This is a genomic window from Streptomyces sp. NPDC090106 (assembly GCF_044747265.1).
GTDB lineage: Bacteria > Actinomycetota > Actinomycetes > Streptomycetales > Streptomycetaceae > Streptomyces.
In genome coordinates this window covers 1-55,421 of record NZ_JBIVDS010000005.1, presented here as the reverse complement: position 1 = coordinate 55,421, position 55,421 = coordinate 1, and the positions used below count along the sequence as shown (strand labels likewise).

Genomic DNA, 55,421 nt, shown 5'->3' with positions numbered 1-55,421 from the left:
GCTCCCTGGCGGGCTCCCCTGGCGGGATCAGCCGGCTCCCAGCGGGCTCCCCCAGCGAGGCCCGCCGACTCCGAGACAGGCCTCCCCGCGAGACCCGCGAGACCCGCTGGCTGCCGGGCAGGCCATCCGGCGGGATCAGCCGGCTCCGGGCTGGCTCCCCCGGCGAGGCCCGTCGGCTCCCGGTGGGCTCCCCGGCGAGACCCGCTGACTCCCTGGCAGGCCCCTCGGCGAGGCCTGTTGCAGCATGCGCAATGGTCTTTGCGCATGCTGCACGGCGACGGCAGGATGTCGCCATGACCTCCGTGCTGGACCTCGCCCCCGTCGTGCCCGTCGTCGTGATCGAGGACGCCGCCGACGCCGTACCGCTCGCCCGTGCGCTGGTCGCCGGAGGGCTGCCCGCGATCGAGGTGACGCTGCGGACGCCGGTCGCGCTCGACGCGATACGGGCGATCGCGCACGCGGTGCCGGAGGCGGTGGTCGGGGCGGGGACCGTGCTCACGCCGGAGCAGGTGCGGGACGCCGTCGGGGCCGGGGCGCGGTTCCTGGTCTCCCCCGGCTGGACGGACGCGCTGCTGGAGGCGATGCGGGCGGCCGGGGTGCCGTTCCTGCCGGGGGTGTCGACCGTGTCGGAGGTCGTGGCGCTGCTGGAGCGCGGGGTGCGGGAGATGAAGTTCTTCCCGGCGCAGGCCGCGGGCGGCACGGCGTATCTGCGGTCCATCGCCGGGCCGTTGCCGCAGGCGCGCTTCTGTCCCACGGGCGGGATCGGCCCGGCGAACGCGCCGGACTATCTGTCGCTGCCCAACGTCGGGTGCGTGGGCGGCACTTGGATGCTTCCCGCGGACGCGATCGCCGCGCGGGACTGGGGCCGGGTGGAGGCGCTGGCCCGCACGGCCTCGGGGCTACGGACGCAGGTGTGACGTGTCGTTGAACAGACGGACGCTGGCGTTGCCGTCGGCGTAGTACGCCACCGCCGACAGGGAGGCCGCGCTCAGTTCCATCCGGAACAGCGACTCCGGCGGGGCGCCGAGGGCGAGCCGCACGAACGTCTTGATCGGCGTGACATGGGTGACCAGCAGGACCGTGCGGCCCGCGTACGCGGCGACCAGCCGGTCGCGGGTGGCGGCGATCCGGGTGGCGGTGGCCGCGAAACTCTCGCCGCCGCCGGTGGGTTCGGCGTCCGGGTCGGCGAGCCAGCGGTTCAGGTCGTCCGGGTGGCGCTCGCGGACCTCACCGAACGTGAGTCCCTCCCACGCCCCGAAGTCCGTCTCCCGGATGCCATCCTCGACGCCCACCTCGATCCCGAGCCGCTCGGCGACCGCGGCGGCCGTCTGCCGGGTACGGGTGAGGGGCGAGGCCAGGATGTGCTGGACCGTCCCCCGCCGGGCGAGCGCCTCGGCGACCCGCGCCGCCTGCTCCAGGCCCACGGCGGAGAGCTCCGGATCGGTGCCCCCGCTGCCGGAGAACCGCTTCTGCGGGGTGAGCGGCGTCTCCCCGTGCCGCAACAGCACGAAGGTCGCGGGCGCCCCCATGTCGGCGGGCGCCCACCCCGCACCGGCCACCTGCTCGGCGGCCCGCACATCGGCCCCGGCCTTGCCGGCGCCGGCCTTGACGGTGCCGGACGCGACGGCGGCGGACGCCACGGCGGCGCCACCGGCCCGCGCGGGGCCGGCCCCGGACTCCGACCACTGTTCGCCCCGGGCGCCCGCGTCCATCGCCTCGTTGGCGAGTCTGTCGGCCTGTTTGTTCTGCTCCCGGGGGATCCACTCGTAGGTGACCCGGTCGGGCGGGTGGATGCGGGCAGCGTCGAGGGCGAGGGGCTTCATGTCGGGGTGCTTGATCTTCCAGCGGCCCGACATCTGCTCGACGACGAGCTTGGAGTCCATGCGGACGTGCACCGAGGCGGCCGGGTCCAGCTCGTGCGCCGCGCGCAGGCCCGCGAGCAGTCCCCGGTACTCGGCGACGTTGTTGGTGGCGACGCCGATGAACTCGGCGCGCTCCACGAGCGTTTCACCCGTGACGGCGTCGATGACGACGGAGCCGTACCCGGCCGGCCCCGGGTTGCCCCGGGAACCGCCGTCGGCCTCGACGATGAACTCCCGCACGCGTGAAGCCCCTTACAGCCCGGACTCGGACGTGCGCACCAGGATGCGGCGGCAGTTCTCGCAGCGCACGACCGTGTCGGGGGCGGCCTTGCGGATCTCGTTGATGTCGGTGATCGCCAGCTCCTGACGGCAGCCCTGGCAGGTGCGCTGGTAGAGCTTCGCGGCGCCGATGCCGCCCTGCTGCTCGCGCAGCTTGTCGTACAGCTTGAGCAGGTCGGCGGGGACGGAGACGGAGACGACCTCGCGCTCCTTGGTGACCGTGGCCGTCTCGCCGTCCAGCGTCGCGAACGCGTCGTCGCGGCGCGCGGTCGCGTCGTCGATGCGGCCCTGCACGGAGCCGACGCGCTCGGTCAGCTCGGCGACCCGCTCCTGCGCGGACTCCCGGCGCTCCATGACCTCCAGGACGATGTCCTCCAGGTCGCCCTGGCGCTTGGCGAGGGAGGCGATCTCGCGCTGGAGGTTCTCCAGGTCCTTGGGCGAGGTGACCGCGCCGGAGTCCAGTCGCTGCTGGTCGCGGGCGGCGCGCTGGCGGACCTGGTCGACGTCCTGCTCGGCCTTGGTCTGCTCGCGGGCGGTGTCGCTCTCCTCGGTCTGCGCGGCGACGAGCAGGTCGCGCAGCTGCGTGAGGTCCTTGCCGAGCGACTCGATCTCGGCGTGCTCGGGCAGCGACCGGCGCTTGTGGGCGAGCTGCTGGAGGCGTACGTCGAGGGCCTGGACGTCGAGGAGACGGATCTGGTCGGCGGGCGCGGCGTTCAGTTGGGGGCTCCCATGGGGCTAGAGGTCTGGTTGGACGCCGCGTGGGCGGTCCAGGGGTCGGTGACCGTCTTGGAGACGTGGACCCTCAGGCCCCATCCGTTGCGGTCGGAGATCTCGTCGAGCTGGGTCGCGGCCAGCTCGCACCAGGGCCATTCGGTGGCCCAGTGCGCCGCGTCGAGCAGCGCGAGGGGGGTCTGTGCGACGGCCTCCGACACCGGGTGGTGGCGCAGGTCGGCGGTGAGGAAGGCGTCGACACCGGCGGCGCGCACCTGGTCGAACAGGCTGTCACCGGAGCCGCCGCTGACGGCGAGCGTGCGCACCACGGCCTCCGGATCGCCGGCCACCCGGATGCCCTGCGCGGTGGCGGGCAGCCGCTCGGCGGCCCGCGCGGCCAGCTCGCGGACGGTCAGCGGGTGGTCGAGCTCGCAGATCCGGCCGAGGCCGCGGCGCCCGCCCGGGTCGGTCGCGTCCGGCACCAGCGGCCCCACCACACGGACGTCCAGCGCGCCGGCGAGGGCGTCGGAGACACCCGGGTCGGCGGTGTCGGCGTTGGTGTGGGCGACGTGCAGGGCGATGTCGTTCTTGATGAGGGTGTGCACGACCCGGCCCTTGAAGTGGCTCGCCGCCACCGTCGTCGTACCGCGCAGGTAGAGCGGGTGGTGCGTGACCAGCAGGTCGGCGCCCAGCTTCACGGCCTCGTCGACGATCTCCTGGACCGGGTCCACCGCGAACAGCACCCGCGTGATCCGCTGGTCCGGGTCGCCGACGACGGTGCCCACCGCGTCCCAGGACTCGGCCCGCGCGGCGGGCCACAGGTTCTCCAGCGCGGCCACGACGTCCGACAGACGGGGCGCGGGGACGCCGGACGGCGAGGAGGCTTCAGACAGACGGGACACGGACAAAGGCTACCTGGCCGTTCCGCGCCCCCGCACCGGTCCGGCTCCCCCTGACCCCGCGCAGCACAATCGCCCCGATCTCCTCAGGCGAATCGTTCCTGGGCCACCCCTTTGTGTGAAGCGGTCGCCGCCTCCTCCCCCGTCCGTGCGTACGAAAACTAGCTTCGTGGCCGGAGGTGACCGAACGATGACGGCCTGTGCGATCGAGCCCACGACCAGCCCGGGTGACGAGGGCGAGCCGACGCGGTGTGTGATCACCGCGGACGGTTCCTACGCCGCCCGCCTCACCCTGGACGGCGACTCCTGGTACCCCGAGCGCTGGACACTGGACGGCCCCGCGCCGTACGCCGTGCCGCTGCCGGGCAACCAGCCGGAGGAGCCCGGCACCGAGGTGCACCCGATGGGCGACGGCCGGGTCCTGATCCGGCGGTACGCCGACGGACGGCACGCCTTCTCCCTCCTCTACCCGACCGGCCCCGACACCGGCGAGCTGCCGCTCGGCGCGGTCGAGTGTCCGGACGAAGGCACCCTGCTGCGGCTGCTGCCGCCCGCGCCGGGCGGGGAGAAGGCGTACGCGCTCGCGGTGGGCCGGCGCTCCAGCACGGTGTGGCTGGTCGCCGGGGGCGCCTTCGGACCCGAGCATCTCGCCGAGATCCCCGGCCGCTGCTCGGGCGGGGTGTGGCTGGACCGGACGGGGCGGATGCTGGTCCTGGACCGTGAGGTCGGCGGGTGCACCAAGTCGATCGTGGTGGACCTGGAACGCGACGGCGAGGTGTCGCCGCTGCTCCAGATCGCCGCGGGCAGCGACGACCGGCTGCTGCTGGCCGACCCGGATAGCGGGCTGCTGCTCATCAGCTCCACCGCGCCCGGTGAGGAGCGGCTCGGGTGGGGCGTGCTCGGCAGCACGCTGCCGGTGCGGTTCCCGGAGAGCCTGCGGGTGCCGGACTGCGCGGTGACGCCGTTCGCGGTCCAGCCGGGGCAGGTGCTGATGCCGGAGAGCTGCGCGGTGGCGCTGCGTGTGGACGGCCCGGTGGGGAGCTGGGTCGGGATGTGGCGGCCCGACGGACGGCGGATGCACCATCTCGCCGCGCCCTTCGGGTGGTTGGCGGGCACCGGCCTGTGGACCCCGGAGGGGGTGCTGCGCCTGCCGTACGCCACGGAGGACGTGCCCTGCGGGGTGCTGGAGTTGACGGCACCGGCCAGGACGGCACCGTCCATGGGCACAGGAGACACAGGGGACTTGGGGAACACAGGGGACTTGGGGAACACGGGGGACTTGGGGAACACGGGGGACGTGGAAGCCACGGGGGACACGGGGAAAAGGGAGCCGGGGGAAGACGGGGGTGCGGGGGAAACGGGCCCGGAGGGTCGGCAGCAGGACGAGGGGGCGCAGTCGTCGGCGTCCTCGGAATCCGGCCCTCCGGAGCCCGCCGCGCCCCGCCCGGTGCCACTGGGGAAGGCGCCCCTGGGACGTCTTGTAACGAAGTAGTGCCGGTTGGCGTGGCCGCCTGGATTCGCCCCGCCGGGGGCCGGATAAACTCTCCCGGCTGTTAGAAAGATCATGTTGACGGGGTGAGTTTCTTCCGATGAGCGACGCACGCACGATCCAGCCGCCGCACGCAGACGAGGCCTCGACGGGCCACGGCCGGCATCGCGGCCAGATCTCGGACCACGACGGGGACACGTCCCCGCGCGGCCGGCACCGCAGGCAGGTGGCGGTCGAGGAGACCGAGACGGCTGCCTGAGCACGTTCGGGGCCGAGCCCCGTTCCCGTCACCGGGAGCGGGGCTCGGCCCTTTTCAGCTCCTGCCCCTGCTGGGGGAACCCCGCTCAGGTGGCCCTCTTCAGGGCCAGCACCTCGGCCGCCGCGAACGTCTCCTCCACCGGCCGCCCGGCGTAGTGCGGGGTGAGGACGGCGTCCAGCTCGTCGTAACTGAACGTCTCCTGCTTGCTGTCGAACTTCTCCCGGACCCGCGGCCGTTCGACGATGGCGATCATCCCTCCGTGCACGACGAGCAACTGCCCGTTGACGCGGGCGGCGGCGGGCGAGGCCAAGTAGCCGACGAGCGGGGCGACATGCTCGGGGGCGAGCGGGTCGAGCCCCTCCGTCGGCTGCTCGAACCCGGCGAAGACGTCCTCGGTCATCCGGGTGCGGGCGCGCGGGCAGATCACGTTGGCGGTGACGCCGTACTTGGCGAGGGCGAGCGCCGTGGAGGTGGTGAGCCCGACGATCCCGCCTTTGGCCGCAGCGTAGTTGGGCTGTCCGGCGGAGCCCGCGAGGAACGCCTCCGAGGAGGTGTTCACGATCCGCCCGTACACCGGAGCTCCGGACGCCTTGGCCCGCTCCCGCCAGTGCGCGGCGGCGAAGTGGGTGGTGTTGAAGTGCCCCTTGAGGTGGACCCGGATCACCGCGTCCCACTCGCCCTCCGTCATGGAGAACACCATGCGGTCCCGCAGGATGCCGGCGTTGTTGACGAGGATGTCGAGCCGGCCGAACTCCGCGACGGCCGACTCCACCAGTTCGCGGGCCTGGGGGAAGTCGGCGACGTCGCCGGTGTGCGCGAGCGCTCGGCCGCCGGACGCGACGATCTCGTCGGCGACCTGCTGGGCGGGGCCGGCGGAGGCCTCGCCCGAGCCGTCGCGGCCGGGCTGCCCGAAGTCGTTGACGACGACGGCGGCGCCGAGCCGGGCGAGTTCGAGTGCCTCGGCGCGGCCGAGTCCGCGGCCGGCTCCGGTGACGATCGCCGTCAGTCCGTCGAGTGGCAGTGACATGGTCCGGTTCCCCTCGTGGCCTCAGATCTCGATGCAGGTGCGGAGCGCGGTGCCGGTGCGCATCTGGTCCAGGGCCTCGTTGATGTCGGCGAGCGGCACCCGGTGGGTGATGAGCCCTTCCAGGTCGATCCGGCCGGCCCGCCACAGGGCGATGGTGCGCTCGTAGGAGGTCAGCACGTCGCCGCCGCCGTACATGGACGGAAGGATCCGCTTCTCGTCGAAGAACAGCTCGAACATGTTGAGCTGGAGGAAGTCGTCCATGGCGCCCGCGCCGACGACGACCAGGGTGCCGCCGCGCCGGGTGGTGTCGTAGGCGGTGCGGGCGGTGGCGGAGCGGCCGACGACCTCGAAGACGTAGTCGAAGCCCTCGCCCGCGGTCACCTGCTGCTTGGCGTCGGCCAGTTCGTCGGGCGAGACGGCTCGGGTGGCGCCGAACCTGAGGGCGGACTCGCGGCGGGAGGCGACCGGGTCGACGGCGACGATCTCGGCGGCGCCCTTGAGCCGGGCACCCTGGATGGCGGAGATGCCCACGCCGCCGCAGCCGATCACGGCGACGGACGAACCGGCTTCCACGTCGGCGGTGTTGAGGGCGGCGCCGAGCCCCGTGGTCACCCCGCAGCCGATGAGCGCGGCCACGTCGAAGGGCACGTCGTCGGGTATCGGTACCGCGCAGCCCGCGTCGACGACGACCTCCTCGGTGAAGGTGCCGGTCCCGGCGAAGCCGAAGACGTCGCCGCCGGGGCGCCTGAAGTTGGGGGTGCCCGCGTTCATGAAGCCGGCCAGACACAGCTCGGTCTGGCCGCGCTTGCAGGCGGGACAGGCCCCGCAGGCGGGCAGCCAGCAGACGACGACCCGGTCGCCCGGCTTCAAGTGGCTGACGCCCTCGCCGACTTCGAGGATCTCCCCCGCGCCCTCGTGGCCGGGCACGAACGGTCCGGGCTGCGGCAGCACACCGCTCATGGCGGACAGGTCCGAGTGGCAGAGCCCGGCGGCCCGGACCCGGATCCTGACCCGTCCGGGACCGAACCCCGTCACCTCCACGTCGTCGAGGACCTCCAGCTTGTCCTGGCCGATCTCGTGCAGTACGGCTGCGCGCATGGTGCGGCTCCCCTCAGCAGAGGCTTGGTCCAGCGGATGTGCGGCTCGGGCGGATCGGCTCAGGTGGATCGGCTCAGGTGGATCGGCTCAGGTGGGTCGGCTCAGGTGGGTCGGCTCAGGTGTGGCGGACGAGGGTGTCGGCGAGAACGGCCGCGTCGTCCCGGTCGACGGCGCTGACGGCGATCTGTGTCGCCTCCGGCGTGTGCCACATCCGGATGCGCAGGGTCTCCCCCGGGTACACGACCCCCGCGAACCGGGTGACGTACGACCGCACCCGGGTCACGTCCCCGCCGAGCAGGGTGTCGACGACCGCCTTGAGCGCGATGCCGTAGGTGCACAGGCCGTGCAGGATCGGCCGCTCGAACCCGGCGACCTTGGCGAACTCGGGGTCGGCGTGCAGCGGGTTCCAGTCGCCGGACAGCCGGTACAGGAGCGCCTGGTCCTCCCGCAGGGTGTGCTCGACGACCCGGTCGGGCTCCCCCTCGGGCGCTTCGAGCCGCCCCGAGGGTCCACGGTCGCCGCCCCAGCCGCCCTCCCCGCGGATGAAGATCTGGGCGTCGTTGGTCCACAGCGGCCCGTCGGCGTCGGCGACCTCGGTGCGCATGACGAGCACCGCGGCCTTGCCCTTGTCGTACACGGCGGCGATCCGGCCGGTGGAGGTGGCGGTGCCCGCGGCGGGGAGGGGCCGGTGCAGGGTGAGGGTCTGGCCGCCGTGCAGTACGCGGGCCAGGTCGACCTCGATGCCGGGCATGGACAGCCCGCTGATCACACCGGGCGCGCCGTTGCCGGCGACGGTCGCGAAGCTCGGCAGGACGTGGAGGCGGGACTCCAGGGTGTAGCGCAGCTCGTCGGGGTCCGTGGCCGGGACGCCCGCCCCGATCCCGAGGTGGTAGAGCTGCACGTCCTTGCTGTTCCAGCTGATCTCGCCGGTACGGGGCGGGGCGGCAACGGCCTTGGCGGCGTCGATGGGCATGGGACTCCTGAAGGGGGCTCGCGTCAGGCACGGAGGCTCGCTCGGGTACGGAGACCTCGGCGCGGCCGTCCGCACCGTCGGCCGCACCGAGGTCGTTCGGGGCACCGCGCCGGCCCGCCTCCCGGTCCTCCGGGGCTCCCAGCGTCAGGACCTGGAACGCGTTCCAGTACGGCGCCCCCTGTATAGCCCAGCTCCCGGCACATGTGAAGACTGCTGACGGTATGTCAGATCCGGCTCGCGGCCCGGCGACCGTGACATTTGTCCCGGGAGCCCGTGTACACCTGACCCTGCCGCGCAGGTGGGCGCCGTTCGTACCGTGGACGCATGACACAGGGGACCGGGAACGGCGGCGGTGGCGGAACGCGGGCGTGGCTTCGGTGGCAGACCGGCACCGGGCAGTGCCGGAACGACCGGCGCGGGACGGACGGGAGTGCGGACGAGCCGGGCCCGCCGCCCACCGGCTTCTCCCTCCTGCCCTGGCTGCTGCTGGGGATGGGCGGGTTCTCCAACCTCTTCCAGGCGGACACGCCTCAGCCGTGGATCGGCGCGATCGGCCTGCTCACCTTCAACTCCCTCTATGTGTACGTGGTCTTCCGGTCCTTCGTCCGGGAGGCCCGGGAGTCCCGCTCGACCAAGGCGGCCCTGCTGCTGATGGGCCTGGTGACCTGCGGCCTGGCCCTCGGCTACGGCGGCAGCTGGCTCTACTTCTTCCCGCTGCTCGGCCTCGCCACGGGAGCGGTGACCCGCGGCCCGCACCTGGGCCGGATCGGGCTCGCCCTGGCCGCGCTGGCGGGCGCGGTCTCCGCGTACCGCGACGGCTGGGACGCGTTCAACATCACCTACGCCACGTTCCTGTCCACCATGGTGACCGCCGCGATCCTCTCCCTCTCCGAGGCGGTACGGCAGTTGCGCGCCGCCCGCGAGGAGCTGGCCCGGCGCGCGGTCGCCGAGGAGCGCCTCCGTTTCTCCCGCGACCTGCACGACCTGCTCGGCCACACGCTGTCCGTGATCGTCGTCAAGTCCGAGGCCGTACGGCGGCTGGCGCCGCGCGACCTGGACGCCGCCCTGGCGCAGGTCACCGACATCGAGTCCGTCGGCCGCCAGGCGCTCACCGAGATCCGCGAGGCCGTGACGGGCTACCGGGAGGGCAGCCTGAGCACGGACCTGGACCGCGCCGCCTCGGCGCTGCGGGCCGCCGGCGTCGAGCCGTCCGTCCATCTCTCCGGGCCCCCGCTCGCCGCCCGCGCGGAGGCCCTGCTGGGCTGGGTGGTCCGCGAGGCGGTCACCAACGTCGTCCGGCACGGGGAGAGCGCCTCGCGCTGCGAGATCTCCGTGACCGGTGACACCGAACGCGTACGCCTGCGCGTCACGGACGACGGCCGGGCCACCGCGCCGGTGCCCTCGGCGGGCGGCACCGGTCTGCGCGGGCTCCGGGAACGGCTCGCGGCGGCGGGCGGCCACCTGGAGGCGGGGCCGGGCCCCCGCGGCGGATTCACGGTCACGGCGGAACTGCCGACGGAGACGGACCCCGTGCTGCCGCCGCGGGACCGGACCCCGTCGGGCGGCCTGCTCGAATCGGCCTAGGGTCGCCCTCCCGTACCGGCCGCCGGGCCGCCGTCGCCGGGCCGCCGTCGCCGGACCCCGCGTCTGCCGCGCCGCCGTCCCCCGGCCTCGGGCCGGGAGGTGCCCCCGCCGCGTCGCCCGCCGCGGCCGACGGCCGATCCGGCCGCGCCTCCCGCCTGGCGACCGGCCCGCCCCGACGACAGGCCCCGGCCCACCGAGCCGAGTCCCACGGCCCCATCACGCCCTGCCGTCCCCCGCCCCTCCCCCTACGCTGGGGCCGTGAACGAGATGCCTCGCGACCATCGCCCCGCCAAGTCCATCCGTGTGCTGCTCGCCGAGGACCAGGGGATGATGCGCGGGGCACTCGCGCTGCTCCTGGGGATGGAGGCCGATCTGGAGGTGGTCGCCCAGGTCGGCGCCGGGGACGCCATCGTGGACGCGGCGCTCGTGCACCGCCCCGACGTCGCCCTCCTCGACATCGAGCTGCCCGGCAGGAGCGGCCTGGACGCCGCCGCCGACCTCCGCGACCAGGCACCCGACTGCCGGGTGCTGATCCTGACGACCTTCGGCCGCCCCGGCTATCTGCGCCGGGCGATGGAGGCCGGGGCGGCGGGCTTCCTGGTGAAGGACGGCCCCGTGGAGGAACTGGCCTCCGCGATCCGCCGGGTGCTGACCGGCGAGACCGTCATCGACCCGGGGCTGGCCGCCGCCGCGCTGAGCGCCGGGCCGAACCCGCTCACCGCCCGTGAACGCGACGTCCTCACCGCTTCCGCGGACGGCGCGACCGTCGCCGACGTGGCCGCCGCGCTCCATCTCTCCGAGTCGACGGTCCGCAACTACCTCTCCTCGGCGATCGGCAAGACGGGCACCCGCAACCGCACGGAAGCCCTCCAGGAGGCCCGCCGGCAGGGCTGGCTGTAGCGGGGACCCGGCAGGGGACCCGGTATCGGGCCGTCTTCACCAAGAAAAGACAAAGAAATCGTTAGCTGCTCGAAGCACCGGAATAGTTGCCCGGGTGAACCGAGTTCCTGACTGACATGACCGCTGACACAGCCGCCCCCACGCCGACCGCCGCGCCCGACCGAAGAGCGTCCGGCGCCGTAGTCCCCGTCCTCGCCTTCGCGGGCATCGTCGTCGCGGTGATGCAGACCCTGCTCGTCCCGGTGATCAAGGACCTGCCGCAGCTGCTGGGCACCGCGCCCAGCAACGCCACCTGGGTCCTGACCTCCACCCTTCTCTCCGGTGCCGTGGCCACGCCGATCATGGGCCGCCTCGGAGACCTGTACGGCAAGCGCCGCATGCTGATAGCCAGCCTCGCGGTGATGGTGGTCGGCGCGCTGGTCAGCGCGTTCACCAGCGCCCTGCTCCCGATGATCGTCGGCCGCACCCTCCAGGGCTTCGCGATGGGCGCGATCCCCCTCGGCATCGGCCTGATGCGCGACATGCTGCCCCGCGAGAAGCTCGGCTCGGCGATGGCCCTGATGAGCTCCTCCATCGGCGTCGGCGGCGGCCTCGCCCTGCCGCTGGCGGCCCTGATCGCCCAGCACGCCGACTGGCACGCCCTGTTCTACGGCGCCGCCGGTCTCGGCGTCCTCGCCATCGCGCTGACCCTGCTCGTCGTACCGGAGTCGCAGATGCGCGCGGCGGGCACCTTCGACCTGCCCGGCGCGCTCGGCCTCTCCGCCGGCCTGGTCCTCTTCCTGCTGCCCATCACCAAGGGCAGCGACTGGGGCTGGACGTCCGGCACCACGCTCGGCCTGTTCGGCGCGTCCGCGCTCGTCCTGCTCCTGTGGGGCCTGTTCGAGCTGCGCAGCGCCGCGCCCCTGGTCGACCTGCGCACCACCGCCCGCCCGGCCGTCCTGTTCACCAACCTCGCGTCGATCATGGTCGGCGTCAGCTTCTACGTCGTCTCGCTGGTCCTGCCGCAGCTTCTCCAGCTGCCGAAGGCCACCGGCTACGGACTCGGCCAGTCGATGGTCGCCGCGGGTCTCCTGGTCGCGCCGCTCGGCCTGACGATGATGGTCACGGCGCCCGTCTACGCCCGGCTCTCCGCCAAGTACGGCCCCAAGTTCACGCTCATCCTCGGCATGCTGATCATCGCCGTCGGCTACGGGGCGGGCCTCGGTCTGATGAGCGCGGCCTGGCAGAGCCTGGTCATCGCCGTCGTCCTCGGCGCCGGCATCGGCCTCGCCTACTCCTCGCTGCCCGCCCTCATCGTCGGAGCGGTCCCGGCGTCGGAGACGGGCGCGGCGAACGGCCTCAACACCCTGATGCGGTCCATCGGCACGTCCGTGTCGAGCGCCGTCATCGGCATGGTCCTCGCCAACACCGCGAACACGGTGAACGGCGTCGCGATCCCGACCATGCACGGCTTCCGGGTCTCCTTCCTCATCGCGACGGGCGCGGTCGCCGTCGGCCTGCTGATGGCGTTCTTCCTGCCGAAGCCGGACCGCGCGCCCCAGCTGCGCGCGAGCAGCGAGGAGGACGCCAACCTGGAGCGCGCCGAGCAGGCCCTGCGCGGCTTCCGCGGCCGGGTCCTGGACGCCGCCGGCTCGCCCGTCCCGCGCGCCAAGGTCACGCTGATCGACCGCCGCGGACGGCAGGCGGGAGCGGTGGTCTCCGACGAGGACGGCGGCTACGCGCTGGCCGTGCCGGCGCAAGGGGCGTACGTCCTGGCCGCACGGGCGGTGGGGCACGGGCCGCTCGCCTCGTCCGCCACGCACTCCGGGGAGGAGCTGGCGGTGGCTCTGGATCTGTCGTTGCCGGCGGAATCGGTGAACGCGTAGGGCCCGGCCGGTTCCGCCGTGCGGCGGCGTGCGCGCCGCCGTCGTGGCCGGTCGCGCGGCTCCCCGCGCCCCCGGGCATGTTCCGCACCCTCTGTCGAACCGTCGACAGGGGGTGCGGCAGCATGGGGGCCGTAGACGCTCGCCCGACCGGAAGGACCGACCCCATGACCGCGGCCACCGCGCCCGAGCCCGAGATCCTGGCCGCGTTCGAGGCGGCGAAGGGCTTCATGCCCCTGGACGAGGGGCTGGCCCTGCACGCGGCGGCCGTGGAAGCGGGCGGCCTCGGACTGCCCCTCCTGGAGGTCGGCACGTACTGCGGCCGGTCCGCGATCCTGCTCGCCGACGCGGCCCGCGGGGCCGGGGTCACCGCCCTCACCGTCGACCACCACCGCGGCAGCGAGGAGCAGCAGCCGGGCTGGGAGTACCACGACCCGGAGACCGTCGACCCCGCGCTCGGGGTGATGGACACGCTGCCGACGTTCCGCCGCACCCTGCACCGGGCCGGTCTGGAGGACCACGTGGTCGCGCTCGTCGGCCGCTCCCCCCAGGTCGCGAAGGTCTGGAACTCCCCCCTCGGGCTCGTCTTCATCGACGGCGGCCACACCGACGAGCACGCGAGCGCCGACTACGAGGGCTGGGCGCCCCATGTGGCGACGGACGGCCTCCTGCTCATCCACGACGTGCACCCGGACCCGAAGGACGAGTTCACCGGGCAGGCCCCGTACCGGATCTATCTGCGGGCCCTGGAATCGGGCGCGTTCACGGAGGTCTCGGCGACGGACACCCTGCGCGTACTGCGCCGGACGGGGCCGGGCGTCTGACCGGTGTCCGGGACCGGGCGTCCGATCGGCGTCCGGGTCCGCGCCCTCCGCACGGTCGCCGCGGCGGGCCCGTATGGTGGCAGGCGTGTCGTACGCAGGCCCGGACTTCGATCCTCCCCAGCCCCGCCGTTCCCGGTTCCGCCCCCTGACCGTCGCGGTCGCCGCGCTCGTGCCGGGCGCGCTGCTGGGGTGGGTGGTCCACCAAACCGTGGGCGGTGACGGCGGCGGCGCGGACCGGCAGGCGATCGGCGCCCCGGCGTCCGCCTCCTCCGGCGCGGCGGCTCCCGCCACCGAGGGCTCCGACGGCTCCGACGCGAAGCCGAGTCCCACGCCCACCGCCGCCTCGACGTCCTCGACCGTGTCCGGCCCGCTCAAGGGCAAGGTCGTCGTCATCGACCCGGGGCACAATCCCGGCAACTTCCAGCACACGGCCGAGATCAACAAGAAGGTGGACATCGGCACGAACCGGAAGGAATGCGATACGACGGGCACGTCGACCAACTCCGGTTACGCCGAGGCCCGGTTCACCCTCGACGTGGCCCACCGGCTGCGCACCCTGCTGGAGCAGCAGGGCGCCACGGTGAAGCTGACGCAGGACGACGACCGGCCGTACGGCCCGTGCGTGGACGAGCGGGCCCGCATCGGCAACGACGCGCACGCCGACGCGGTGGTCTCCGTGCACGCGGACGGCGCGGGCGCGGGCAACCGCGGCTTCCACGTCATCCTGCCGGGCAGCGTCCACTCCGGGGGCGCGGACACCCGCCCCATCGTCGCCTCCTCCCGCGATCTGGGCGAGCGCATCGCGGGCAACTTCGTCCGCGCGACGGGCAGCGCGCCCTCCAACTACATCGGCGACGGCACCGGACTCGTCACGCGGAAGGACCTCGGCGGTCTCAATCTGTCAACGGTTCCGAAGGTGTTCATCGAGTGCGGCAACATGCGCGACAGCAAGGACGCGGCCCTGCTGACGAGCGGCGCCTGGCGCCAGAAGGCGGCCGAGGGCATCTCCGAGGGCATCGCGGGCTTCCTGGAGCGGTAGCCGGCACCGTCCGCGAGGCTCGCGCGCACACGTCCCAACCATCTCGATCTGCCAACAAACACGACGATGTCTGTCGAGTGGGGCACCATGCGCGATAGCAAGGACGCGGCACCGTCGACCAGCGGTGCCTGACGGCAGCAGGCGGCGGCTCGGGGGATGTCTGAAGGAATCGTGAGTTTCCTGCGTGGCCGGCGGTCCGCGGACTGATCTCCACGGACACGTTCGTCGGACGGACGATAAGGTCATCCTTACGATGAGGGGCCACCCCCGCGCTTCACACCGGGGCCTGACGGCGACATGGTGACAGCGACGCCTCCAGCGATGCCGGCGAAGAGACGACTGACGAAGGACCGACTGAAGTGAATATCCGCTCCCTCACTAGAGGCGACGGCGTGGTGATCGGAGCAGCGGTATTGCTGTTCATCGCGTCGTTCCTCAGCTTCTACACCGCCAACGGCTACAGCGACACCCCGAACTCGTGGGAATACCTGTACATGGGCTTCGGCGTCTACTTCGGCGGCGTGATCGCCGCCGCGCTGATCGCGGTCAACCGGATCCTGCCCCAGCCGCGCAAGATCGCCGGGCTGGACCTCGGCGCGGTCGGCACGTCGTTCGCCGTGCTGGTGGCGTGGATCCTCTTCTGGTCGCTGGTGGACGTCCCGGACGGCCTGAACGCCGGCGGCGGTCTCATCCTCGGCTTCATCGCGGCGCTCGCCCTGGCCGGCGGCGCCATCGCCGGCCCGCTGGTCCCGGCTCTCCAGGCCGCCCTCATCCCGGCCCCCGGCCCCGCCGCCCCGCAGCCCTACGGCGGTCAGCCGCAGGGTGGTTACGGCTACCCGGGCGCCCCGCAGCCGCAGCCTCCGTTCGGTGGTCAGCCGGGGCAGCCGCAGCCCGTTCAGCCCTTCGGCGGCCAGCCGCAGCCCGGTCAGCCGCAGCCGCCGGCGCCGCAGTCCGGCGGGGACTTCTCCCCGTTCTGGTTCGCGGTCCCGGTCCCGCGCCCCCTGTTCGCCGAGGACGGCTCGCCGAGCCCGATCGCCGAGCTGGCCCCCGGCACCTGGTACCTGGCCGTCGAGCAGCGCGGCCCGAACCTGGTGGCCCAGACGCAGGACGGCCGTCGTGGCGTCCTCCAGGACACCTCGGGCATCCAGCGCGGCTGACGCCCCACGGACACCCTCGCGGCCCCTCTCCCTTCCGGGTGAGGGGCCGTTGTCGTACAGTCGCCTTCCTCCCACAGGAACTGACGGACCGTCAGGAGGCGGCTATGCGGCTCGGTCTCGCACTCGGCTACTGGGGGCGCGGCCCCGACCCCCGCCATGTGCCGCTGGCCCAGGAGGCGGAGCGGCTCGGGTACGACTCCGTGTGGACCGCCGAGTCCTGGGGGTCGGACGCCTTCACGCCGCTCACCTGGATCGCGGCCAACACCTCAAGGATCAAGCTGGGTACGGCCGTCGCGCAGATGGCGGCGCGGTCACCGACCACCACCGCGATGCACGCCCTCACCCTGGACCATCTCTCCGGCGGCCGGGTCCTGCTCGGCCTCGGGCTCTCCGGCCCCCAGGTGGTGGAGGGCTGGTACGGCCGCCCGTTCCCCAAGTCGCCGCTCACCGCGACCCGCGAGTACGTCGACGTCGTACGCCAGGTCCTGCGGCGCGAGGCGCCCGTCGAGGTGGACGGCCGCTTCCACGCCCACCCCTACCGCGGTCCGGACGCCACCGGGCTCGGCAAGGCGCTCAGGCCCATCACCCATCCGCTGCGGGCCGAACTGCCCGTCCTGCTCGGCGCGGAGGGGCCGAGGAACGTCGCCCAGACGACCCGGATCGCCGACGGCTGGCTCCCCCTGTACTGGTCCCCGACCCGCCCCGAGGTCCACGAGGCGGCCCTCGCGGACGCGCCCGACGGGTTCCTCGTCGCGCCGATGGCCCAGGTCAGGGTCTGCGACGACGTGCGCGAGGGGCTGCTGCCCGTGAAGACCATGCTGGGCTTCTACATCGGCGGCATGGGGCACGCGGCACGCAACTTCCACGCCGACCTGATGGCGAGGATGGGGTACGAGGAGGAGGCCCGGCGCATCCAGCGGCTGTTCCTCGAAGGGCGCCGGGAGGAGGCCGTGCTGGCGGTCCCGGACGCCTTCGCGGACGAGATCTCGCTCGTCGGGCCGCGCGAACGCATCGCCGAGCGGCTGGAGTTGTGGCGCAAGGGGCCGGTGACGGACCTGCTGGCGCTGGCGCCGGACCCGGCGACCCTGCGGGTGCTGGCCGACCTCAACCGGTGAGCTGGGAGGTCGACGGCACCTGGTCCGTCACCTCGGCGCCCGCGCTCTTCCCGGCGTCCTTCATCTGCTCGACGACGTCCTCGAACGAGCCGACCACACTGGTGTCGCCCTTGCGGAGCTTGGCCGGGAGGTCCTTGAGGGCGTCGATGCCGGCCGTGAGCGGGGCCACGGCCTTCGCGAGGAGCGGGTCGCCCTCGGCGTTGCGGGCGGCGGCCTTGAGCCGGTTGTAGGCGAACGTGCCCGCGAGACCGGCCTTGACGAGCGCCACCCTGCGGCCGTCGGCGCCGCTCTTGAACGTGCCCGCCCGCCACGGCTTCACGATCCACTGGTACGTCGCCCCGGCCGCGAGCCCGGCGTTCGCCACGAAGCGGGTCTTGGCGAACTTCTGCGCCGACGCCGACGCCGACGCGGTGGGCGTGGCCGTCGAGGAGCCGGCGGCGTCATCGTCGTCCCCGCCGCAGGCGGTACCGGTGGCGAACAGGGCGCAGCACAGCACGAGGGCCATGAGCAGGCGGCGCGTCGATACGGACAGCACGGGGCCTCCGGAGGGGTGCGGGCACGTCTCCCGGCAGCCTCGCCCGGGCGCGTGGGCGCCGCCACCCGGGCGAACCCGTTCGGGTTTCATCCGCCGTTCAGCGGCAACCCGATATCCATGTCCTCATATCGCAAGGGCGGTTCCGCCGGCACGGTCATCGCCGTGATCGCCGACATCATGGCCTTCATCATCGGCCTGTGGATCCTGATGTACCTGCTGGACGCCAACCGGGCCAACGACTTCGTCCAGTTCATCCATGACTCCGCCCGCTGGCTCGCCGGCTGGTCCCACGACCTCTTCACCTTCGACGAGGCATGGGCGAGGGTCGTCGCGGGCTACGGCCTGGCCGCCGTGGTCTACCTCTTCGTGGGCCACGCGATCGCCAACCGGGTCCACCGTCTCTGACGTCACTCCACCGGGCTCAGCCGCCGGGCGCATCGGCGGCTGGGCCCTTCGCGGTCCCGCGCCCGGCTCAGTCGCAGCAGTCCGGGTCCAGGCCGCCGGGGAGCCGCTCGCCGCCGAAGACCTGGCAGGTCGCCTCGTGGCCGCCGAGTGCGGCGACCGCGAGGAGCAGGGAGCCCGCGGTCCAGGTGGTGAGCTCCCGGGGCCAGACCGCGTCGTCGTCGAAGACGTAGCCCGTCCAGTAGAGGCCGGACTCCGGGTCGCGGAGGTGCTGGATCGACTGGAGGATGTCGAGGGCGCGGTCGGATTCGCCCATCGCCCACAGCGCCAGGGCGAGTTCGGCCGATTCGCCGCCGGTGACCCAGGGGTTGGGCACCACGCAGCGGACCCCGAGACCGGGCACGACGAAGCGGTCCCAGCCGTCCTCGATACGGGACTTGGCCTCCTGGCCGGTCAGCGCGCCGCCGAGCACCGGGTAGTACCAGTCCATCGAGTAGCGGTCCTTGTCGAGGAACCGCTCCGGGTGGCGCCGGATCGCGTGGCGCAGCGCGCCGACCGCCAGCTCCCAGTCCGGCTGGGCCTCTTCGCGCTGGTCGGCGATGGCGAGGGCGCAGCGCAGCGCGTGGTGGACGGAGGAGGAGCCGGTGAGCAGGGCGTCCGTGGTGGACGTGCCGTCCGGCTCACCCTTCCAGCCGATCTGGCCGCCGGGCTGCTGAAGGCCGAGGACGTACTCGACGGCCGCGTAGACGGTCGGCCACATGCGGTCGAGGAAGGTGTCGTCGCCGGTGGAGAGGTAGTGGTGCCAGACGCCGACGGCGATGTAGGCGACGAAGTTGGTCTCCCGCCCGGCGTCGGTGACGTCGTCCCACGCGCCGTCCCGGTAGGCGGCGCACCAGGAGCCGTCCTCGTTCTGGTGGCGGGCGAGCCAGTCGTAGGCGCGTCCGGCGGCCTCGTGCTCGCCCGCCGCGTCGAGGGCCATCGCGGCCTCGGTGTGGTCCCACGGGTCGAGGTGGTGGCCGCGGAACCAGGGGATCGCCCCGTCCTCGCGCTGCTCGGCGAGGATGCCGGCGACGGTGGCGGCGGCCTGACCGGCGGTCAGCACCCCGGGCAGGACGAGGTGTTCGGTGCGCGGAGTCGTCACCGCGCGTCCACCGCGGGCAGGTGCGGCTTGGTCGCGTAGACCACGAAGCTCTTGCCGATGAGCGGGTTCAGCGCCTGTTCGGCGACCCGGGTGGCCAGCGGCTTCTTCATGATGTCCCAGACGAGGAGCTTGTGGTACGCCCGTACCGGCAGCGCCTTGTCGTTGTCGACGCCGAACGCGCACTTCAGCCACCAGTACGGCGAGTGCAGCGCGTGCGCGTGGTGGGAGCCGTAGGGGCGCAGGCCCGCTCCCTTGACCTTCGCGACGAGTTCGTCCGCCTTGTAGATGCGGATGTGGCCGCCCTCGACCTCGTGGTAGGCGTCGGAGAGCGCCCAGCAGACCTTCTCGGGGCCGTAGCGCGGGACGGTGATGGCGATCCGGCCGCCGGGCCTGAGGACGCGGACCATCTCGGCGAGGACGCCCTTGTCGTCCGGGATGTGCTCCATGACCTCGGAGATGATCACGACGTCGAAGGAGTCGTCGGGGAAGGGCAGGGCGAGGGCGTCGCCCTCCATGGCCGTGGCGGTGGCGCCCTCGGGGGCCTCGCCGGCCTCCTTCATCGCCGCGAACCACTTGGCGACCTCGCGGATTTCCTCCGCGTTCTGGTCCAGGGCCACGACCTGCGCACCTCGCCGGTAGCACTCGAACGCGTGCCGCCCGGCCCCGCAGCCGAGGTCCAGGACGCGGTCGCCCGGGGCTAGCGGGAACCGGGAGAAGTCGACGGTCAGCACGTGGCCCTGCTTTCGGATGGGATGCCTGCAACGGTGGGGGCGGACGGAGTGCGGCCGGGAGGGGCGATGGCCTCGCGGTACCGGGCGACCGTGCCCTCGGCGGCCTTGGCCCAGGTGAACCGGGACAGGACGCGTTCGCGGCCCGCGTGGCCGAGCCGGGCGCGCAGCCCGGGGTCGGCCAGCAGCCGGCTCAGGCCCGCGGCGAGCGCGCCGGCGTCGCCGGTCGGCACGGCGAGGCACGTCTCGCCGTCCGGGCCCGCGACCTCGGGGATGGCGCCGCCGGTGGTGGCGAGCAGCGGCGTTCCGGTGGCCATGGCCTCGGCGGCGGGGAGGGAGAAGCCCTCGTACAGGGAGGGCACGCAGGCGATCTCGGCCGAGCGGACCAGGTCGACCAGTTCGGCGTCGGTGATGCCCTTGACGAAGTCGACGGCGCCTTCGAGGCCGTAGCGCTCGACGGCGGCGGCCACCGGGCCCTCCTCGGGGCGTTTGCCGACGACGACGAGATGGGCGTCGGGGCGTTCGGTGCGGACCTTCGCGAGCGCCTCGACGAGGAAGACGAGGCCCTTGAGGGGGACGTCGGCGCTGGAGGTGGTGACGATCCGGCCGGGGACGCGGGCGACGGACGGGTCCGGCTTGAACAGGTCGGTGTCGGCGCCGATGTGGACGACGTGGATGCGCTCGTCGCGGACGCCGAGGTGGTCGGCTATCTCCTGGCGGGAGGTGCCGGAGACGGTGAGGACGGAGGGCAGCCGGCGGGCGACGCGCTTCTGCATGCGGGTGAAGGCGTACCAGCGGCGGACCGAGTAGCGGCGCTGCCATCCCTCGGCGGCGTCCAGCTCCAACTGCCGGTCGACGGTGATGGGGTGGTGGATGGTGGTGACCAGGGGGGCGCCGATGTCGCCCAACAGGCCGTAGCCGAGGGTCTGGTTGTCGTGGACGACGTCGAACTCGCCGCGGCGGGCGCGCAGATGGCGGCGGGCGCGGAGCGAGAACGTCAGCGGCTCGGGGAAGCCGCCGGTCCACATCGTCGCGACCTCCAGGGCGTCGACCCAGTCGCGGTACTCGTCGCGGCCCGGGGTGCGGAAGGGGTCCGGGGAGCGGTACAGGTCGAGGCTGGGGAGCTCGGTGAGGGGCACGCCTTCGTCCAGCACCGGATAGGGCTGGGAGCCGATCACCTCGACGTGGTGGCCGAGCCGGGCCAGTTCGCGGGAGAGATGGCGGACGTAGACGCCCTGGCCGCCGCAGAACGGGTTTCCCTTGTAGGTGAGGAGTGCGATGTTGAGCGGTCGCTCGCCGTCGGCTGCGGGATCCTCCTGGGACCCCGCCTGACTGGCCTCAGCGGTCACTCCGGGCCCCCTTCTCACAGCACTGTCCCGCGAGATTACGCCGGGACGCTAATCTAGAACAAGTTTCAGACTTGATCGTTCAGGAGGCTCTGAATCTACCGGCAGGTAGGGACGCTGTGAGCAGTGGATCAGGTGATTCACGCCACGGCGGACGGCCCTGCCATGCTGTGTGATCACCCGCCCTCACCGACGGTCACGGAACTCAGGGAACTCACGGAACGGGATCCGATCCATGCCTGCGCAAGCCAAGCCGGTCAAGGTGGAAGCCAGAACGGCGCGGAGCGACACCCCGCCGCTCACCGAACGGCAGGAGGCCCGCCGTCGCCGCATCCTGCACGCGAGCGCGCAGCTGGCGAGCCGGGGCGGGTTCGACGCGGTGCAGATGCGGGAGGTCGCGGAGTCCTCGCAGGTGGCGCTCGGAACCCTGTACCGCTACTTCCCCTCCAAGATCCACCTTCTGGTCGCGACCATGCAGGACCAGCTGGAGCACATGCACGGCACGCTGCGCAAGAAGCCGCCGCAGGGCGAGAGCGCGGCCGAGCGGGTGGCGGAGACCCTGATGCGGGCGTTCCGGGCGCTCCAGCGCGAGCCGCATCTGGCCGACGCGATGGTCCGCGCCCTCACCTTCGCCGACCGCAGCGTCTCCCCCGAGGTCGACCAGGTCTCCCGGCAGACGACGGTGATCATCCTCGACGCGATGGGGCTCGCCGACCCCACCCCGGCACAGCTCTCCGCGGTCCGCGTCATCGAGCACACCTGGCACTCCGCGCTCATCACCTGGCTCTCCGGCCGCGCCTCGATCGCCCAGGTGAAGATCGACATCGAGACGGTGTGCCGCCTGATCGACCTGACGGCCCCGGAGAGCCAGGGGAGCTGACCCTGCCGCGCTACTCCTCCGGCGGGAACACCGGCTCGCCGCTGCCCAGCAGGGTGATCACGATCGCCTCGACCGGGCAGTTCTCGGCGGCCTCCAGCACCTTCTCGTTGGCGTCGGGTTCGGGGTCGACGGGGTGGGACTGCATGGCGGAGTCGAGGCGGAAGGCGTCGGCGGCACGGTGCACGCACTGGGCGGAGCCGATGCAGATGGAGCGGTCCACCTCGACCTGCCAGCGGTCTCCCATGGCCGGTGTCACCCTTCCCAGTCGGCCGGCAGGTGGATCATCTTGTGTTCCAGGAATCCGCTGAGCCCTTCGGGCCCGAACTCCCGCCCCAGACCGCTGTTCTTGTAGCCGCCGAACGGGCCGAGCATGTCGAGGCTGAAGGTGTTGACGTTGTACGTGCCGGTGCGCACCCGGCGGGCGAAGTCGACGCCGTGGGGGGCGTCGGCGGTCCAGACGCTGCCGCTGAGGCCGTAGTCGGAGTCGTTGGCGATCCTCAGGGCCTCCGCCTCGTCGCCGTAGGGCAGCAGGCAGATCACCGGGCCGAAGATCTCCTCCCGGGCGATCCGCATGGAGTTGTCGACGTCGCCGAAGAGGGTCGGCTCGACGTACCAGCCCTTGTCGAGGCCCGCGGGGCGCCCGCCGCCGGTGAGGATCTTCGCGCCCTCCTCCTGGCCGATGCGGATGTAGTCGAGGTTGCGCTGCTGCTGCCGCCTGGCCACCAGCGGGCCCACCTGGGTCGCCGGGTCCAGCGGGTCGCCCACCACCAGCGCGCTCGCCGCGGCGGTGAACGCCTCGGCGAACTCGTCGTAGCGGGAGCGGGGAAGGAGGATGCGGGTCTGGGCCACGCACGCCTGCCCGTTGTTCATCCACGCCGCCGGGACGACCCCGGCGACCGTCGCCTCGACGTCCGCGTCCGGCAGCACGACCGCCGCGGACTTGCCGCCCAACTCCAGGGTCACGCGGGTGAGATGGCGTGAGGCGACCTCCATCACGCGCTTGCCGGCCGGGACCGAGCCGGTGAAGGAGACCTTGTCGATCCCGGGGTGCCCGACCAGGTACTCGCTGACCTCGCGGTCGGCCGGGAGGATCGACAGCACGCCTTCGGGCAGCCCGGCGTCCCGGGCGATCTCGGCGAGGAGGTACGCGTCCAGCGGGGACTCCGGCGACGGCTTGAGGATCACCGTGCAGCCGGCCAGCAGCGCGGGGGCCAGCTTGGCGGCGGCGACGAACTGCGGGACGTTCCACGGGACGACGGCCGCCACGACCCCGACCGGCTCGCGGCGCACGAGGATCTTGCCGAGGACGCCGTCGCGCTGCTCCTCGTAGGTGAAGTCGCGCGCGACCGTGATCGCCGCGTCCCACACCATCATCGCGCCGAGCGCCTGCGCCAGGACGCTCCAGGAGTACGGGGAGCCGTTCTCGGAGGAGATGACGCGGGCGATCTCCTCGTGCCGGACGAGGATGCCGTCCTTGATGCGGGTGACGACCTCGATCCGCTCGTCCAACGACAGCCGGGGCCAGGGCCCTTCGTCGAACGCCCGCCGCGCGGCGGCCACCGCGCGGTCCACGTCCCCGGGCGCGGCGTGCGGCACCCGCCCGATGACCTCCTCGGTGTGCGGGGAGATCACCTCGATGACGTCCGGGCCGAGGGGGTCGGTCAACTCCCCGCCGATGAAAAGCTGTCCGTGTTCCACGAGCTCGGTCATCGCCGACCGCCTCCCCGGGAGCTGACTCTGACGGTTCATCAGATTCTGAGATACCGGAACTGATACCAGTTCCACTCGGATGAGTCCACAGACCTCACACCGGTTCACCGTGCCGCCGGAGCCGGTCCGAGTAGGTGACTGGGGCTCCCACAGGAACCCGTTCTAGTTATAGTGACGGGAACGCGGAGACGGGGGAACCCATGTCACAGCCCAGGCCCACGGTCGGCGACCACGGTGGGGGTGTCCGGTCCCTCAGGGTCCCCATCCCGGACAACCCGCTCGGCCACACACTCGTCTACGTCGTCGACACCGACCGGGGTCCGGTGCTGATCGACACGGGCTGGGACGACCCCGCGTCCTGGGACACCCTCGCGGCCGGTCTCGCCGCGTGCGGCACCGCGCCCGGCGAGATCCACGGCGTGGTGATCACCCACCACCACCCCGACCACCACGGCCTGTCCGGCAAGGTGCGGGACGCCTCCGGCGCCTGGATCGCGATGCACGAGGCCGACGCCGCCATCGTCCGCCGCACCCGCGAGACCCGGTCCGAGCGCTGGTACACCTACATGACCGCGAAGCTGACGGCCGCCGGCGCCCCGGAGGAGCACATCGCGCCCCTGCGCTCGCCCCGCCCGCGCCGCCTCCCCGGCTTCTCCCCCGCCCTGCCCGACCGCGAGATCGTCCCCGGCGAGACGCTGCCGCTGCCCGGCCGGCGGCTGCGCGCGATCTGGACCCCGGGCCACACGCCGGGCCATGTCTGCCTGCACCTGGAGGAGGACCACCCGGAACGGCTCCCCGGCAACGGGCGCCTGTTCTCCGGCGACCACCTGCTGCCCGAGATCACCCCGCACATCGGCCTCTACGAGGACCCCGACGACGCCACCGTCACCGACCCCCTCGGCGACTACCTCGACTCCCTGGAACGCGTCGGCCGCCTCGCCCCCGCCGAGGTGCTCCCCGCCCACCAGCACGCCTTCCCCGACGCCCCGTCCCGCGTACGGGAGTTGCTCGCCCACCACGAGGAACGCCTCACCGGCCTGCACACCCTCCTGGCCCGGCCCCTCACCCCCTGGCAGCTGGCCGAGCGCATGGAGTGGAACCGCCCCTGGTCCGACATCCCCTACGCCTCACGCACCATCGCCGTCTCGGAGGCGGAGGCCCACGTCCGCCGCCTGGTCAAACTGGGCCGCGCGGAGGCGGTCGCGGGGAGCGACCCGGTGACGTACGTGGCGGTGTGAGGGCACCGGGCGCGCACCTACCCGAAGCCGTGCCTCCGGGGCCCGCTCACAGGGGGCTCCCAGGCGCGTCGGCACGGCCCGGTACAGTGACCGGGTCGTCATCACACCCGTACGGGGGAAAGCCGGTGCAATTCCGGCGCTGACCCGCAACCGTGAGCCGCCCGCGAACCAGGGGCGGCGAGCCGGATCGCCCCGTGCGGTGCTCATGACCGGCTCACGCGCGTCGGCAACCGGCCGGCGCACGGCACCGTCGAGGTCTACGGGGCCGAGCCGCCCGGGGTCGTCCCGTGCTGCCCGGCTCCCCCGCAGGGAGAGGCATCCGCCGATCATGAACGTCCGCCGCAGCGCCGCGGCCCTGGCCGCCACCGCCGTGCTCGCCACGGCCGCCCCGGCCGTGGCCGCGTCCCCCTCCCCCTCGCCCTCCACAGCCGTCCCGGACGGCCTGTACGGCTCGGCGGACCCGACGTACGACGGCGTGTGGCGGCAGTCGCTGACCCTGCTCGCGCAGCGGGAGCAGGGTGTCGAGCCGGCCGCGACGGCGGTGGACTGGCTCGTCGGCCAGCAGTGCGCGAACGGCGCCTTCCCCGCGTTCCGCGCCGACCCCGCCCAGGCGTGCGACGCGAAGGTCATGGTCGACACCAACAGCACGGCCGTCGCGGCGCAGGCCCTCGCCGGGAACGACAAGGCGGTGTCCAAGGCCCTCGCCTGGCTGCGGTCGGTCCAGAACACCGACGGCGGCTGGGGCTACACCGAGGGCGGGGCCAGCGACGCGAACTCCACGTCCGTCGTCATCGGCGCGTTCCGCTCCGCCGGACGGTCGGTCACGGAGGTCGAGAAGGACGGGCACACCCCCTCGGACGCCCTGCTGGAGCTCGCCCTGCCCTGCACGGGCGACGGCGCGGGCGCCTTCGCCTACCAGCCCGGCAAGAAGGGCGAGCTCACCGCCAACGCGGACGCCACGGCCGCGGCCGTGCTGAGCGCCTTCGGCGGACAGCCGGGGGCCGTGGTGCCCGGCGCCGACCAGGCCTCCACGTCCTGCGCGAAGCCCGGCGACCTCACGCGGGCCGCCCGCAACGGCGCCGCGTACCTCGTCGGCGCGATGGGCGAGGACGCCCACCTCATGTCGGCGCTGCCCGGCTCCGAGGACCAGCCGGACTTCGGCAACACCGCCGACGCGGTCGTCGCCCTGTCCGCCGCCGGCTTCACGAGCGAGGCCGCCGCCTCCGCCCGCTGGCTCGCGGCCAACTCCCTCGAATGGGCCGGGCAGAGCGGCCCCGCCGCCTACGCCCAGCTCGTCTTCGCCGCCCGCGCCGCCGGCCTGGACCCGCGCGCCTTCGGCGGCGAGGACCTGATCGCGCTGCTCGACGCGACCGGCCCGAAGCCGGCGAGCGTGCCCGCCGCGAAGGGGACCGGCGCCGCCGGGGACAAGGAGAAGGACAAGAAGGAGGACGAGGACGGCGGGGGCGTCGGCGTCTGGTGGATCGTCGGCGTCGGACTCGTCGGCGGCATCGGCATCGGCTTCCTCCTCAGCGGGCGCACCAGGAAGCGGCAGCCGTGATCCGCCGGGTCCTCGCACCCGTCCTGGCCGCGCTCGTCCTCGTGACCGGCGCCGCCCAGGCGGCCCAGGCCACCGGCTACCGCTACTGGTCGTTCTGGGACCGCGCCGGCACCGCCTGGACGTACGCGACCCAGGGCCCGGCGACCGCCGTGCCGTCCGACGGCGACGTCCAGGGCTTCCGGTTCGCGGTCAGCGAGGACTCCTCCGAGGCGACGACACCGCGCACGGCGGACTTCGCGGACCTCTGCGCGGACACCCCCGCGCGGGACGGCCGCAAGCGCGTCGCGCTCGTCCTCGACTTCGGTACGGCGGCGGACGCCCCGGCGGGCGAGACCCCGCCCGCGCTCCGCACCGCGTGCGCGTCGGTGGCCGAGGACGCGACGACCGCGGAGGCCCTCGCCTCGGTCGCGAAGCCCCTGCGCTACGACACCAACGCCCTGCTGTGCGCGATCTCCGGGTACCCGGAGTCGGGCTGCGGCGAGCAGGTGGCGCACCAGGACGGCGACAGGACCGACCGGAAGAAGGCCGCGTCGGAGGAACCCGGCCCGTCCGTGGGCCTGTTCGCGGGCGTCGCGGCGGTGGCGGTGCTGGGCGGGGCGGCGGTGTGGCAGGCGAGGCGTCGCAGACATGCCCGCTGAGCCGCGGCGGCCCGCGCCCGACTCCCCGCACCCCGGGGCCTGGTGGCTCTGGGCCCTGTCCCTCGGCGTCGCGGCGACCCGCACCACCAACCCGCTGCTGCTCGCCCTCCTCATGGCGACCTCCGGGTACGTGGTCGCGGCCCGCCGCCCCGACGCCCCCTGGGCCCGCTCCTACGGCGCGTTCGTGAAGCTGGCCCTCGCCGTCCTGCTCATCCGTCTCGTCTTCGCCGTCACCCTCGGCTCACCGCTGCCGGGCACGCATGTGATCGTCACGCTGCCCGAAGTCCCGCTCCCCGCCTGGGCGCAGGGCATCCGGCTGGGCGGCCGGGTCACCGCCGAGACGCTCACCTTCGCGTTCTACGACGGGCTGAAGCTGGCCACCCTCCTGGTCTGCGTCGGCGCGGCGAACGCCCTCGCGAGCCCGACCCGGCTCCTGAAGTCCCTGCCCGGCGCCCTGTACGAGATGGGCGTGGCGGTGGTCGTGGCGCTGACCTTCGCGCCGAACCTGATCGCCGACGTCCAACGCCTGCGCGCCGCACGCCGGTTGCGGGGCCGGCCCGACAGCGGCTTGCGGGGCCTGCTCCAGGTGGGCCTGCCCGTCCTGGAAGGCGCACTGGAACGCTCGGTCGCCCTCGCCGCCGCGATGGACGCGCGCGGGTACGGCCGCAGCGCCGACGTCCCGCCCGCGGTGCGCCGTACGACCGGTGTCCTCGTCCTCGGCGGGCTGCTCGGCGTGTGCGCGGGCACGTACGGGCTGCTGACCGCCGCCGGCGGCACGTACGGGCTGCCGGTGCTGCTGCTCGGGGTGGCCGCCGCCCTGGTGGGCCTGCGGCTCGGGGGGCGGCGCACCCCGCGCACCCGGTACCGGCCGGACCCGTGGGGCACGCGCGCGTGGCTGGTCGCCGGGTCGGGCCTGGCCGTGGCGGCCCTGACGGTCCTGGCCTCGGTCCGCGATCCCGCCGCCCTGCACCCGGGTGTGATCCCGCTGACCGCGCCCGCCCTGCCCCTGTGGCCGGCGGCGGCCGTCCTGCTGGGGCTGCTGCCCGCCTTCGTCACCCCGGCCCCGGAGGACCGACCGTGATCCGCTTCGAGGACGTCTCCGTGCGCTACGACGGCGCGCCCGAACCCGCCGTCCAGGGCGTGGACTTCGAGGTGCCGGAGGGTGAACTCGTCCTGCTCGTCGGCCCGTCCGGCACGGGCAAGTCGACGATCCTGGGGGCCGTCAGCGGTCTCGTCCCGCACTTCACCGGCGGCACCCTGCGCGGCCGGGTCACGGTGGCCGGCCGGGACACCCGCACCCACCGGCCGCGCGAACTGGCCGACGTGGTGGGCACGGTGGGACAGGACCCGCTCGCGCACTTCGTGACGGACACCGTGGAGGACGAACTCGCCTACGGCATGGAGTCGCTGGGGCTGGCCCCGGCCGTCATGCGGCGCCGGGTGGAGGAGACCCTGGACCTCCTCGGCCTCGCCGATCTGCGCCGCCGTTCCATAGCCACCCTCTCGGGAGGTCAGCGGCAGCGGGTCGCGATCGGCTCGGTCCTCACCCCGCACCCCCGTGTCCTGGTCCTGGACGAACCGACCTCCGCGCTGGACCCGGCGGCGGCCGAGGAGGTCCTCGCCGTCCTGCAACGCCTCGTCCACGACCTCGGCACGACCGTCCTGCTGGCCGAGCACCGCCTCGAACGCGTCGTCCAGTACGCGGACCGCCTCGCCCTCCTCCCGGCCCCCGGCGCCGCGCCGGTCCTGGGCACCCCGGCCGAGATCATGGCCGTCTCCCCGGTGTACCCGCCGGTGGTGGACCTGGGCCGGCTGGCGGGCTGGTCCCCGCTGCCGCTGACGGTGCGGGACGCGCGGCGGCGGGCGGCGGGGATGCGGGACCGGCTGTCCGCACCGGACCGCGGGCAGCCACAGGACACGGACGAGCGTGGCGGGCCGGGCTGCACCAGCGGCACCGGCGAGCCCGGCCGCACACAGCACACCGGCCAGCCCGGCCGCACGGGCAGCACCGGCGGGACAGGACGCACCGGCAGCACGGGCAAGCCTGGCCGGACGGGCGGCACCGGCAGCACGGGCGAGCGTGGCCGGACAGGCGGCACGGACGGCACGGGACGCGCCGGCCAGCCCGGCCGCACCGGCGGCACCGGCGGGCGGGGTGGTATCGGGCCGGTGGGGGCGGGCGCCCCGGCCTCCGCCTCCGCCTCCCCCCGGCCGCCACGCCGCTGGTTCCGCAGACCCGCACCCCCCGCCCCGGTCACCGCCGCGCTCATCGCGGAGACGCGGACCCTCTCCGTGCGCCGGGACCGCGTCCGGGCCCTCACGGACGTCACCCTCACCATCGCCCCGGGCGAGACGATCGCGCTCATGGGCCGCAACGGCGCGGGCAAGTCCACCCTCCTGAACACGCTGGTCGGCCTGGTCGCCCCCACCTCCGGCACGGTCCGCGTCTCCGGCGCCGTCCCCCACCGCACTCCGCCCCGCGAGCTCGTGCGCCGCGTGGGCCTGGTCCCCCAGGAACCCCGGGACCTGCTGTACGCGGAGACGGTCGCCGCCGAGTGCGCGTCGGCCGACGAGGACGGCGGGGCGGCCCCCGGCACCTGCCGCGCCCTGGTCTCGGACCTCCTGCCGGACGTGCGGGACGACACGCACCCGCGTGACCTCTCCGAGGGGCAGCGCCTCGCGCTCGCGCTGGCCGTCGTCCTCACCGCCCGCCCGCCGCTGCTCCTGCTCGACGAGCCGACCCGGGGTCTGGACTACGCGGCGAAGGCGCGGCTGGTGGAGATCCTGCGCGCGCTGGCGGCGGACGGGCACGCGATCGTCCTCGCCACGCACGACGTGGAGCTGGCGGCGGAGATCGCGCACCGGGTCGTCCTGCTCGCGGAGGGAGAGGTGATCGCGGACGGCCCGGCGGCGGACGTCGTCGTGGCCTCCCCGTCCTTCGCCCCGCAGGTCAGCAAGATCCTGGCCCCGCAGCCGTGGCTCACGGTGGCCCAGGTGCGCGAGGCGTGGGTGCGGCGATGAGCGCGATCCGTCTGGGCCCGCGCTCGGTGGCCGCGCTGCTGCTGGTCAGCGCGGTCGGGGTGGCCGCGCTGGGCTGGCCGTTCCTGGCCGCGCCGGGCGCGCAGGTCACCGCGCACTCCACGGACGCGCCCTGGCTGTTCGCGGCGCTCCTGCTCCTGCTGGTCGTGGTGGTCGCGGCGACGATCTCGGAGTCGGGGCTCGGCCCGAAGGCGGTGGCGATGCTGGGGGTGCTGGCCGCGACCGGTGCCGCGCTGCGTCCGCTGGGGGCGGGGACCGCGGGCATCGAGCCGATGTTCTTCCTGATGGTGCTGAGCGGGCGCGTGCTCGGTCCCGGGTTCGGCTTCACCCTCGGCGGGGTGTCGATGTTCGCGTCGGCGCTGCTGACGGGCGGGGTGGGTCCGTGGATGCCGTTCCAGATGCTGGCGATGGGCTGGTTCGCGATGGGGGCGGGGCTGCTGCCGCGGGCGGTACGGGGCCGGGCGGAGCTCCTGCTGCTGGCGGGGTACGGCTTCCTCGCGGCGTTCGCCTACGGCACGGTCACCAACCTGGCGGGCTGGCCGTTCATGGCGGGCAACGCCTCGTCCATCGCGTTCGCCCCGGAGGACCCGGTGCACGCGAACCTGGCCCGCTTCGTCCTGTACTGCCTGGCCACCTCCCTGGGCTGGGACCTGGGCCGGGCGCTGTGCACGGTGCTCCTCACCTTCCTCGTGGGGCCCGCCGTGCTCAGGGCGTTGCGCAGAGCGACCCGGCGGGCCGCCTTCGAGACCGCGGTCACATTCGAACCTCGTTGAGCGGTGAACCGACCCACATGACCCACATCACAAACTATCTGACCTAGTAGGGCATTTCGGACGCCATGGGCATGCCATAACCGCCTCTGACCTGCGCTTTGAGAGCCAGGTCACACGCTCCTCTCCAACCCCGAATGCGACCACAACTAGTAAAAGGGGTCATTGCGGACGGGCTCCGAGCCTGTTTGTCTGGAGGACGTCGCACGGCGCCGACCCGCCCCCCGGGCATCGGCGCCGCGGCATGTCCCCCCGCTCGATCCGGGGATGTGCACGCGACGGCCATGTCCCCGAAGAAAAGGTTCTCCGTGTCCGTCTCCCGCATCGTTCGCCGCATCGCTTCCCCGAAGAAGGCCATCACCACCGCCGCGATGGCCGCCGCCACCGCCGGCCTGGTGCTGACCGCGGCGCCCGCTCAGGCGGCGACCACCACCTCCGCCGCGCAGGCCAAGAGCATCGCCCACCAGCTGATCCCGAACACCGCGCAGTACAACGCGTTCAGCAAGATCGTCGAGCACGAGAGCGGCTGGAACGTCAGCGCCACCAACGCCTCCTCCGGCGCCTACGGCCTGGTCCAGGCCCTGCCCGGCTCGAAGATGGCCTCCGCCGGTTCCGACTGGAAGACCAACGCGAAGACCCAGATCAAGTGGGGCGTCGACTACATGAACTCGCGCTACGGCAGCCCCGTCGGCGCCTGGAACTTCTGGCAGGCCAACGGCTGGTACTGAGCCGGACCTCCAGCGACCGCGCCAGGCGGCGCCCCCGACCGACCGGGGGCGCCGCCTTCGTCGTACGACCGTTCTCTCACCCCGGCGTGGTCCACTGGGCCGGTGGAAGCGCGGGAGAAGAACGAGACCGACCGGGGCCTGCGACTGGTGCCGGTGCTGCTGGTGCTGACCTTCGTCAGCGGACTGATCGACGCGGTCAGCTATCTCGCCCTCGGGCACGTCTTCACCGCGAACATGACCGGCAACGTCGTGGTGCTCGGCTTCGCGGCGGCCGGGGCGCCCGGCTTCTCGGTGCCGCACACCCTGACCTCGCTCGCCGCGTTCGTCGTGGGCGCGGCGGCGGGCGGGCGGACCTCGGTCCGGCTGGGCAAGGGGGCGCGCCGCACCTGGGTCCGGGTGACCCTGGCCGCCGAGGCGGGTCTCCTCGCCGTCTGCGCCGCGATCGCGTTCGGCGCCCCCGACGCGGGCGTCACCGAGTACGCCCTCATCGCCCTCACCGCCTTCGCCATGGGTCTGCGCAACGCCACCGTCCGACGGCTGGGCGTGGCCGACCTGACGACGACGGTCCTCACGATGACCCTCACCGGCCTCGCCGCCGACTCCCGCGCGGGCGGCGGCTCCGGCACCCGCTCCCCCCGCCGCACCGGCGCGGTGGCCGCGATGGTCGCGGGCGCGGCGGCGGGCGCCTGGCTGGTGCTCCACCACGGCCTGGCCCTGCCGCTCCTGGTGTCGGCGGCACTGGTGACGGCACTGGCCGTGGTGGCGTCGGGGCGGGAGTAGCCGCGGCGGACGGCGGCCACCTCGCCCCGCGGCCGGGGCTACAGGCGCTGGAGGATGGTGCCCGTCGCCAGTCCGCCCCCCGCGCACATCGTGACGAGCGCGAACTCCTTGTCCGTGCGCTCCAGTTCGTGCAGGGCCGTGGTGATGAGGCGGGCGCCGGTCGCGCCGACCGGGTGGCCGAGGGCGATGCCGCCGCCGTTGACGTTGACCTTGTCCAGGTTCTGGTCGAAGACCCGCGCCCAGCTCAGCACCACGGAGGCGAAGGCCTCGTTGATCTCGACCAGGTCGATGTCCTTCAGCGACATGCCGGCCTTGCCGAGCACCGCGCGCGTCGCGTCGATCGGCCCGTCGAGGTGGAAGTGCGGGTCGGCGCCCACCAGCGCCTGGGCCACGATCCGTGCCCTCGGGCGCAGCTTCAGCGCCCGCGCCATCCGCTTCGACGCCCACATGACGGCTGCCGCCCCGTCGCTGATCTGGGAGGAGTTGCCCGCCGTGTGGACGGCGGTGGGCATGACCGGCTTGAGACCGGCCAGCGCCTCCATGGACGTGTCGCGCAGCCCCTCGTCCCGGTCCACGAGCCGCCACATGCCCTGCCCGGCGTGCTGCTCGTCCTCGGTGGTGGGGACCTGCACGGCGAAGGTCTCCCGTTTGAACCGCTCCTCGCTCCAGGCGACGGCGGCACGCTCCTGCGAGAGCAGCCCGAGCGTGTCGACGTCCCGCCGGGTCAGGCCCCGGTGGCGGGCGATGCGTTCGGCGGCCTCGAACTGGTTGGGCAGGTCCACGTTCCACTCGTCGGGGAAGGGCTTGCCCGGACCGTGCTTGGATCCCGACCCGAGCGGCACGCGGGACATCGCCTCGACGCCGCAGGAGATCCCGATGTCGATCACCCCGGCGGTGATCAGGTTCGCCGTCATGTGGGAGGCCTGCTGAGAGGAGCCGCACTGGCAGTCGACGGTCGTCGCCGCCGTCTCGTACGGCAGCCCCATCGTCAGCCAGGCGACCCGCGCGGGGTTCATGGACTGCTCGCCGGCGTGGGTCACGGTGCCGCTGACGATCTGCTCGACGCAGTCGGCGGGGATGCCGGTGCGGCCGAGCAGTTCCCGGTAGGTCTCGCCCAGCAGATAGGCGGGGTGGAGGTTGGCGAGCGCGCCGCCGCGCCTGCCGATCGGAGTACGTACGGCTTCGACGATCACGGGTTCCGCGGCCATGGGGAGTTCCTCTCCTCCGTACCCGCGCGGCGCGGGGGCGTCCCGGCCCGGCCCGCCACGCGGAACTAGTACGTGTTCTAGTTCCATAGGCAGTCTGCTGACATCGAGTCCGCCGCCGCAAGAGTCGTGCACGCCTCTTGCCACTTGTAGAACCCGTTACTACGTTCACCGCACGACCTGATGGACCGTCAGAAGACTCTCAGCACACGCCAGTACAAGTCAGTACACGCCAGTACACGGCTGGAGCCGCCCATGCCCTGTCCAGCGCTCCCCGACGGGTTCGACCTCACCGATCCCGACCTGCTGCAACACCGCGTACCGCTGCCGGAGTTCGCCGAGCTGCGCCAAGTGGAACCCGTCCGCTGGATTCCGCAGTCGGGCAACGTCGCGGGATTCCAGGACGAGGGCTACTGGGCGGTGACCCGGCACGCGGACGTCAAGTACGTGTCGACGCACCCCGAGTTGTTCTCCTCCACCGTCAACACGGCGATCATCCGCTTCAACGAGCACATCGAGCGCGACGCGATCGACGCCCAGCGGCTGATCCTGCTGAACATGGACCCGCCCGAGCACACCCGGGTGCGCGGCATCGTGCAGCGGATCTTCACCCCGCGCGCCATCCGCGCCCTGGAGGACAACCTCCGCTCCCGCGCCCGGGCCATCGCCGCCCAGGCCCGCGAGCACTCCGGCTCCTTCGACTTCGTCACCGAGATCGCCTGCGAACTGCCCCTCCAGGCCATCGCCGAACTCATCGGCATCCCGCAGGACGACAGGATCAAGATCTTCGACTGGTCGAACAAGATGATCGCCTACGACGATCCCGAGTACGCGATCACCGAGGAGGTCGGCCAGCAGTCGGCGGTCGAACTCATCGCCTACGCCATGAACATGGCCGCCGAGCGCAAGCAGTGCCCGGCCAAGGACATCGTGACGACGCTGGTGGCGGCCGAGGACGAGGGCAACCTGGCCTCGGACGAGTTCGGCTTCTTCGTGCTGATGCTGGCGGTCGCGGGCAACGAGACGACCCGCAACGCCATCACCCACGGCATGCACGCCTTCCTCACCCACCCCGCCCAGTGGGAGCTGTACAAGGCGGAGCGCCCCTCGACGGCGGCGGAGGAGATCGTCCGCTGGGCCGCCCCGGTCAACGCCTTCCAGCGCACCGCGACCCAGGACACCGAACTGGGCGGCAAGCTGATCCGCAAGGGCGAGCGGGTCGGCATCTTCTACGCCTCCGCCAACCACGACCCGGAGGTCTTCGAGAACCCGGACGCCTTCGACATCACCCGCGACCCCAACCCCCACCTCGGCTTCGGCGGGGGCGGCCCCCACTTCTGCCTGGGCAAGTCCCTGGCCGTCCTGGAGATCGACCTCATCTTCAACGCCATCGCCGACGCCCTGCCGGGCCTGAAGCTCACCGGCGACCCGCGCCGACTGCGCTCCGCCTGGATCAACGGCGTGAAGGAACTCCAGGTGAGCATCGCCTGACCCGGTCCCGGGCCGGCGGCTTCCCGGCGCCGCCGGCCCGTCCCGAGGGAGGCAGGAGCACCCTGTCCCTACGCCCGGTTCCTGCCTCCCCCGAGGTCCACGCTCCACGGCTCCGCCCTGCCACGGACCGGCGGCTCCGACCCGGACCGAGGTCCTCGGTCACCAGCTTCCCCGAGGCCCTTCCCCCCCCCCAGGCCCTCGGGCCCTCGGCCTCCGGTCTCCGGCCGCCCCGAGAACCGCTGTCGCCGACTCCCTCACGTCCAGCGCATCCGCTTCCCCAGGAGACCGCCGCCTCCCGGTCCGCCCGCCGGCTCGTCCGTCCGCCCGTCAAGAAACCCGTTCACCGGCGCTCCCGGCGGCGCCCCGCGCGGCCTCACCCTCGTGCGGCCCGGGTCCGCTCCCGCCCCGCGGCCCCGCCCCGCGCGCCCGCGGCCCCTGGAACAGGTACGCCAGGCCGAAGCCCGCGGCCACGACCGCCGCGCCGCCGGCCGCGTCCAGCACCCAGTGGTTGCCGGTGACGACGATCGCGGTGACCGTGAACAGCGGGTGCAGCAGCCCCAGGGCCTTCATCCACACCTTGGGGGCGACCAGGGCGATGACGAGGCCGCACCACAGGGACCAGCCGAAGTGCAGCGAAGGCATCGCGGCGTACTGGTTGGTGAGGGCGGTCAGGGTGCCGTAGTCCGGCTGGGAGAAGTCCTGGACGCCGTGGACCGTGTCGATGACGCCGAGTCCGGGCATCAGCCGCGGCGGGGCCAGCGGGTAGAGCCAGAAGCCGACCAGGGCCAGGAGCGTGGTGAAGCCCAGGGAGGCGCGCGCCCAGCGGTAGTCGACCGGGCGGCGCCAGTACAGGACGCCGAGGACGGTCAGCGGGACCACGAAGTGGAAGGACTCGTAGTAGAAGTCGAAGAAGTCGCGCGCCCAGCCGACCCGGACGATCGCGTGGTTGGCCCAGTGCTCGATGTCGATGTGGAGCCACCGCTCCAGGTCGAGGATCTGCGTGCCGTGCGCCTCCGCGCGGGCCCGCCCGGCGGAGTTGCTGCCGCCCGTCGCCGCCAGCCGCACCTTCTGGTAGGCGGCGTAGGTGACCCGGATGAGGAGCAGTTCGAGGAGCAGGTTGGGCCGGGTCAGGACCCGCTTCAGCCACGGCAGCAGCGGCACCCCGCGCAGCCGCGCCGGCACCGGCTCGGCGTACCGGGCCGGGACCGGCGCGTCGTAGTACGGCGAGGTCCGCAGCAGGAAGGGCACCGCGGTCGCCGCGGCGAGCGCCGCCAGCAGGACGGCGTTGTCGCGCAGCGGCTGGAGCTGGGCCATGTTCGGCAGCAGCATCCGCGCCGGCAGGGTCATCACCAGCACCACGGCGACCGGCCACACGTACCGGTCGGAGGCCCGCCTGCCGACCCGTCCCGCCATCGCGAGCAGCACCCACAGCAGCTGGTGCTGCCAGGCCGTCGGCGACACCAGGATCGCCGCGCAGCCCGTGACCGCGACGGCCGGCAGGAGCTGGCCGTCGCGGGCGTAGCGGACCGCGCGGCGCAGCGCCACCACGGCGACGGCCGCGCCGAGGGCGAGGAAGGAGGCGACCTCGGCCGGTCCCGACAGGCCGAGCCGCAGCAGCGCCCCGTGCAGGGACTGGTTGGCGAGTCCGTCGGCCGCGCCGCCCAGCCCGGTGCCCGCCACGTGGTGGACCCAGTACGTGTACGAGTCGTGCGGCAGCGCGGCCCAGGCGAGCAGGGTGCAGCCGGCGAAGGCCGCCCCGGCGGAGACCGCGGCCCGGCCCCGCCCGGTGCACCACAGCAGCACCGCGAACAGCAGCACGGTCGGTTGCAGGGCGGCGGCCACACCGATCAGGAGGCCGCTCGCGCGCTGCCCCCGCACGACGAAGCAGGCCAGCAGGACCAGCAGCACCGGGATGATGCTGGTCTGGCCCAGCCACAGCGTGTTGCGGACCGGCAGCGACAGCATCAGCAGGCTGATCGCGACCGGCGCGGCCAGCAGGGACGTCCGGCGGCTCACCGGCTGCGGCAGGGCGCGCGCGACGATCAGGCCGAGCGCGGCGACGAGCAGCAGCGTGCCGAAGGTCCAGCCCCAGCCGAGGGCCTGTTCGGCGGCTCTGGTCAGCGGTTTGAGGACGAGCCCGCCGAAGGGCGTGCCGGTGAAGAGCGTGGAGTCGTACAGCGAGCCCTTGACGTGCAGGACGCCGTCGGGGCCGACCCAGGTCTCCAGGGCGGTCAGCCGCTCCCCGCTGGGGGTGCCGAGCACGACGGCGAGCTGTCTGACGGCGAGTATCGCGGCGACGAGCCAGAGGCCGAGGCGGATCACCCGCAGGCGTGCCCCGGCCCCTTCGGCCGCTGTCGCTCCGAACGCCTGCGCCGGTCGCCCGCTGTGCTCCGCATTCGCCACGCCTCGTAGGCCTCCCGCCCCGATCGTCACACGAGTAACACGTGTCACCTGAGCGACTCGGGCTCAAGTGTGCGAGGGCGGTGCGGCGAGCCGGGTGCGGCCCGCACCACCCCCAGGAGAGGACGCGGGTCACCCGCGCTTCACCTGACGGCCGCCCTCCTTTTGTCCGGAAGACGATAGTGCGTGCCGACTTGCTTCGCCCGCGACAAGGCCCACTGAGCGCACGGACGATCACCTACGTAAGGACGTTCGGACAGTTACGTAAGGTCGCGAAAGGGATCCGGTACGTAGGCACGGAACTCGGAACCGTATGCTCCGGCGTACCGTCCGAAGGCCCGCGACCGTACAGCGGAGGGGGACATGGCCCGTTTTCTGCGAGGCATGCTGCGGGGCCTCGGGCGCCGCCGCCTCGGCGCGGTGGTGCTGGCGTTGCTCGCCACCCAGCTCGGCTCGCTCGTCGCCCCGGCCTACGCGTGCGGCTGTGGCGCCCTGATCCCGGACCCGGCCCGGCAGGTCGGGGTGGCCCGCGAGGTGTCGGTGGTGCGCTGGGACGGCGACCGGGAGCAGATCGTGATGCGGCTGACGGTCGAGGGGGACACGAGCAGCGCGGCCTGGGTGATGCCGGTGCCGAGCAGGGCGACGGTCGCGCTGGGCGATCCGGAGCTCTTCGACCAGCTGGACGCGGCCAGCGCGCCCGTGCACCGCGCCCGCTACCACTTCTGGCCCCAGGACGGCGACTGGCCGCTGGTCTCCGGCGGCGGCACCGACACGGTCGGCGGCCCCCCGCCGGGCGCCGGACCGCCCGTGGACGTCGTGGGCCGCCGACGGCTCGGCCCCTTCGACGTGGCGCAGCTGACCGCCACCGACCCGGCCGCGCTCGGCACCTGGCTGAGCGGCAACGGCTTCGCCCTCCCGCCCCGGCTGAGCAGCGCCCTGGCGCCGTACGTGGAGCGCCGCTGGGAGTACGTGGCGGTCCGGCTGGCCCCCGAGACGGCGGGCACCGCCCTCCGGGGCGTCCTGGACCCGCTGCGGCTGTCCTTCGCCGCCGACCGTCCGGTCTACCCGATGCGGCTGTCACGGCTCGCCGCCGGCCCGCAGTCCCTGGGCCTGTACGTGCTGGCCGCGCACCGCATGGAGCCCGCCTCCCGGATCGGCGGCTCCCGGCCCCGGGTGACCTTCGCGGGCCGCGTCCGGGCGACATCGGGCCCGCTGGCCGAGCTGACCGAGGGCACCCCGTTCCTCACGGCCATCGGCCAGGAGTTCCCGACGCCGTCGCTGATCTCCGGGGACCACGTGCTGCGCCGGGCGGCCGAGGACAGCTCCTTCCGGCAGGTGATCTACGAGGACCGGCTGCGCGAGGTGGCCGGGGTCCCGGTGTGGATGCTGACGGTGATCGGCGGCAGCGGCGCCCTGGCCACCACGGCCACCCTGCTCGTCGTACGACGCCCGCGGCGCTCGCGGCACGGCGGCGGCCCGGTGATCCCGCCACGCCCCCGGCACCCCCCGAAATCCGCCTGACAACGGAACCGGGACCGGCATACGTTCGTTAGTGCAGCTAACTAGCCGGACGAAAGGCAGTGTGCATGAGCGACGACTCCCGGCTCTGGGACGACGTGGACGCCTACTTCACCTCGCACCTCTCCCCCGACGACGAGATCCTGACGGCAGCCCTGCGCGACAGCGAGGCGGCCGGACTCCCGCACATCGCGGTCAGCGCGCCCCAGGGCAAGCTGCTCCACCTCCTCGCCCGGATCCAGGGCGCCCGGAACATCCTGGAGATCGGCACGCTCGGCGGCTACAGCACGATCTGGCTGGCCCGCGCGCTGCCCGACGACGGCACCCTGGTCTCCCTGGAGTACGACCCGCGCCACGCCGAGGTCGCCGTCCGCAACCTCGCGCGCGCGGGCCTGGGCGAGCGGGCCGAGGTGCGGGTGGGCCCGGCCCTGGAGTCCCTGCCCCGGCTGGCCGACGACCACCCGGACCCCTTCGACCTGGTCTTCGTCGACGCCGACAAGGCCAACAACCCGCGGTACGTCGAGTGGGCCCTGCGGCTCACCCGCCCGGGCAGCCTCATCGTCCTCGACAACGTGGTGCGCGGCGGCCGGGTCACCGACCCCGACGACACCGCCCCCGACGTCCGGGGCACCCGCGCGGCCATCGAACTCCTCGGCACGCACCCGAGACTGAGCGCGACGGCGATCCAGACGGTGGGCGCCAAGGGCTACGACGGCTTCGCCCTGGCCCGCGTGATCGCCTAGCCCCGGCGGGCTCCCGGACGCTCGCCGCAGGGCTCAGTACTCGTGGTAGAAGCCCACGTTGACGCTGCGCGGGGCGGTGCGGTCGACGACGACGATCTCGCCGCTGCCGCCCCGGGGCAGCGTGACGGTCCCGCCGTACGTGAGCGGCTGGGCGTACTCGCCGACGGTGAGCCGTACCTCGCTGGACGGTTCGGCCTGGGAGCCGCGCAGCCAGGTCACCTGCCAGGTGCCCTCGGGCCCGCACAGGAACTCCAGGTGCACCCGGGAGACGAACAGCCAGTCGTCGGGCGTGGCGAGACGGCACACGCTCTGGTCGCGGCCCACCCGCAGGACGGCTCCCGGCTCGCTGGGCGCGTCGGCCATGAGCATGCCGGCCGTGGCACCCTCCTCCGCCGCGGAGACGGCGGCCATGGTGAGTTCGAGCACGTGAGCTCCCTTGTGCAGTTCCTGACGTATCCCTGTGCAAGTGTCCATGCACAGCCGCCGCATGATAAATCGCCCGGCCCCATCGCGTCCGGCGCAATGGACGCATGACCGAGCGAAAGCCTCCGGGAGTCCCGTTCGAGAGGGGGATCCCCCGCTCGGATCCGGGACACGCGGACACGCGGTGACGTCGATCAACCGACAGGAGCGGGCGAGCCGTTGACCGGCGAGCCGGGGACACCGTAGGCGCTCAGGCCGCCGCCCGGCCCCCCGCCGGGTGCACGCCCGTACGACGTGGACACTGTCGTACGGCGGTGGCGGGAGCGCCGGGCGGAGCCGGAACCGGAACCGGGCGGTTCACAACCGCAGGAGCCGCTCCGCCAGTTCGCGGTAGTCCTTGAGCGCGAGCCGGAGCTTCTCGGTGTCGTCCACGTCCTGCGCGGACGAACGCAGGGAGCGCCGGCGCTGGGTGACGGCGTCGGTGACGCGCGAGGCGACCTCCTTCACGACCTGTTCGGTGTCCTCCACGGCCGCCTTGGGTCCGTCCACGAACCCGCCGACGGCGTGCTGGAGCCGCAGCGAGAGCTTGTCGGACTCCTCCTGCGGGAGCAGCCGCCCCGAGGTGGGCACGTCACGCCTGTCCTGCGCGGGCCGGACCGCCTGCCGCGGCTCCTGCGCCCCCTGCCGCTGCTCCTGCGATCCCTGCGGCTCCTTCGGCGACTGCGGCTCCCTCGGCGTCTGAGGGGCTTTCGGCGCTTGAGGTGCCTGAGGTGCTTGAGGTGCCTGAGGTGCGTGCGGCTCCCGCGTCTCCGCGGCCTCACGCGCGGCGGGACCCGCCACCACGGGCGCGGTGCCGTCGCCCTTGGGGCGTTCGGTGTGCTCGGGACGCGGGGTCCCCTCGGAACGTTCGGGTGCGTTCGTCATCGTCAACTCCCCTTGACCTGACGTCGGTTGAGTGCCCAGGGCAGAGCCCCGCGGCGTTCTTCCTGCTGTTCCTGCTGGTTCTGCTGGTTCTGCTGTTCCTGCCGGTTCTCGCCGTCGCTCGCCGAGGCGCGCTCCTCGCCGCGCGCCTCGTCACGGGACGGTCCCCGGCGACGGGCGGGACGCCCCAGGAGGTCCTGGAACAGGGCGCGCGCCTCGACCATGGCCGTGCGCATCTCCTCGGTACGGCCCTCCCCGTCCTCCTGCGACCGGGCGGCCCGGTGGGCGAGCCGGTAGCCGTGCACGTGGTCCGCGTGGTGCACGGACAGGGCGGCCACCTGCTCCTCGTGCTCGCCGTCGGGGAAGCCCCGGTCCCTGGCGACCTCGGCGAGCAGCCGGTCGGCCTCACCGAGGGCGTCACGGGGCGAGTCGACGAAGCGTTCCTGGGCGGCGGTCCAGCGGGCCTCGTACATCTGCCGCCGGGCGGGCTCCAGTTCGCGCTCGCGCAGCGACCCGTGCCGGCTCACCAGCTCGCCCAGCTCCCGCTCGGCGGCCTGGGTGTCGCCGTCGTGCCGGGCCACGGCCCGCTCGTACTCGGGCCCGAAGCGCCGCTTCAGGTCCCGTCCGCCGGGCGCCCGCCGGGCGAAGAGGAACGCGCCGGCGATCACGGCCGCCACGATCACGATCAGAGCGATGATCACGCCTGTGGACATGAGTGCCTTCCGGTGTCTCGACCGGACCGATCCCCCCTACGGGCCGGTCCCCAGGCCGAGTTGCCCGGACACCCGCTCTCAAACCGGGATGCGCCGCCCTGCCGCCGTCAGGACAATGCCTCCATGCCCTGGACGATCACACCGGAGCCCTTCGACTCCCCCGCCGCGACCGCCCTCTGGCGCGCCTACTACACCGAGGTCAGCGACCGGTACTACCTCCGCCACGAGGGCCGCCGCACCGACCCGGCCGAACTGGAACGCGAGATCGCCGCCACTTCGGGAAGCGAACTCGCTCCGCCCCGAGGTCGGTTGCTCATCGCCCGGCACGAGGGCGAACCGGCCGGCAGCGCGGGCATCCGCCTCCTCGGCGACGGCGTCGCCGAACTCACCCGGGTCTTCGTCCGCGAACCGCTGCGCGGCCGGGGCGGCGCGCCCCTGCTGGTCGGGGCGGCCGAGGAGGCCGCCCGGGGCTTCGGCGCCACCCGCATGATCCTCGACACCCGCTCCGACCTGACGGAGGCCCGCGCCCTGTACGCCCGCCTCGGCTACCGGGAGACGGCCCCGCACAACAGCGAACCGTACGCGGAGCACTGGTTCGGCAAGGACCTGTGAGGCGGGTCAGCCCGGCTTCAACGCGGCCCCGTTGTGCGGCTGTTCCCGGTCCGAGCCGCAGAGTTCCTCGTTGAGTTCCCTGACCAGTTGGACCAGGTCGGTGGGACGGTCGGGGCCCCACCAGTCGCCCAGGAGTTCGGCGAGGGAGGCCTCGCGGGCGGCGGCGAGACGCTCGGCGGTCGCCCGGCCCTCGTCGGTGAGCAGCAGGTCGAGGCCCTCCCGGCGGGCGAGGCCGCGTTCCTCGACCTGGCGGGCGGCGGCGAGGACGACGGCCAGCGGCACGGTGGCGCGCTCGGCGAGGGCGGCGGGCTCGACGGAGCCGTACTTCTTCATGCGCAGCAGGAGCCAGCTCGCCCCGGGGAGCAGGTCGTAGCCGGCCCGTTCGGTGATCGTGCGGTAGATCCGGTGGCGGCCCTCGCGGGTGCCGAGGACCGACAGGGCGCGGCAGACCTCGTCGTAGGAGGAGCGTTCGACGGGGTTGCTGGCGAGGGTCTCGGTGACGTCGGGCGCGGTGACGGAGCCGCGCAGGGGGTCCTCCTTGAGGAACCAGGCCAGGACGAAGCCGAGGAGGGCGACGGGCGCGGCGTACAGGAACACGTCGGTGATCGACGAGGCGTAGGCGTGCAGGACGGCGGGGCGCAGCGCGGCCGGGAGCGCGGCGATGCCGCGGGGGTCGGCCTCCAGGGCGTCGGCCGTGACGCCGTCCGGCAGGGTGACGCCCCGGAAGGCGTCGCTGAGCTTGTCGCCGAGGCGGTTCGCGAAGACCGAGCCGAAGACGGCGACGCCGAACGAGGCGCCGATGGAGCGGAAGAAGGTCGCGCCGGAGGTGGCGACGCCGAGGTCCTCGTAGGACACGGCGTTCTGCACGATCAGGACCAGGACCTGCATGACGAGGCCGAGGCCCAGGCCGAAGACGAAGAAGTACGCGCTCATCTCGGCCGTGGGGCTGTTCTCGTCGAGCCGGTGCAGGAGCAGCAGGCCGATGGTGGTGACGCCGGTGCCGACGACCGGGAAGACCTTCCAGCGGCCGGTGCGGCTGACGATCTGCCCGGAGAGCGTGGACGACAGGAGCAGGCCCAGGACCATGGGCAGCATGTGGACGCCGGACATGGTCGGCGAGACGCCCTGGACGACCTGGAGGAACGTCGGCAGGTACGTCATCGCGCCGAACATCGCGAACCCGACCACGAAGCTGATCACGGCGGAGAGCGTGAAGGTGCGGATGCGGAACAGCTTGAGCGGCAGCACCGGTTCGGCGGCCCGGCGCTCCACGGCGACGAACGCCGCGGCCAGGGCGACGGCGAGTACCGCGAGCAGCACGATCTGCGGGGACGACCAGGCCCAGGTGGTCCCGCCGAGGGAGGCGACGAGCACCAGGCAGGTGGCGACGGCGGCGATCAGGAAGGTGCCGAGGTAGTCGATGACGTGCTTCGTGGACCGGCGCGGGATGTGCAGCACGGCGGCGATCACCGCCAGCGCGACCACGCCGACGGGGAGGTTGACGTAGAAGACCCAGCGCCAGCTCAGGTGCTCGGTGAACAGGCCGCCGAGCAGCGGCCCGAGGACGCTGGTGGCGCCGAACACCGCCCCGAACAGGCCCTGGTACCGGCCGCGTTCACGGGGCGGGACGATGTCCCCGACGATCGCCATCGACAGCACCATCAGCCCGCCGCCGCCGAGCCCTTGAAGGGCCCGGAAGCCGATCAGCTGGGGCATGTTCTGCGCCGCGCCGCACAGCGCGGAGCCGATCAGGAAGATCACGATCGCGGTCTGGAACAGCTTCTTGCGGCCGTACTGGTCGCCGAGCTTGCCCCACAGCGGGGTCGCGGCCGTGGAGGCGAGCAGATACGCGGTGACCACCCACGACAGATGGTCGAGCCCTCCGAGGTCGCTGACGATGGTGGGCAGGGCGGTCGACACGATGGTCTGGTCGAGGGCGGCGAGCAGCATGCCGAGCAGGAGGGCCCCGATCGAGACGAGGACGTTCCCCGACACGTGCTGATCGTGCCGCTCGCGCTGCTCCTCCGTGCCCCGCGCCTTGCCCGTCCTGCCGTGCGCGTCCGCGGCCATGAGCACCTCCCGACAGACTCGTTACCTCTCCATCGTGATCGGTGTGTCCGTTTATGGCCTGTCGAGTCCTTTTGGAAGCCGTGGTTCCGGGGACTGGCGTGACACAAGTGTGAAGAGTGTCTGCATAATCTCTGGAGTTCGCGAGGGGAGGGACGAACACATGGCGGATTCGAGCGGTCATCTGTGCCCGGAGTGCGGGGCGCCGAGGGGGGCCGACAACACCCCGTCGTGCGGCTGTGCGCGGCGCGCGTCCGACGCCCTGCGCGACGCCCGCACGGCGGAGCAGGCCGCGGCCGAGGACTTCGACCCGCTGCGGATACGGCCGTACGTCGAGCTGGACTCGCGGGCGCACCCCGCCGAGCCGCTCGAAGCGGACGCGACGATGGCCCTGCGCACGGTCGCCGCCCCGGGGCCCGACCTGAGCCCGTTCGAGAGCGCGGAGCCCGAGACGGCCGTCCTCGCCGCGAGCCCGGTCCTCACCGGGGACGAGGAGTCCCGCGGCCCCGCACGGCGCCGGACGGTGCTGCTGGGTTCGGTGGCCGCCCTGGTGGCGGTGGTCGCGGCGGCCGGTCTGGCCAGCGGTCTGCTCTCGTACGACAGCCCCGAACGGGACGGCGCCCTGCCCGAGGAGGTCCGGGCGAGCGTCCCGGACGCCTCGACGGGCCCGGCGTCGTCCGCCCCTGCGTCCGCGAGCGCCTCCGCGTCCGCCTCGCCGAGCGTGAGCGCCGACGCGAGCGAGAGCACGAGCGCGAGCCCCTCGGCCTCGCCGTCCCCGAGCGCCTCCAGCGCCTCACCGAGCGCCGGCACCTCGGTGCAGCCGTCGGCGAGCGCCTCGGCGACCGGCGGCAACCCCGTGGCCGGCCCGGACGGCTCCGGCACCTCCGACGGCTCCGACGACCCCGATGAGACCACGCCCCCGGTGCTGCGCCGGGGCTCCTCAGGCCCCGAGGTCGTCGAACTGGAGCTGCGGCTGACCCAGCTGCGCCTCTACGACCGCAAGGCGAGCGGCCACTACAACGAGGGCGTGGAGGACGCGGTCCGCCGCTACCAGTACTGGCTGGGCCTGCGCGTCGACGAGTACGGCGTCTACGACCTGACGACACGGGCGAGCCTGGAAGCGAACACCTACGAGCCGTAGGCGACACCGAGGAGCCCGAGCCGGACGCCGGAAACGCGCCCTCGGGTCGGACAACGGGACTGCGGGCCGCGCCCGCCGGACCCCGCACCCCAAAGGCGCGGGAAGCACCCCCGCTCGGCACAACCGGCCGAGGACCCGAACCCGCCCCGCCCGGTCCGAGAGCCCCCGCCCGGCCTGCCGACAGCACGCACCGGACGCCGGGAGCGTGCCCCCGGCGTCGGGCGACGGGGCTCCGTGGACACGCCCTGGAGCCGTGGCGCACTCCGGGCCCGCCCGGCGGACCGGGAGGTCTCAGCCGATGGAGAGGCGGATCCCGCCGTCCTCGGCGGGCTCGACCCGTACCCGGGTCAGGTCCGGCACGACGACGTCGGGCTCGTGGAAGTCGGCCCGCGGCCCGATGCCGACGACCCGCATCCCCGCGGCACGCCCGGCGGCGATGCCCGCGCCGGAGTCCTCGAAGACGACACAGTCCTCGGGCGCCACGCCCAGCTGCGCGGCGGCCTTGAGGAACCCTTCGGGGTCGGGCTTGCTCGCGCCGACGGACTCGGCGGTCACCCGCACGTCCGGCAGCGGGAGCCCGGCGGCGCCCATGCGGGCGGTGGACAGGGCGACGTCGGCGGAGGTCACCAGGGCGTGCGGGAGCGCGGCCAGGGAGGCGAGGAACTCCGCGGCGCCGGGGACCGGGACGACGCCGTCGAGGTCGGCGGTCTCCTCGGCGAGCATGCGGGCGTTGTCCGCGTGGTTCTGCTCCATGGGCCGGTCGGGCAGGAGCAGCGCCATCGAGGCGTATCCCTGGCGGCCGTGGACGACCTTCATGATCTCGTCCCCGTCGAGCCCGTTCCGCTCGGCCCAGCGGCGCCAGCAGCGTTCGACGACGGCGTCGGAGTTCACGAGGGTGCCGTCCATGTCCAGCAGGAGGGCGCGGGTGGTCAGCACGGTGGGCACGGCGGTGGCCGTCATCGGCAGCTCCGGAAACGGGGGCGGGGGACAAGGCGGCCCCGCCCGCCGGTCAGGGAAAACGGGCGGGAGCCACTTTGTTTCTCTACGGTACAAAATCGATCCATGATCCCGCCACCGGATCCCGGAACAGTTCACCCACCGTTCAGCTCGGACCCGGCCGCGCGGGGCGGTCCCGGCGGTCAGACGGCGATCGCCTCCCACAGGCTCCACACGCCGAGGCCCAGCATCAGCACGGCCGCGATCCTGGTGATGAGCTGGAGCGGAACCCGCTTCATCAGGGCCTTTCCGCCGACGATGCCGAGTCCGGCCACCGCCCACAGGGCCAGCACGGCACCGAGACCGACGGACAGCGGGTCGTCGTAGCGCGCCGCGAGGTTGGCGGTCATGATCTGCGTCAGGTCACCGAACTCGGCGACGAGGATGAGCATGAATCCGGCGCCGGCGACCTTCCAGAAGGACTGGTCCCGCGGCTTGCGGATCTCCTCCTCGCCGTCGTCCTTCTTCATCAGCAGCACGGCCGCGCCACCGAGGAACAGCACACCGGTCAGCGCGTGCAGGAGCTGCTGCGGCAGCAGGGTCAGCACACTGCCGGCCGCGACGGCCAGGGCGACGTGCAGGGCGAAGGCGGCGGCGACGCCGGCGAAGACGTAGGAGGCGCGGTAGCGGGTGCCGAGGACGAGTCCGGCCAGCGCGGTCTTGTCCGGGAGCTCGGCCAGGAAGACGACGCCGAAGACGAGCGCGGTGACGGTGAAGCTGATCAAGGTTCCTCAATCGGTCGGGGCTGCCCCACCGAGAGTGATCGCTCAGAAACACAGACACCTCGGCACGGCAGCGCACACAGGGCTGTGCACTGCTTGCCGAAGGTCTCGCTGGTGAGTCCGTGAGGACCCACCTCCGGGCGCCGGCTCAGACGAGCTGAGCAGTATGTCGACGGTCCGGCGAAGAGCTACTCCCCTTCAACTCCGATCAGCATACGTGATCGTTTCGCCGTGAAGGAATGACCGCGATCACACGGAATCCTCCACGAGATGTTCCGTCGCACATCTTGTCGTGTCATGAACACGTCATTAGCTTCTTACCCGACGCACACCTCCCCGCAACACGGCGTCGCGAGCATTCTCACGCCCGCACGCCTCAACACCCCCACACCCCAAGGGAGTTCGCATGCCGAAGTTCTACGCGCGTCGACGCCTGAGCATACTCGCGGCGTTCACCGGACTCATAGCCTCCGTCGGACTTTTCAACGGCCCGACCGCCTCCGCCGCGCTCCCCACGCCGGTCAGCGCCGCCACCGCCCGCACCTACCTGGCCTCCCTCACCGTCGCGACCGAGGACCGCACCGGCTACGACCGGGACCTCTTCCCGCACTGGATCACCATCTCCGGCACCTGCAACACCCGTGAGACGGTCCTGAAGCGGGACGGTACGAACGTCGTCACCAGCTCCGCCTGCGCGGCCACCAGCGGCACCTGGTACTCCCCCTACGACGGCGCCACCTGGACCGCCGCCTCCGACCTCGACATCGACCACCTGGTCCCGCTCGCCGAGGCCTGGGACTCCGGCGCCGACTCCTGGACCACCGCCCAGCGCCAGGCGTTCGCCAACGACCTGACCCGCCCGCAGCTCATCGCGGTCACGGACAACGTCAACCAGTCCAAGAGCGACCAGGACCCGGCCGAGTGGATGCCCTCGGTCACCTCCTACCGCTGCACCTACGTCCGCGCCTGGGTGCAGGTGAAGTACTACTACGGCCTCTCCGTGGACTCCGCCGAGAAGAGCGCGCTCACCAGCTACCTGAGCGCCTGCTGATCCCGCCGGGGATTCCCTGACGGAACCTCCCCGTGAGCCTCCGCCGTTCCGTACCGTACGGGGCGACGGAGGAGGTTGATCGGGTTGGCCGAACTGCGCCTGGGACCGCTGCTCAGGTACGTCGACGGCTCGTCCGCGACCGTATGGGTCGAGACGAGCCGTCCGTGCGCCGCCGAGGTCCGCGGAGCACGGGGCGCGACGGGAACGTCCCGCACCTTCCAGATCGCCGGGCACCACTACGCGCTGATCGAGGTGACCGGTCTCGCGCCGGGCACCGCGCAGCCGTACGAGGTGTTCCTGGACGGGACAGCGGTGTGGCCGCCGCCCCACTCCCGCTTCCCGCCCTCGGAGATACGCACGCCCTCCGGCGCGGCCGACGAGACGGTCCGCGTCACCTTCGGCTCCTGCCGCTGGGCCGCCCCGCCCGACGGCGAGAAGGACCCCGTCGGCCCGGACGCGCTGGACTCGCTCGCCGCCCGGATCGCGGCCGACCCGGAGGCCGAACGCCCCGACGTGCTCCTGCTGCTGGGCGACCAGGTCTACGCCGACGAGACCTCCGAGGCGACCCGCCGCTGGCTCGCCGCCCGCCGCGATCTGGGCGACCCGCCGGGCGACGAGGTCGCGGACTACGAGGAGTACACCCGGCTCTACCACGAGTCGTGGCTCGACCCGGAGATCCGCTGGCTGCTGTCGACCGTGCCGAGTTCGATGGTCTTCGACGACCACGACGTGATCGACGACTGGAACACCTCCGCCGCCTGGCTGGCCGACATGCGGGCCACGGACTGGTGGCGCGAACGGCTGCTGAGCGGCCTGATGTCGTACTGGGTGCACCAGCATCTGGGCAACCTCACCCCGGCCGAACTGGCCACCGACCCGCTCTACGCCGCCGTGCGCGAAACCCCCGACGGCACCGACGAGTTGCGTGCCTTCGCCTGCGCGGCGGACGCCGATCCCGCCTCCGTGCGCTGGAGTTACCGGCGCGACTTCGGCCGGGTCAGGCTGCTGATGGTGGACACCCGGGCGGCCCGCGTCCTCGACGAGGGGAACCGGGCGATGCTGCACCCCGGCGCCGCCGCCTGGCTGCGCGAACAGGCCCTGGACGAAAGGGAGTCGTACGACCATCTCCTGATCGGCACCTCGCTGCCCTGGCTGCTGCCCCATCTGGTGCACGACGCCGAGGCGTGGAACGCGGCGCTGTGCCGGGGCGACCGCGGGGCGCGCTGGGCGCGGTTCGGGGAGAACCTGCGCCGCCGGGCCGACCTGGAGCACTGGGCGGCGTTCCCGGCGTCCTTCGAGGCCCTCGCCGGGCTCATCGCCGAGGCGGGGTCGGGGGACGCGGCGCCCGCGACGGTCTGCGTGCTGTCGGGCGACGTCCACCACGCCTACATCGCGGAACCGACCTGGCCGCGGGGCACCGGACCGCGGGCCCGGGTCCTCCAGCTGACCTGCTCCCCCGTGCACAACGCCATCCACGGCGCGATCCGGCTCGGCTTCCGCTTCGGCTGGAGCGCGACGGGACGCTGGCTGGGCCGCCGGTTCGCCGGGCACGGCGGGGTGCCCAGACCGTCGGTCGGCTGGCGGCGCACGGGCGGACCCTGGTTCGGCAACCAGCTCATGACGCTGACCCTGCGCGGGCGTTCGGCCCGGCTGCGACTGCAACAGGCGCGGGAGGACGGCACGCTCCAGCCCGTCGCGGACTCCGTGCTCACCAGCGACTGAACCCGTCTTCACCTGCACATCAGTCCGCCCGCACCGGTGCAGGAGTGACAAATGGGGTTTCCGGTGCTCGCGTTGGCTTCCGTGACGGGCGACGGCATGATGAGGCGGACCGTCCGCTTCCCGTGGACCGCCCCAGCACCCCCCACGCCCGGGAGTCACCCTTTTGTCCACGACCGCGCCGCCGTCGTCCGTCGCCCTCGCCGTGGTCGGCGCCGGACCGCGCGGCACCAGCGTCCTGGAGCGCCTGTGCGCCTCCGTACCGGAACTGCTCCCGCCGGGCGTACGGCTGACCGTGCACGTCGTCGACCCGGCGCCGCCGGGCGCGGGCGGCGTGTGGCGCACCGCGCAGTCGCCCGAGCTGCTGATGAACACCGTGGCCTGCCAGGTGACCCTGTTCACCGACGACAGCGTCGACTGCTCGGGCCCGGTCCGCCCCGGCCCGAGCCTGCACGAGTGGGCGGAGGGCGAGCTGGGCCCGGACGAGTACCCGACCCGCGCCCAGTACGGCCGCTATCTGGAGTGGGTGTTCGCCCGCACGGTGCGCGAGGCGCCGCCCGCCGTCCGCGTCGAGACGCACACGGCCCGCGCGACCCGCCTGGAGGACGACCCCGCCTCCCCCGACCGCCGACAGCGGCTCACACTCGACAACGGCTGTGTCCTGAGCGGGCTTTCGGCGGTCGTCCTCGCCCAGGGACATCTGCCCGCGCACCCCGGCACGGCCGGACTGCGGTCCGCGTCGCACGCCGCGCGGCACGGACTGCGGCACGTCGCGCCCGCCAATCCGGCCGACGTCGACCTGTCCGCCGTCGCCCCCGGCGAACCGGTGCTGCTGCGCGGCCTCGGCCTCAACTTCTTCGACCACCTGGCCCTGTTGACCACCGGACGCGGCGGCCGTTTCACCCGCGACGCCCGCACAGGGCTGCGCTACCTCCCCTCCGGGCGCGAGCCGCGCCTGTACGCCGGCTCCCGGCGCGGAGTCCCGTACCAGGCGCGCGGCGACAACGCGAAGGGCCCGTACGGCCGTCACACCCCGCTCGTGCTCACGCCGGAGGCGATAGCCGGGTTCCGCAAGCGCGCGGACTCCGGCGAGGCGCCCGACTTCCTCGCGGAGATATGGCCGTCGGTGGCGAAGGAGGTGGAGGCGGTCTACTACGCGGCGCTCGTCGGGCGGGCTCCGGCGGCGGCCGGGTTCACCGAGCGGTTCCTGGGCGCCACCGACGCCGAAGTACCGGCGCTCCTGGACGAGTTCGGGATCGCACCCGCGCGGCGCTGGAACTGGGAGCGGATCGCGAGGCCGTACGCCGGCGAGGAGTTCGGGCATCGCGGCCACTGGCGGGACTGGCTCCTCGCCCACCTGCGCGAGGACGCCGCGCAGGCCGCCCTCGGCAATGTGGACGGCCCCCTCAAGGCAGCCCTGGACGTCCTGCGCGACCTGCGCAACGAACTGCGGCTGATCGTCGACCACGGCGGCATCGCGGGCGCCTCCCGCCGGGACCATCTCGACGGCTGGTACACCCCGCTCAACGCGTTCCTGTCGATCGGCCCGCCCCGGCGCCGGATCGAGGAACTGGTGGCGCTGCTGGAGGCCGGCGTGGTCGAGGTGCTCGGGCCCCGGCTGGAGGTCCGCGAGGAGGACGGCGCCTGGACGGCGTACTCCCCCGACGTACCCGGGTCCGTCGTACGGGTGAGAACCCTGGTGGAGGCGCGGCTGCCGGAGCCCGATCTGCGGCGCACCGCCGACGAGTTGCTCGCCTCACTGCTGCGCGACGGCCAGTGCCGCCCGCACACCACGGACGGTCACGAGACCGGCGGCCTGGACGTGACGCCGCGCCCTTACCACCTGATCGACCGTCAAGGTCAGCCGCATGCGCGCAGGTTGGCGTTCGGGGTGCCGACCGAGGGGGTGCACTGGGTGACGGCGGCGGGCGCCCGGCCGGGGGTGGACTCGGTGACCCTCTCGGACGCGGACGCGGTGGCGCGGGCGGCCCTGCGCACGACGCCGCCCGCGCCGGTCCCGCCGCACCCCTCTCAGACGGCGCTCCCCCCGAAGGGCACGGTGAAGCAGCCCACCCGGTCGCCCTTCGCGCCGGGCGCGCTGTGGATCACCACGGAGGACGCCTCGCCGCGTCTGAAGCCCCACGCGTGACGGGCCTCGGCGGCGCCCGAGCCGTCGGCGTCCGCCGTGAAGTCGAGCCACACCTCGTTGCCGGCGCCTGCGTGCTGCGCGTCGGGCGACGGCTCGTGCTGGTAGTGCCCGCCCGCGGCGGCCGGATCGGCTCCGCAGGGGCTGCGGTGGACGTGGACGCCGTACCGGTGGCCGGGCGCGAAGCCGGTCACCCGCAGCCGGACGGTCGTCGGCCCGAGCTCCTCGGACCGCTGGCCGACCTCGATCCAGGAGGCCGCCGGGACCAGGGCCATGTCGTAGGTCACCGCGGCCGACGGCACGAAGGCGGTGGGCGGCGCGAACTGCGCGTCCGTCCGCATCTCGTACCCGTGGACCCCGGACGTCAGCATCGCCGCGGCGACGGCGCCCGCGAGTATTCCTGCCACCATGATCAGTACCGTTCCTCACGTTCAGTGGCCAGTGGTCCCCTCTCCCGTGCTACGGGAGAGGGGGGCCGGGCGCCCTCCGGAACGTGGCAGCCGGGTGAACACACCGTGCGGATCGCCCGCGCCCCTCGTGAATCTCCTGTCACACCCCGGGCGTACGCTGTATGGCTGTCACGGGGGATCAACGGGGAGTCGCGGTGCTGGAAAGTCTTGGGAGCGTGGGGTCGCTGAGCGGCAGCCCATGGATCTACGCGGTGGTGGCCGCTTCGGTGCTGCTCGACGTCTTCCTGCCGGTCCTGCCGAGCGGTGTCCTCGTCATCATGGCGGCGACGGCGGCGGCCACGGTGCCGGGCGAGGTCGGCGAGGTGCTGATCCTCGTCCTGTGCGCCGCGTCGGCCTCGGTGGTGGGCGATCTGGTCGCCTACCGGCTCGCCTGGCGCGGCGGACCCCTGCTGGACCGCGCGATCGCCCGTTCCCGCCGGCTCACCTCCGCGCAGGAACGTCTCGGCGCGGCGCTGGCCCGCGGCGGCGGCCTCCTGGTCGTCCTCGCCCGCTTCGCCCCGGCCGGCCGCTCGGTGGTCTCCTTCCTCGCCGGCAGCGCCCACCGCCGCGCCCGCGAGTTCGTCCCCTGGTCCGCCCTCGCGGGCCTCGCCTGGGCCGCCTACAGCGTCGCCCTCGGCTACTACGGCGCCCACTGGCTGGGCACCACCTGGCTCACCACCGGAGTCTCGGCACTGGCCCTCTTCGCAGCGGGCGCGGCAGCGGCCTACGTAATGCGCCGCACCCCGGCGTAGCCCGCACCCCCCAGGGGCGCGGGGAACTGCGGGACGAACCACAACGGCGCCGCAGACGGCACTCAGGGGCGCGGGGAACTGCGCGACCAACCACAACGGCGCCGCAGACGGCACTCAGGGGCGCGGGGAACTGCGCGACCAACCACAACGGCACCGCAGACGGCACTCAGGGGCGCGGGGAACTGCGCGACCAACCACAACGGCACCGCAGACGGCACTCAGGGGCGCGGGGAACTGCGCGAACAGCCACCACGCACCCGCGGCCGACACCCGCCCTTCGTCAGAACGGCGAACGCCCTACTTCCCCCGGCCGGCAACCCCCCGCACCTCCAGCCCCGCCAACAACTCGGCCGTGGCCAAGGCGATCGCATCGACCGCGCGATCGAAGACCTCCTGATTGTGCGCGGCGGGCGCACGGAACCCGGAGACCTTGCGCACGTACTGGAGCGCGGCGGCCCGGATGTCGTCCGGCGTCGCCTCCTCGGGGAGCGCGGGCGGACGGAGAGTCTTGATGCTGCGGCACATACGTCCAGTGTGCCCCCGCCACGACACCCGGCGCCCGGGACGCCCGTCCGTCTGGAAGGATCACGTCCGAGGCGGCCACCGTCCACGGGGCCGACCGGAGAAGGGATTTCCTGACATGACGCACGACAGAGAGACGCGCGGCAGAGAACAGAGCGGGCCGACCATCGCCGTGCTCGGCCCGGGCGGCATCGGCGGCCTCCTCGCCGGCCTGCTGGCACGAGCCGGACACCGGGTGGTCTGCCTGGCCGGCGACGAGACCGCGGCAACGCTGGACACGTCCGGCATCCACGTCCGCAGCACGGTGTTCGGCGACTTCCACGCCGAGGTCGAGGCGGACACGGAGCTGCGGGTGCCGGTCGACGCCGTCCTGGTGTCGGTCAAGCACACCTCGCTGGCGACGGCTCTGGACCGGGTCCCGCCCGCCTCGCTGGGCGACGCGCTGATCGTGCCGTTCCTGAACGGCGTGGAGCATCCGGCACTGCTGCGGGAGCGGTACGGCGACGGGGCGGTGGCACCGGCGGTGATCCGCGTGGAGTCGACGCGGACGGCGCCGGGCGAGATCGAGCACACGAGCCCGTTCGCCGAGATCGACCTGACGGGCGACAAGGTGGCCCCGGGTCGGCTGGACACGCTGGCCGGGGTACTGGGGGACGCGGGCCCGACGACACGCGTGCTGCCGGACGAGTCGGCCGTGCTGTGGGCCAAGATGTCGTTCCTGGCGCCCTTCGCTCTGCTCACCACGCGCTACGGGCTGCCGCTGGGCGACGTACGCACCGATCACCGCGAGGAGTTGACCGCGCTGGTCGAGGAGACGGCCGCGATCAGCCGTGCCTCGGGCGGTCCGGCCGACCCGGCGCAGGCACTGGCGCGCTACGACGCGTTCCCGCCCGCGACGAAGTCGTCCATGCAGCGTGACGCCGAGGCGGGACGCCGGCTCGAACTCGACGCGATCGGCGAGGCGTTGCTGCGCGCGGCCGAGCGGAACGGCATCCCGGCGCCGGTGACGGAGCGCGTGGTACGGGAGTTGCGGGACTTTCGCCCCACCCTCTAGTAGGGCTTGGTCAGGTTCGTAGGGGTGTGGGTATGTCGCGGTGGCTGGTGGGACAGGCGCCGGTCCAGGTGGCGAGGAGGGTCTGCAGTTCCCGGAGGACTTGGTAGAGGCTCAGACCTGCGCCACGTCTTTTGGGTCTCGTGCCAGTCGTTGCAGCGTGCAGAAGGCATGAGCGGCCGATACGAGGGTGACGTGGTGGTGCCAG

Annotated in this window: 52 protein-coding genes and 1 riboswitch; of the genes, 30 read left to right on the top strand and 22 right to left on the bottom strand. The window is 73.3% G+C overall.

The window, feature by feature from the left end; translation table 11 throughout:
- The first annotated feature begins 293 nt into the window (after positions 1 to 293).
- Entirely contained in the window at positions 294 to 917 is a 624-nt protein-coding gene (locus tag ACIPSE_RS17305; RefSeq protein WP_401663261.1) for a bifunctional 4-hydroxy-2-oxoglutarate aldolase/2-dehydro-3-deoxy-phosphogluconate aldolase, read from the top strand.
- Here ACIPSE_RS17305 and ACIPSE_RS17300 read toward each other — a convergent pair.
- From ACIPSE_RS17300 to ACIPSE_RS17290, 3 genes are read right to left on the bottom strand one after another with little or no spacing between them, the layout of a single operon-like run.
- Positions 900 to 2,102, bottom strand: a complete 1,203-nt coding sequence (locus ACIPSE_RS17300) for a bifunctional RNase H/acid phosphatase (RefSeq protein WP_401663258.1) — start codon at positions 2,100 to 2,102, stop codon at positions 900 to 902. The genes ACIPSE_RS17305 and ACIPSE_RS17300 overlap by 18 nt on opposite strands.
- 12 nt (positions 2,103 to 2,114) lie before the next feature.
- The gene (locus ACIPSE_RS17295; protein WP_401664444.1) at positions 2,115 to 2,858 is read right to left on the bottom strand and encodes a zinc ribbon domain-containing protein; all 744 of its coding nucleotides are present in this window, start codon (positions 2,856 to 2,858) and stop codon (positions 2,115 to 2,117) included.
- Positions 2,855 to 3,754, bottom strand: coding sequence for a Nif3-like dinuclear metal center hexameric protein (locus ACIPSE_RS17290; RefSeq protein ID WP_401663256.1), 900 nt, complete (start codon positions 3,752 to 3,754; stop codon positions 2,855 to 2,857). Before ACIPSE_RS17290 ends, ACIPSE_RS17295 begins: the two co-directional genes overlap by 4 nt.
- A gap of 187 nt (positions 3,755 to 3,941) precedes the next feature.
- Here ACIPSE_RS17290 and ACIPSE_RS17285 point away from each other — a divergent pair, with 187 nt between their 5' ends.
- Entirely contained in the window at positions 3,942 to 5,243 is a 1,302-nt protein-coding gene (locus ACIPSE_RS17285; RefSeq protein ID WP_401663253.1) for a hypothetical protein, read from the top strand.
- A 97-nt stretch (positions 5,244 to 5,340) separates the two neighbouring features.
- A complete protein-coding gene (locus ACIPSE_RS17280) occupies positions 5,341 to 5,499 on the top strand; it encodes a hypothetical protein (RefSeq protein ID WP_401663251.1) in 159 nt (52 codons plus the stop codon).
- Positions 5,500 to 5,584: 85 nt separating this feature from the next.
- On the opposite strand, the gene ACIPSE_RS17275 is transcribed toward ACIPSE_RS17280, so the two are convergent.
- The 3 genes from ACIPSE_RS17275 to ACIPSE_RS17265 form a co-directional block, all read right to left on the bottom strand.
- Positions 5,585 to 6,526 (bottom strand): 3-oxoacyl-ACP reductase, encoded by a 942-nt coding sequence (locus tag ACIPSE_RS17275; RefSeq protein ID WP_401663249.1) that lies wholly within the window; start codon positions 6,524 to 6,526, stop codon positions 5,585 to 5,587.
- Between the two features lie 21 nt (positions 6,527 to 6,547).
- Positions 6,548 to 7,624 carry a Zn-dependent alcohol dehydrogenase gene (locus tag ACIPSE_RS17270; RefSeq protein ID WP_401663247.1) on the bottom strand — a complete coding sequence of 359 codons (1,077 nt, stop codon included), beginning with the start codon at positions 7,622 to 7,624 and terminating at the stop codon, positions 6,548 to 6,550.
- A 115-nt stretch (positions 7,625 to 7,739) separates the two neighbouring features.
- Positions 7,740 to 8,597, bottom strand: coding sequence for a MaoC/PaaZ C-terminal domain-containing protein (locus ACIPSE_RS17265; protein WP_401663245.1), 858 nt, complete (start codon positions 8,595 to 8,597; stop codon positions 7,740 to 7,742).
- Between the two features lie 324 nt (positions 8,598 to 8,921).
- On the opposite strand from ACIPSE_RS17265, the gene ACIPSE_RS17260 reads away from it, so the two are divergent.
- The 7 genes from ACIPSE_RS17260 to ACIPSE_RS17230 all read left to right on the top strand — a co-directional run bounded on the left by ACIPSE_RS17260 (position 8,922) and on the right by ACIPSE_RS17230 (position 17,078).
- Positions 8,922 to 10,181 (top strand): sensor histidine kinase, encoded by a 1,260-nt coding sequence (locus tag ACIPSE_RS17260; RefSeq protein ID WP_401663242.1) that lies wholly within the window; start codon positions 8,922 to 8,924, stop codon positions 10,179 to 10,181.
- Positions 10,182 to 10,448: 267 nt separating this feature from the next.
- Positions 10,449 to 11,081, top strand: coding sequence for a response regulator (locus ACIPSE_RS17255; protein WP_401664443.1), 633 nt, complete (start codon positions 10,449 to 10,451; stop codon positions 11,079 to 11,081).
- A 116-nt stretch (positions 11,082 to 11,197) separates the two neighbouring features.
- The gene (locus tag ACIPSE_RS17250; RefSeq protein WP_401663240.1) at positions 11,198 to 12,946 is read left to right on the top strand and encodes an MFS transporter; all 1,749 of its coding nucleotides are present in this window, start codon (positions 11,198 to 11,200) and stop codon (positions 12,944 to 12,946) included.
- A 164-nt stretch (positions 12,947 to 13,110) separates the two neighbouring features.
- Positions 13,111 to 13,767 carry a class I SAM-dependent methyltransferase gene (locus ACIPSE_RS17245; protein WP_401663237.1) on the top strand — a complete coding sequence of 219 codons (657 nt, stop codon included), beginning with the start codon at positions 13,111 to 13,113 and terminating at the stop codon, positions 13,765 to 13,767.
- A gap of 85 nt (positions 13,768 to 13,852) precedes the next feature.
- Positions 13,853 to 14,806 carry an N-acetylmuramoyl-L-alanine amidase gene (locus tag ACIPSE_RS17240; RefSeq protein ID WP_401663235.1) on the top strand — a complete coding sequence of 318 codons (954 nt, stop codon included), beginning with the start codon at positions 13,853 to 13,855 and terminating at the stop codon, positions 14,804 to 14,806.
- 359 nt (positions 14,807 to 15,165) lie between these two features.
- Positions 15,166 to 15,963, top strand: coding sequence for a hypothetical protein (locus tag ACIPSE_RS17235; RefSeq protein ID WP_401663232.1), 798 nt, complete (start codon positions 15,166 to 15,168; stop codon positions 15,961 to 15,963).
- A 104-nt stretch (positions 15,964 to 16,067) separates the two neighbouring features.
- A complete protein-coding gene (locus tag ACIPSE_RS17230) occupies positions 16,068 to 17,078 on the top strand; it encodes an LLM class F420-dependent oxidoreductase (RefSeq protein ID WP_401663229.1) in 1,011 nt (336 codons plus the stop codon).
- Here ACIPSE_RS17230 and ACIPSE_RS17225 read toward each other — a convergent pair.
- Positions 17,068 to 17,583 carry a hypothetical protein gene (locus ACIPSE_RS17225; protein ID WP_401664442.1) on the bottom strand — a complete coding sequence of 172 codons (516 nt, stop codon included), beginning with the start codon at positions 17,581 to 17,583 and terminating at the stop codon, positions 17,068 to 17,070. The genes ACIPSE_RS17230 and ACIPSE_RS17225 overlap by 11 nt on opposite strands.
- A 147-nt stretch (positions 17,584 to 17,730) precedes the next feature.
- Between ACIPSE_RS17225 and ACIPSE_RS17220 the strand changes: the two genes are divergently transcribed.
- A complete protein-coding gene (locus tag ACIPSE_RS17220) occupies positions 17,731 to 18,018 on the top strand; it encodes a hypothetical protein (protein WP_401663227.1) in 288 nt (95 codons plus the stop codon).
- 67 nt (positions 18,019 to 18,085) lie between these two features.
- On the opposite strand, the gene ACIPSE_RS17215 is transcribed toward ACIPSE_RS17220, so the two are convergent.
- From ACIPSE_RS17215 to ACIPSE_RS17205, 3 genes are read right to left on the bottom strand one after another with little or no spacing between them, the layout of a single operon-like run.
- Entirely contained in the window at positions 18,086 to 19,156 is a 1,071-nt protein-coding gene (locus ACIPSE_RS17215; protein ID WP_401663225.1) for a prenyltransferase/squalene oxidase repeat-containing protein, read from the bottom strand.
- A complete protein-coding gene (locus tag ACIPSE_RS17210; protein WP_401663223.1) occupies positions 19,153 to 19,887 on the bottom strand; it encodes a class I SAM-dependent methyltransferase in 735 nt (244 codons plus the stop codon). Before ACIPSE_RS17210 ends, ACIPSE_RS17215 begins: the two co-directional genes overlap by 4 nt.
- Entirely contained in the window at positions 19,881 to 21,233 is a 1,353-nt protein-coding gene (locus tag ACIPSE_RS17205; protein WP_401663221.1) for a glycosyltransferase family 4 protein, read from the bottom strand. Before ACIPSE_RS17205 ends, ACIPSE_RS17210 begins: the two co-directional genes overlap by 7 nt.
- Positions 21,234 to 21,465: 232 nt before the next feature.
- On the opposite strand from ACIPSE_RS17205, the gene ACIPSE_RS17200 reads away from it, so the two are divergent.
- Entirely contained in the window at positions 21,466 to 22,110 is a 645-nt protein-coding gene (locus ACIPSE_RS17200; protein ID WP_401663219.1) for a TetR family transcriptional regulator, read from the top strand.
- A gap of 10 nt (positions 22,111 to 22,120) precedes the next feature.
- Here ACIPSE_RS17200 and ACIPSE_RS17195 read toward each other — a convergent pair whose 3' ends face one another.
- Positions 22,121 to 22,354, bottom strand: a complete 234-nt coding sequence (locus ACIPSE_RS17195; RefSeq protein WP_401663216.1) for a ferredoxin — start codon at positions 22,352 to 22,354, stop codon at positions 22,121 to 22,123.
- A gap of 8 nt (positions 22,355 to 22,362) precedes the next feature.
- Positions 22,363 to 23,820, bottom strand: a complete 1,458-nt coding sequence (locus ACIPSE_RS17190) for an aldehyde dehydrogenase (RefSeq protein WP_401663213.1) — start codon at positions 23,818 to 23,820, stop codon at positions 22,363 to 22,365.
- Between the two features lie 200 nt (positions 23,821 to 24,020).
- Between ACIPSE_RS17190 and ACIPSE_RS17185 the strand changes: the two genes are divergently transcribed.
- From ACIPSE_RS17185 to ACIPSE_RS17150, 8 genes are all read left to right on the top strand, one after another.
- On the top strand, positions 24,021 to 25,058 hold the full coding sequence (locus tag ACIPSE_RS17185; RefSeq protein WP_401663211.1) for an MBL fold metallo-hydrolase: 1,038 nt from the start codon (positions 24,021 to 24,023) through the stop codon (positions 25,056 to 25,058).
- Between the two features lie 75 nt (positions 25,059 to 25,133).
- Positions 25,134 to 25,268: riboswitch (cobalamin riboswitch) on the top strand.
- Between the two features lie 118 nt (positions 25,269 to 25,386).
- Positions 25,387 to 26,616: a prenyltransferase/squalene oxidase repeat-containing protein gene (locus tag ACIPSE_RS17180; RefSeq protein WP_401663209.1), complete on the top strand. Its 1,230-nt coding sequence runs from the start codon at positions 25,387 to 25,389 to the stop codon at positions 26,614 to 26,616.
- Positions 26,613 to 27,254, top strand: a complete 642-nt coding sequence (locus tag ACIPSE_RS17175) for an SCO2322 family protein (RefSeq protein WP_401663206.1) — start codon at positions 26,613 to 26,615, stop codon at positions 27,252 to 27,254. The genes ACIPSE_RS17180 and ACIPSE_RS17175 overlap by 4 nt, the downstream gene beginning before the upstream one ends.
- A complete protein-coding gene (locus ACIPSE_RS17170; protein WP_401663203.1) occupies positions 27,244 to 28,335 on the top strand; it encodes a CbiQ family ECF transporter T component in 1,092 nt (363 codons plus the stop codon). The genes ACIPSE_RS17175 and ACIPSE_RS17170 overlap by 11 nt, the downstream gene beginning before the upstream one ends.
- On the top strand, positions 28,332 to 30,275 hold the full coding sequence (locus ACIPSE_RS17165) for an ABC transporter ATP-binding protein (protein WP_401663200.1): 1,944 nt from the start codon (positions 28,332 to 28,334) through the stop codon (positions 30,273 to 30,275). The genes ACIPSE_RS17170 and ACIPSE_RS17165 overlap by 4 nt, the downstream gene beginning before the upstream one ends.
- Positions 30,272 to 31,066, top strand: a complete 795-nt coding sequence (locus tag ACIPSE_RS17160) for an ECF transporter S component (RefSeq protein ID WP_401663198.1) — start codon at positions 30,272 to 30,274, stop codon at positions 31,064 to 31,066. Before ACIPSE_RS17165 ends, ACIPSE_RS17160 begins: the two co-directional genes overlap by 4 nt.
- Before the next feature lie 305 nt (positions 31,067 to 31,371).
- Entirely contained in the window at positions 31,372 to 31,791 is a 420-nt protein-coding gene (locus ACIPSE_RS17155; protein WP_401663195.1) for a transglycosylase SLT domain-containing protein, read from the top strand.
- Between the two features lie 102 nt (positions 31,792 to 31,893).
- Entirely contained in the window at positions 31,894 to 32,571 is a 678-nt protein-coding gene (locus ACIPSE_RS17150) for a YoaK family protein (protein WP_401663193.1), read from the top strand.
- 38 nt (positions 32,572 to 32,609) lie between these two features.
- Here the strand turns inward: ACIPSE_RS17150 and ACIPSE_RS17145 are convergent, their stop codons facing one another.
- Positions 32,610 to 33,779: a steroid 3-ketoacyl-CoA thiolase gene (locus tag ACIPSE_RS17145; protein WP_401663190.1), complete on the bottom strand. Its 1,170-nt coding sequence runs from the start codon at positions 33,777 to 33,779 to the stop codon at positions 32,610 to 32,612.
- Between the two features lie 252 nt (positions 33,780 to 34,031).
- Between ACIPSE_RS17145 and ACIPSE_RS17140 the strand changes: the two genes are divergently transcribed.
- Positions 34,032 to 35,267, top strand: coding sequence for a cytochrome P450 (locus tag ACIPSE_RS17140; protein WP_401663188.1), 1,236 nt, complete (start codon positions 34,032 to 34,034; stop codon positions 35,265 to 35,267).
- A 327-nt stretch (positions 35,268 to 35,594) separates the two neighbouring features.
- Here ACIPSE_RS17140 and ACIPSE_RS17135 read toward each other — a convergent pair whose 3' ends face one another.
- Complete coding sequence (locus ACIPSE_RS17135; protein WP_401663185.1) at positions 35,595 to 37,670, bottom strand: bifunctional glycosyltransferase 87/phosphatase PAP2 family protein; 2,076 nt, start codon at positions 37,668 to 37,670, stop codon at positions 35,595 to 35,597.
- 360 nt (positions 37,671 to 38,030) lie between these two features.
- Here ACIPSE_RS17135 and ACIPSE_RS17130 point away from each other — a divergent pair, with 360 nt between their 5' ends.
- Positions 38,031 to 39,188, top strand: a complete 1,158-nt coding sequence (locus ACIPSE_RS17130; RefSeq protein ID WP_401663183.1) for a DUF2330 domain-containing protein — start codon at positions 38,031 to 38,033, stop codon at positions 39,186 to 39,188.
- Positions 39,189 to 39,253: 65 nt separating this feature from the next.
- Entirely contained in the window at positions 39,254 to 39,928 is a 675-nt protein-coding gene (locus ACIPSE_RS17125) for an O-methyltransferase (RefSeq protein WP_401663181.1), read from the top strand.
- A 33-nt stretch (positions 39,929 to 39,961) separates the two neighbouring features.
- On the opposite strand, the gene ACIPSE_RS17120 is transcribed toward ACIPSE_RS17125, so the two are convergent.
- From ACIPSE_RS17120 to ACIPSE_RS17110, 3 genes are all read right to left on the bottom strand, one after another.
- Positions 39,962 to 40,354, bottom strand: coding sequence for a hypothetical protein (locus ACIPSE_RS17120; protein ID WP_401663179.1), 393 nt, complete (start codon positions 40,352 to 40,354; stop codon positions 39,962 to 39,964).
- 354 nt (positions 40,355 to 40,708) lie between these two features.
- Complete coding sequence (locus ACIPSE_RS17115) at positions 40,709 to 41,275, bottom strand: hypothetical protein (RefSeq protein ID WP_401663177.1); 567 nt, start codon at positions 41,273 to 41,275, stop codon at positions 40,709 to 40,711.
- Positions 41,276 to 41,277: 2 nt separating this feature from the next.
- On the bottom strand, positions 41,278 to 41,985 hold the full coding sequence (locus ACIPSE_RS17110; RefSeq protein WP_401663175.1) for a hypothetical protein: 708 nt from the start codon (positions 41,983 to 41,985) through the stop codon (positions 41,278 to 41,280).
- Between the two features lie 123 nt (positions 41,986 to 42,108).
- On the opposite strand from ACIPSE_RS17110, the gene ACIPSE_RS17105 reads away from it, so the two are divergent.
- A complete protein-coding gene (locus ACIPSE_RS17105) occupies positions 42,109 to 42,597 on the top strand; it encodes a GNAT family N-acetyltransferase (protein WP_401663173.1) in 489 nt (162 codons plus the stop codon).
- A gap of 6 nt (positions 42,598 to 42,603) precedes the next feature.
- On the opposite strand, the gene ACIPSE_RS17100 is transcribed toward ACIPSE_RS17105, so the two are convergent.
- Entirely contained in the window at positions 42,604 to 44,667 is a 2,064-nt protein-coding gene (locus ACIPSE_RS17100; protein WP_401663171.1) for an MDR family MFS transporter, read from the bottom strand.
- Positions 44,668 to 44,827: 160 nt separating this feature from the next.
- Here ACIPSE_RS17100 and ACIPSE_RS17095 point away from each other — a divergent pair, with 160 nt between their 5' ends.
- Positions 44,828 to 45,805: a peptidoglycan-binding domain-containing protein gene (locus tag ACIPSE_RS17095; protein ID WP_401663169.1), complete on the top strand. Its 978-nt coding sequence runs from the start codon at positions 44,828 to 44,830 to the stop codon at positions 45,803 to 45,805.
- A gap of 291 nt (positions 45,806 to 46,096) precedes the next feature.
- Here the strand turns inward: ACIPSE_RS17095 and ACIPSE_RS17090 are convergent, their stop codons facing one another.
- Positions 46,097 to 46,765 carry an HAD-IA family hydrolase gene (locus ACIPSE_RS17090; RefSeq protein WP_401663167.1) on the bottom strand — a complete coding sequence of 223 codons (669 nt, stop codon included), beginning with the start codon at positions 46,763 to 46,765 and terminating at the stop codon, positions 46,097 to 46,099.
- Positions 46,766 to 46,944: 179 nt separating this feature from the next.
- Positions 46,945 to 47,526: a TMEM165/GDT1 family protein gene (locus ACIPSE_RS17085; RefSeq protein WP_401663165.1), complete on the bottom strand. Its 582-nt coding sequence runs from the start codon at positions 47,524 to 47,526 to the stop codon at positions 46,945 to 46,947.
- Positions 47,527 to 47,929: 403 nt separating this feature from the next.
- Between ACIPSE_RS17085 and ACIPSE_RS17080 the strand changes: the two genes are divergently transcribed.
- The 3 genes from ACIPSE_RS17080 (at position 47,930) to ACIPSE_RS17070 (ending at position 52,442) form a co-directional block, all read left to right on the top strand.
- Positions 47,930 to 48,574 (top strand): HNH endonuclease family protein, encoded by a 645-nt coding sequence (locus ACIPSE_RS17080; protein WP_401663163.1) that lies wholly within the window; start codon positions 47,930 to 47,932, stop codon positions 48,572 to 48,574.
- A gap of 84 nt (positions 48,575 to 48,658) precedes the next feature.
- On the top strand, positions 48,659 to 50,296 hold the full coding sequence (locus ACIPSE_RS17075; RefSeq protein WP_401663161.1) for an alkaline phosphatase D family protein: 1,638 nt from the start codon (positions 48,659 to 48,661) through the stop codon (positions 50,294 to 50,296).
- 163 nt (positions 50,297 to 50,459) lie between these two features.
- Positions 50,460 to 52,442, top strand: coding sequence for an FAD/NAD(P)-binding protein (locus ACIPSE_RS17070; protein ID WP_401663159.1), 1,983 nt, complete (start codon positions 50,460 to 50,462; stop codon positions 52,440 to 52,442).
- On the opposite strand, the gene ACIPSE_RS17065 is transcribed toward ACIPSE_RS17070, so the two are convergent.
- A complete protein-coding gene (locus ACIPSE_RS17065) occupies positions 52,325 to 52,849 on the bottom strand; it encodes a superoxide dismutase family protein (protein WP_401663157.1) in 525 nt (174 codons plus the stop codon). The genes ACIPSE_RS17070 and ACIPSE_RS17065 overlap by 118 nt on opposite strands.
- Before the next feature lie 161 nt (positions 52,850 to 53,010).
- Here ACIPSE_RS17065 and ACIPSE_RS17060 point away from each other — a divergent pair, with 161 nt between their 5' ends.
- A complete protein-coding gene (locus tag ACIPSE_RS17060; protein ID WP_401663155.1) occupies positions 53,011 to 53,640 on the top strand; it encodes a DedA family protein in 630 nt (209 codons plus the stop codon).
- A gap of 297 nt (positions 53,641 to 53,937) precedes the next feature.
- On the opposite strand, the gene ACIPSE_RS17055 is transcribed toward ACIPSE_RS17060, so the two are convergent.
- Positions 53,938 to 54,165 (bottom strand): DUF2277 domain-containing protein, encoded by a 228-nt coding sequence (locus ACIPSE_RS17055; RefSeq protein ID WP_401663153.1) that lies wholly within the window; start codon positions 54,163 to 54,165, stop codon positions 53,938 to 53,940.
- 115 nt (positions 54,166 to 54,280) lie between these two features.
- Between ACIPSE_RS17055 and ACIPSE_RS17050 the strand changes: the two genes are divergently transcribed.
- Entirely contained in the window at positions 54,281 to 55,216 is a 936-nt protein-coding gene (locus ACIPSE_RS17050; RefSeq protein WP_401663151.1) for a ketopantoate reductase family protein, read from the top strand.
- Positions 55,217 to 55,421 lie beyond the last annotated feature (205 nt).

Coding starts and splice junctions, on each gene's coding strand:
- ACIPSE_RS17170 (WP_401663203.1), top strand. CDS start 27,244: ATGCCCGCTGAGCCGCGGCGGCCCGCGCCCGACTCCCCGCACCCCGGG.
- ACIPSE_RS17130 (WP_401663183.1), top strand. CDS start 38,031: ATGGCCCGTTTTCTGCGAGGCATGCTGCGGGGCCTCGGGCGCCGCCGC.
- ACIPSE_RS17105 (WP_401663173.1), top strand. CDS start 42,109: ATGCCCTGGACGATCACACCGGAGCCCTTCGACTCCCCCGCCGCGACC.
- ACIPSE_RS17055 (WP_401663153.1), bottom strand. CDS start 54,165: ATGTGCCGCAGCATCAAGACTCTCCGTCCGCCCGCGCTCCCCGAGGAG.
- ACIPSE_RS17185 (WP_401663211.1), top strand. CDS start 24,021: ATGTCACAGCCCAGGCCCACGGTCGGCGACCACGGTGGGGGTGTCCGG.
- ACIPSE_RS17280 (WP_401663251.1), top strand. CDS start 5,341: ATGAGCGACGCACGCACGATCCAGCCGCCGCACGCAGACGAGGCCTCG.
- ACIPSE_RS17200 (WP_401663219.1), top strand. CDS start 21,466: ATGCCTGCGCAAGCCAAGCCGGTCAAGGTGGAAGCCAGAACGGCGCGG.
- ACIPSE_RS17050 (WP_401663151.1), top strand. CDS start 54,281: ATGACGCACGACAGAGAGACGCGCGGCAGAGAACAGAGCGGGCCGACC.
- ACIPSE_RS17270 (WP_401663247.1), bottom strand. CDS start 7,624: ATGCGCGCAGCCGTACTGCACGAGATCGGCCAGGACAAGCTGGAGGTC.
- ACIPSE_RS17250 (WP_401663240.1), top strand. CDS start 11,198: ATGACCGCTGACACAGCCGCCCCCACGCCGACCGCCGCGCCCGACCGA.
- ACIPSE_RS17265 (WP_401663245.1), bottom strand. CDS start 8,597: ATGCCCATCGACGCCGCCAAGGCCGTTGCCGCCCCGCCCCGTACCGGC.
- ACIPSE_RS17065 (WP_401663157.1), bottom strand. CDS start 52,849: ATGGTGGCAGGAATACTCGCGGGCGCCGTCGCCGCGGCGATGCTGACG.
- ACIPSE_RS17140 (WP_401663188.1), top strand. CDS start 34,032: ATGCCCTGTCCAGCGCTCCCCGACGGGTTCGACCTCACCGATCCCGAC.
- ACIPSE_RS17110 (WP_401663175.1), bottom strand. CDS start 41,985: ATGTCCACAGGCGTGATCATCGCTCTGATCGTGATCGTGGCGGCCGTG.
- ACIPSE_RS17060 (WP_401663155.1), top strand. CDS start 53,011: ATGGCTGTCACGGGGGATCAACGGGGAGTCGCGGTGCTGGAAAGTCTT.
- ACIPSE_RS17145 (WP_401663190.1), bottom strand. CDS start 33,779: ATGGCCGCGGAACCCGTGATCGTCGAAGCCGTACGTACTCCGATCGGC.
- ACIPSE_RS17090 (WP_401663167.1), bottom strand. CDS start 46,765: ATGACGGCCACCGCCGTGCCCACCGTGCTGACCACCCGCGCCCTCCTG.
- ACIPSE_RS17230 (WP_401663229.1), top strand. CDS start 16,068: ATGCGGCTCGGTCTCGCACTCGGCTACTGGGGGCGCGGCCCCGACCCC.
- ACIPSE_RS17220 (WP_401663227.1), top strand. CDS start 17,731: ATGTCCTCATATCGCAAGGGCGGTTCCGCCGGCACGGTCATCGCCGTG.
- ACIPSE_RS17095 (WP_401663169.1), top strand. CDS start 44,828: ATGGCGGATTCGAGCGGTCATCTGTGCCCGGAGTGCGGGGCGCCGAGG.
- ACIPSE_RS17305 (WP_401663261.1), top strand. CDS start 294: ATGACCTCCGTGCTGGACCTCGCCCCCGTCGTGCCCGTCGTCGTGATC.
- ACIPSE_RS17080 (WP_401663163.1), top strand. CDS start 47,930: ATGCCGAAGTTCTACGCGCGTCGACGCCTGAGCATACTCGCGGCGTTC.
- ACIPSE_RS17115 (WP_401663177.1), bottom strand. CDS start 41,275: ATGACGAACGCACCCGAACGTTCCGAGGGGACCCCGCGTCCCGAGCAC.
- ACIPSE_RS17195 (WP_401663216.1), bottom strand. CDS start 22,354: ATGGGAGACCGCTGGCAGGTCGAGGTGGACCGCTCCATCTGCATCGGC.
- ACIPSE_RS17245 (WP_401663237.1), top strand. CDS start 13,111: ATGACCGCGGCCACCGCGCCCGAGCCCGAGATCCTGGCCGCGTTCGAG.
- ACIPSE_RS17260 (WP_401663242.1), top strand. CDS start 8,922: ATGACACAGGGGACCGGGAACGGCGGCGGTGGCGGAACGCGGGCGTGG.
- ACIPSE_RS17125 (WP_401663181.1), top strand. CDS start 39,254: ATGAGCGACGACTCCCGGCTCTGGGACGACGTGGACGCCTACTTCACC.
- ACIPSE_RS17180 (WP_401663209.1), top strand. CDS start 25,387: ATGAACGTCCGCCGCAGCGCCGCGGCCCTGGCCGCCACCGCCGTGCTC.
- ACIPSE_RS17160 (WP_401663198.1), top strand. CDS start 30,272: ATGAGCGCGATCCGTCTGGGCCCGCGCTCGGTGGCCGCGCTGCTGCTG.
- ACIPSE_RS17275 (WP_401663249.1), bottom strand. CDS start 6,526: ATGTCACTGCCACTCGACGGACTGACGGCGATCGTCACCGGAGCCGGC.
- ACIPSE_RS17285 (WP_401663253.1), top strand. CDS start 3,942: ATGACGGCCTGTGCGATCGAGCCCACGACCAGCCCGGGTGACGAGGGC.
- ACIPSE_RS17190 (WP_401663213.1), bottom strand. CDS start 23,820: ATGACCGAGCTCGTGGAACACGGACAGCTTTTCATCGGCGGGGAGTTG.
- ACIPSE_RS17100 (WP_401663171.1), bottom strand. CDS start 44,667: ATGGCCGCGGACGCGCACGGCAGGACGGGCAAGGCGCGGGGCACGGAG.
- ACIPSE_RS17255 (WP_401664443.1), top strand. CDS start 10,449: ATGCCTCGCGACCATCGCCCCGCCAAGTCCATCCGTGTGCTGCTCGCC.
- ACIPSE_RS17225 (WP_401664442.1), bottom strand. CDS start 17,583: ATGGCCCTCGTGCTGTGCTGCGCCCTGTTCGCCACCGGTACCGCCTGC.